The organism is Bradyrhizobium sp. WBOS07, from assembly GCF_024585165.1.
Classification (GTDB): domain Bacteria; phylum Pseudomonadota; class Alphaproteobacteria; order Rhizobiales; family Xanthobacteraceae; genus Bradyrhizobium; species Bradyrhizobium japonicum_B.
The window spans coordinates 1921286-1977161 of sequence record NZ_CP029008.1 but is presented as its reverse complement, the minus strand read 5'-3'; the positions used below and the strand labels follow the sequence as shown (position 1 = coordinate 1977161).

Annotated in this window: 54 protein-coding genes and 1 tRNA gene (1 of these 55 only partly in view); 28 read left to right on the top strand and 27 right to left on the bottom strand. The window is 65.1% G+C overall.

Annotation, left to right across the window (positions count from 1 at the left end; all coding sequences use genetic code 11):
- The 3 genes from argC to DCM79_RS09245 all read right to left on the bottom strand — a co-directional run.
- Positions 1 to 277, bottom strand: partial view of an N-acetyl-gamma-glutamyl-phosphate reductase gene (gene argC / locus DCM79_RS09255; protein WP_257179555.1) — the beginning only. It extends 707 nt beyond the left edge of the window; only the first 277 of its 984 coding nucleotides appear in the window; its start codon is at positions 275 to 277; its stop codon lies beyond the left edge, outside the window.
- Positions 274 to 939, bottom strand: a complete 666-nt coding sequence (locus DCM79_RS09250; protein ID WP_257179554.1) for an FMN-binding negative transcriptional regulator — start codon at positions 937 to 939, stop codon at positions 274 to 276. The genes argC and DCM79_RS09250 overlap by 4 nt, the downstream gene beginning before the upstream one ends.
- Before the next feature lie 271 nt (positions 940 to 1210).
- The gene (locus DCM79_RS09245; RefSeq protein WP_028136629.1) at positions 1211 to 1741 is read right to left on the bottom strand and encodes a DedA family protein; all 531 of its coding nucleotides are present in this window, start codon (positions 1739 to 1741) and stop codon (positions 1211 to 1213) included.
- Positions 1742 to 2014: 273 nt separating this feature from the next.
- Here DCM79_RS09245 and parE point away from each other — a divergent pair, with 273 nt between their 5' ends.
- From parE to DCM79_RS09225, 4 genes are all read left to right on the top strand, one after another.
- Positions 2015 to 4057, top strand: coding sequence for a DNA topoisomerase IV subunit B (gene parE, locus DCM79_RS09240; protein WP_028136630.1), 2043 nt, complete (start codon positions 2015 to 2017; stop codon positions 4055 to 4057).
- 439 nt (positions 4058 to 4496) lie between these two features.
- A complete protein-coding gene (locus tag DCM79_RS09235) occupies positions 4497 to 5279 on the top strand; it encodes an outer membrane protein (protein WP_257179552.1) in 783 nt (260 codons plus the stop codon).
- Positions 5280 to 5578: 299 nt separating this feature from the next.
- A complete protein-coding gene (locus DCM79_RS09230) occupies positions 5579 to 5764 on the top strand; it encodes a hypothetical protein (RefSeq protein ID WP_257179551.1) in 186 nt (61 codons plus the stop codon).
- Between the two features lie 20 nt (positions 5765 to 5784).
- Positions 5785 to 6555, top strand: coding sequence for an SDR family NAD(P)-dependent oxidoreductase (locus DCM79_RS09225; RefSeq protein ID WP_257179550.1), 771 nt, complete (start codon positions 5785 to 5787; stop codon positions 6553 to 6555).
- Positions 6556 to 6629: 74 nt separating this feature from the next.
- Here DCM79_RS09225 and DCM79_RS09220 read toward each other — a convergent pair whose 3' ends face one another.
- The 5 genes from DCM79_RS09220 to DCM79_RS09200 all read right to left on the bottom strand — a co-directional run bounded on the left by DCM79_RS09220 (position 6630) and on the right by DCM79_RS09200 (position 12296).
- Positions 6630 to 7322, bottom strand: coding sequence for an outer membrane protein (locus DCM79_RS09220; protein ID WP_257179549.1), 693 nt, complete (start codon positions 7320 to 7322; stop codon positions 6630 to 6632).
- Between the two features lie 310 nt (positions 7323 to 7632).
- On the bottom strand, positions 7633 to 8400 hold the full coding sequence (locus DCM79_RS09215; RefSeq protein ID WP_257179548.1) for an outer membrane protein: 768 nt from the start codon (positions 8398 to 8400) through the stop codon (positions 7633 to 7635).
- Positions 8401 to 8579: 179 nt separating this feature from the next.
- A complete protein-coding gene (locus tag DCM79_RS09210; protein ID WP_257179547.1) occupies positions 8580 to 9821 on the bottom strand; it encodes an FAD-dependent oxidoreductase in 1242 nt (413 codons plus the stop codon).
- Positions 9822 to 10242: 421 nt separating this feature from the next.
- Positions 10243 to 10494 (bottom strand): hypothetical protein, encoded by a 252-nt coding sequence (locus tag DCM79_RS09205; protein WP_257179546.1) that lies wholly within the window; start codon positions 10492 to 10494, stop codon positions 10243 to 10245.
- A gap of 287 nt (positions 10495 to 10781) precedes the next feature.
- Positions 10782 to 12296 carry a caspase family protein gene (locus tag DCM79_RS09200; protein WP_257179545.1) on the bottom strand — a complete coding sequence of 505 codons (1515 nt, stop codon included), beginning with the start codon at positions 12294 to 12296 and terminating at the stop codon, positions 10782 to 10784.
- A gap of 462 nt (positions 12297 to 12758) precedes the next feature.
- Here DCM79_RS09200 and DCM79_RS09195 point away from each other — a divergent pair, with 462 nt between their 5' ends.
- Together DCM79_RS09195 and DCM79_RS09190 are read left to right on the top strand one after the other, a co-directional pair.
- On the top strand, positions 12759 to 14291 hold the full coding sequence (locus DCM79_RS09195) for a DEAD/DEAH box helicase (RefSeq protein ID WP_257179544.1): 1533 nt from the start codon (positions 12759 to 12761) through the stop codon (positions 14289 to 14291).
- A 167-nt stretch (positions 14292 to 14458) separates the two neighbouring features.
- Entirely contained in the window at positions 14459 to 15526 is a 1068-nt protein-coding gene (locus tag DCM79_RS09190; protein WP_257179543.1) for a GGDEF domain-containing protein, read from the top strand.
- Positions 15527 to 15893: 367 nt separating this feature from the next.
- Here DCM79_RS09190 and DCM79_RS09185 read toward each other — a convergent pair whose 3' ends face one another.
- The 5 genes from DCM79_RS09185 to DCM79_RS09165 all read right to left on the bottom strand — a co-directional run bounded on the left by DCM79_RS09185 (position 15894) and on the right by DCM79_RS09165 (position 19556).
- The gene (locus DCM79_RS09185) at positions 15894 to 16775 is read right to left on the bottom strand and encodes a 3-hydroxybutyryl-CoA dehydrogenase (protein ID WP_028134130.1); all 882 of its coding nucleotides are present in this window, start codon (positions 16773 to 16775) and stop codon (positions 15894 to 15896) included.
- Positions 16776 to 16967: 192 nt separating this feature from the next.
- On the bottom strand, positions 16968 to 17912 hold the full coding sequence (locus DCM79_RS09180; protein WP_028134129.1) for an electron transfer flavoprotein subunit alpha/FixB family protein: 945 nt from the start codon (positions 17910 to 17912) through the stop codon (positions 16968 to 16970).
- The gene (locus DCM79_RS09175) at positions 17912 to 18661 is read right to left on the bottom strand and encodes an electron transfer flavoprotein subunit beta/FixA family protein (protein ID WP_257179542.1); all 750 of its coding nucleotides are present in this window, start codon (positions 18659 to 18661) and stop codon (positions 17912 to 17914) included. The genes DCM79_RS09180 and DCM79_RS09175 overlap by 1 nt, the downstream gene beginning before the upstream one ends.
- Positions 18662 to 18787: 126 nt before the next feature.
- Positions 18788 to 19360: a cob(I)yrinic acid a,c-diamide adenosyltransferase gene (locus tag DCM79_RS09170; protein WP_257179541.1), complete on the bottom strand. Its 573-nt coding sequence runs from the start codon at positions 19358 to 19360 to the stop codon at positions 18788 to 18790.
- Position 19361: 1 nt separating this feature from the next.
- Positions 19362 to 19556 carry a twin transmembrane helix small protein gene (locus DCM79_RS09165; RefSeq protein ID WP_028134126.1) on the bottom strand — a complete coding sequence of 65 codons (195 nt, stop codon included), beginning with the start codon at positions 19554 to 19556 and terminating at the stop codon, positions 19362 to 19364.
- Between the two features lie 220 nt (positions 19557 to 19776).
- Here DCM79_RS09165 and DCM79_RS09160 point away from each other — a divergent pair, with 220 nt between their 5' ends.
- Positions 19777 to 20670, top strand: coding sequence for a YihY/virulence factor BrkB family protein (locus tag DCM79_RS09160; RefSeq protein ID WP_257179540.1), 894 nt, complete (start codon positions 19777 to 19779; stop codon positions 20668 to 20670).
- On the opposite strand, the gene DCM79_RS09155 is transcribed toward DCM79_RS09160, so the two are convergent.
- Positions 20597 to 21868 (bottom strand): ATP-binding protein, encoded by a 1272-nt coding sequence (locus tag DCM79_RS09155; RefSeq protein ID WP_257179539.1) that lies wholly within the window; start codon positions 21866 to 21868, stop codon positions 20597 to 20599. The genes DCM79_RS09160 and DCM79_RS09155 overlap by 74 nt on opposite strands.
- A gap of 104 nt (positions 21869 to 21972) precedes the next feature.
- Positions 21973 to 22845, bottom strand: coding sequence for a tRNA glutamyl-Q(34) synthetase GluQRS (gene gluQRS / locus DCM79_RS09150; RefSeq protein WP_257179538.1), 873 nt, complete (start codon positions 22843 to 22845; stop codon positions 21973 to 21975).
- Positions 22846 to 23029: 184 nt separating this feature from the next.
- Here gluQRS and DCM79_RS09145 point away from each other — a divergent pair, with 184 nt between their 5' ends.
- A complete protein-coding gene (locus tag DCM79_RS09145; protein ID WP_257179537.1) occupies positions 23030 to 23683 on the top strand; it encodes a DNA-3-methyladenine glycosylase in 654 nt (217 codons plus the stop codon).
- Here the strand turns inward: DCM79_RS09145 and DCM79_RS09140 are convergent.
- Complete coding sequence (locus tag DCM79_RS09140; protein ID WP_257179536.1) at positions 23680 to 24567, bottom strand: LysR family transcriptional regulator; 888 nt, start codon at positions 24565 to 24567, stop codon at positions 23680 to 23682. The two genes, DCM79_RS09145 and DCM79_RS09140, sit on opposite strands and share 4 nt — an antisense overlap.
- Positions 24568 to 24745: 178 nt before the next feature.
- On the opposite strand from DCM79_RS09140, the gene DCM79_RS09135 reads away from it, so the two are divergent.
- From DCM79_RS09135 to DCM79_RS09110, 6 genes are all read left to right on the top strand, one after another.
- On the top strand, positions 24746 to 25720 hold the full coding sequence (locus DCM79_RS09135; protein ID WP_257179535.1) for a nitronate monooxygenase family protein: 975 nt from the start codon (positions 24746 to 24748) through the stop codon (positions 25718 to 25720).
- Between the two features lie 51 nt (positions 25721 to 25771).
- Complete coding sequence (locus DCM79_RS09130; protein WP_257179534.1) at positions 25772 to 26956, top strand: ABC transporter substrate-binding protein; 1185 nt, start codon at positions 25772 to 25774, stop codon at positions 26954 to 26956.
- 23 nt (positions 26957 to 26979) lie between these two features.
- Complete coding sequence (locus DCM79_RS09125; protein ID WP_257179532.1) at positions 26980 to 28506, top strand: acyl-CoA synthetase; 1527 nt, start codon at positions 26980 to 26982, stop codon at positions 28504 to 28506.
- 156 nt (positions 28507 to 28662) lie between these two features.
- Entirely contained in the window at positions 28663 to 30423 is a 1761-nt protein-coding gene (locus tag DCM79_RS09120; protein ID WP_257179531.1) for an NAD(P)/FAD-dependent oxidoreductase, read from the top strand.
- A 124-nt stretch (positions 30424 to 30547) separates the two neighbouring features.
- Positions 30548 to 31525, top strand: coding sequence for a peptidyl-alpha-hydroxyglycine alpha-amidating lyase family protein (locus DCM79_RS09115; RefSeq protein ID WP_257179530.1), 978 nt, complete (start codon positions 30548 to 30550; stop codon positions 31523 to 31525).
- A gap of 214 nt (positions 31526 to 31739) precedes the next feature.
- Positions 31740 to 32297 carry an HNH endonuclease gene (locus DCM79_RS09110; protein WP_028134115.1) on the top strand — a complete coding sequence of 186 codons (558 nt, stop codon included), beginning with the start codon at positions 31740 to 31742 and terminating at the stop codon, positions 32295 to 32297.
- A 19-nt stretch (positions 32298 to 32316) separates the two neighbouring features.
- Here the strand turns inward: DCM79_RS09110 and DCM79_RS09105 are convergent, their stop codons facing one another.
- The gene (locus DCM79_RS09105) at positions 32317 to 33198 is read right to left on the bottom strand and encodes a DMT family transporter (protein ID WP_257179529.1); all 882 of its coding nucleotides are present in this window, start codon (positions 33196 to 33198) and stop codon (positions 32317 to 32319) included.
- A 147-nt stretch (positions 33199 to 33345) separates the two neighbouring features.
- Here DCM79_RS09105 and DCM79_RS09100 point away from each other — a divergent pair, with 147 nt between their 5' ends.
- From DCM79_RS09100 to DCM79_RS09075, 6 genes are all read left to right on the top strand, one after another.
- Positions 33346 to 33567: a dodecin gene (locus tag DCM79_RS09100; RefSeq protein ID WP_028134113.1), complete on the top strand. Its 222-nt coding sequence runs from the start codon at positions 33346 to 33348 to the stop codon at positions 33565 to 33567.
- Positions 33568 to 33979: 412 nt separating this feature from the next.
- Positions 33980 to 35107, top strand: a complete 1128-nt coding sequence (locus DCM79_RS09095; RefSeq protein ID WP_028134112.1) for a TRAP transporter substrate-binding protein — start codon at positions 33980 to 33982, stop codon at positions 35105 to 35107.
- A 106-nt stretch (positions 35108 to 35213) separates the two neighbouring features.
- A complete protein-coding gene (locus DCM79_RS09090) occupies positions 35214 to 35816 on the top strand; it encodes a TRAP transporter small permease subunit (protein ID WP_257179528.1) in 603 nt (200 codons plus the stop codon).
- Complete coding sequence (locus DCM79_RS09085; protein ID WP_257179527.1) at positions 35813 to 37162, top strand: TRAP transporter large permease subunit; 1350 nt, start codon at positions 35813 to 35815, stop codon at positions 37160 to 37162. The genes DCM79_RS09090 and DCM79_RS09085 overlap by 4 nt, the downstream gene beginning before the upstream one ends.
- Positions 37163 to 37193: 31 nt before the next feature.
- Positions 37194 to 38594 (top strand): amidase, encoded by a 1401-nt coding sequence (locus tag DCM79_RS09080; RefSeq protein ID WP_257179526.1) that lies wholly within the window; start codon positions 37194 to 37196, stop codon positions 38592 to 38594.
- Positions 38591 to 38764, top strand: coding sequence for a hypothetical protein (locus DCM79_RS09075; protein ID WP_155253262.1), 174 nt, complete (start codon positions 38591 to 38593; stop codon positions 38762 to 38764). The genes DCM79_RS09080 and DCM79_RS09075 overlap by 4 nt, the downstream gene beginning before the upstream one ends.
- Positions 38765 to 38808: 44 nt before the next feature.
- Here DCM79_RS09075 and DCM79_RS09070 read toward each other — a convergent pair whose 3' ends face one another.
- From DCM79_RS09070 to DCM79_RS09045, 6 genes are all read right to left on the bottom strand, one after another.
- The gene (locus tag DCM79_RS09070; protein ID WP_257179525.1) at positions 38809 to 39777 is read right to left on the bottom strand and encodes an ABC transporter ATP-binding protein; all 969 of its coding nucleotides are present in this window, start codon (positions 39775 to 39777) and stop codon (positions 38809 to 38811) included.
- Positions 39774 to 40769: an ABC transporter ATP-binding protein gene (locus tag DCM79_RS09065; RefSeq protein ID WP_257179524.1), complete on the bottom strand. Its 996-nt coding sequence runs from the start codon at positions 40767 to 40769 to the stop codon at positions 39774 to 39776. Before DCM79_RS09065 ends, DCM79_RS09070 begins: the two co-directional genes overlap by 4 nt.
- Positions 40769 to 41686 carry an ABC transporter permease gene (locus DCM79_RS09060; protein WP_028134106.1) on the bottom strand — a complete coding sequence of 306 codons (918 nt, stop codon included), beginning with the start codon at positions 41684 to 41686 and terminating at the stop codon, positions 40769 to 40771. The genes DCM79_RS09065 and DCM79_RS09060 overlap by 1 nt, the downstream gene beginning before the upstream one ends.
- Positions 41652 to 42611, bottom strand: a complete 960-nt coding sequence (locus DCM79_RS09055) for an ABC transporter permease (RefSeq protein WP_028134105.1) — start codon at positions 42609 to 42611, stop codon at positions 41652 to 41654. The genes DCM79_RS09060 and DCM79_RS09055 overlap by 35 nt, the downstream gene beginning before the upstream one ends.
- A 29-nt stretch (positions 42612 to 42640) precedes the next feature.
- On the bottom strand, positions 42641 to 44431 hold the full coding sequence (locus DCM79_RS09050; RefSeq protein WP_257179522.1) for a peptide ABC transporter substrate-binding protein: 1791 nt from the start codon (positions 44429 to 44431) through the stop codon (positions 42641 to 42643).
- A 261-nt stretch (positions 44432 to 44692) separates the two neighbouring features.
- Positions 44693 to 46111: a M20 family metallopeptidase gene (locus DCM79_RS09045; protein WP_257179521.1), complete on the bottom strand. Its 1419-nt coding sequence runs from the start codon at positions 46109 to 46111 to the stop codon at positions 44693 to 44695.
- A gap of 285 nt (positions 46112 to 46396) precedes the next feature.
- Between DCM79_RS09045 and DCM79_RS09040 the strand changes: the two genes are divergently transcribed.
- The 3 genes from DCM79_RS09040 to DCM79_RS09030 all read left to right on the top strand — a co-directional run bounded on the left by DCM79_RS09040 (position 46397) and on the right by DCM79_RS09030 (position 48748).
- Positions 46397 to 47368 carry a S1C family serine protease gene (locus tag DCM79_RS09040; RefSeq protein ID WP_257179520.1) on the top strand — a complete coding sequence of 324 codons (972 nt, stop codon included), beginning with the start codon at positions 46397 to 46399 and terminating at the stop codon, positions 47366 to 47368.
- Between the two features lie 22 nt (positions 47369 to 47390).
- Positions 47391 to 48461 carry a phospholipase gene (locus DCM79_RS09035; protein ID WP_257179519.1) on the top strand — a complete coding sequence of 357 codons (1071 nt, stop codon included), beginning with the start codon at positions 47391 to 47393 and terminating at the stop codon, positions 48459 to 48461.
- 80 nt (positions 48462 to 48541) lie between these two features.
- Positions 48542 to 48748, top strand: a complete 207-nt coding sequence (locus tag DCM79_RS09030; protein ID WP_257179518.1) for a hypothetical protein — start codon at positions 48542 to 48544, stop codon at positions 48746 to 48748.
- A 79-nt stretch (positions 48749 to 48827) separates the two neighbouring features.
- On the opposite strand, the gene DCM79_RS09025 is transcribed toward DCM79_RS09030, so the two are convergent.
- Positions 48828 to 49487 carry a DsbA family protein gene (locus DCM79_RS09025; protein WP_257179517.1) on the bottom strand — a complete coding sequence of 220 codons (660 nt, stop codon included), beginning with the start codon at positions 49485 to 49487 and terminating at the stop codon, positions 48828 to 48830.
- 72 nt (positions 49488 to 49559) lie between these two features.
- Complete coding sequence (locus DCM79_RS09020) at positions 49560 to 50033, bottom strand: PaaI family thioesterase (RefSeq protein ID WP_257179516.1); 474 nt, start codon at positions 50031 to 50033, stop codon at positions 49560 to 49562.
- A gap of 185 nt (positions 50034 to 50218) precedes the next feature.
- On the opposite strand from DCM79_RS09020, the gene DCM79_RS09015 reads away from it, so the two are divergent.
- The gene (locus DCM79_RS09015; RefSeq protein WP_257179515.1) at positions 50219 to 50767 is read left to right on the top strand and encodes a TetR/AcrR family transcriptional regulator; all 549 of its coding nucleotides are present in this window, start codon (positions 50219 to 50221) and stop codon (positions 50765 to 50767) included.
- A 63-nt stretch (positions 50768 to 50830) separates the two neighbouring features.
- On the opposite strand, the gene DCM79_RS09010 is transcribed toward DCM79_RS09015, so the two are convergent.
- Entirely contained in the window at positions 50831 to 51322 is a 492-nt protein-coding gene (locus tag DCM79_RS09010) for a hypothetical protein (RefSeq protein WP_257179514.1), read from the bottom strand.
- Between the two features lie 205 nt (positions 51323 to 51527).
- On the opposite strand from DCM79_RS09010, the gene DCM79_RS09005 reads away from it, so the two are divergent.
- Both DCM79_RS09005 and DCM79_RS09000 read left to right on the top strand, forming a co-directional pair.
- Positions 51528 to 51845: a PsiF family protein gene (locus DCM79_RS09005; RefSeq protein WP_257179513.1), complete on the top strand. Its 318-nt coding sequence runs from the start codon at positions 51528 to 51530 to the stop codon at positions 51843 to 51845.
- A 95-nt stretch (positions 51846 to 51940) separates the two neighbouring features.
- Complete coding sequence (locus DCM79_RS09000) at positions 51941 to 53029, top strand: AbrB family transcriptional regulator (RefSeq protein WP_257179512.1); 1089 nt, start codon at positions 51941 to 51943, stop codon at positions 53027 to 53029.
- Between the two features lie 120 nt (positions 53030 to 53149).
- Here DCM79_RS09000 and DCM79_RS08995 read toward each other — a convergent pair whose 3' ends face one another.
- Entirely contained in the window at positions 53150 to 53692 is a 543-nt protein-coding gene (locus DCM79_RS08995; RefSeq protein WP_257179511.1) for a disulfide bond formation protein B, read from the bottom strand.
- Positions 53693 to 53848: 156 nt separating this feature from the next.
- On the opposite strand from DCM79_RS08995, the gene DCM79_RS08990 reads away from it, so the two are divergent.
- Together DCM79_RS08990 and DCM79_RS08985 are read left to right on the top strand one after the other, a co-directional pair.
- Positions 53849 to 53933: transfer RNA gene (locus DCM79_RS08990), tRNA-Leu, on the top strand.
- 211 nt (positions 53934 to 54144) lie between these two features.
- Positions 54145 to 55515: a site-specific integrase gene (locus DCM79_RS08985; RefSeq protein ID WP_006018774.1), complete on the top strand. Its 1371-nt coding sequence runs from the start codon at positions 54145 to 54147 to the stop codon at positions 55513 to 55515.
- The last annotated feature ends 361 nt before the right edge of the window (positions 55516 to 55876 follow it).

Genomic DNA, 55876 nt, shown 5'->3' with positions numbered 1-55876 from the left:
CCCGAGCTCCCATGCTGTCGACCAGGGCGACCGTCTCCTTGGCGGCATCGTCGGGCAGGCAGAGGATGACGAGGTCCACCTCCTCCATCAGCGCCTTCTTGGCTGCGGGGTCCTTGCGCTTGTCGTCGGAAAGCGCCTTCACGACGACGTCGTTCTGGAGCTTCAGCCGCTCATTGATGCCGAGGCCGGTCGTGCCGGAGCCGCCGTCGACGAAGACGGTGGCGGGCTTCTTGGCCGCACCGGTGGTCGGAGCTTTGGTGGTGTCGGCGAGGCTCATGACGCGCTCCCTTCGAGCATGTTCGTGTCGTTTGCGAAAACCTGCGGCCTTGCCTGCCGCATCAAATCCGAGATCTGCCTGGCGTCGGCATCGCCGGCGCTGAGCGCATTGGCGATCGCCGCATAGTCGGCGTCCGATTTGTGCTGGTTGAGCTTGAAGCTGCCTTCGACCTCTTCAACATTCATCACCAGACCCACGATCGCCTTCTTCATCGTCTCCAGGCGGCCCGCCGCCATCTTGCCCGACGTCCACGGCTTCTTCGGCAGCAGCCAGCTCTCGAACTTGTCGCTGAGCGTGTCGATCTGCACCGACAATTCGTCGTCCGTCAGAAGGCGTACGGGCCCGCTCAGATGTACCGACTGGTAGAGCCAGGTCGGAACCTGATCCGGCGAGACGTACCAGTCCGGCGAAACATAGGCATCGGGGCCGTTGACCGCGAGCAGCCAGGACGCATCACTGCCCGCCAGCTTTAACAGCGGATTGTGACGCGCGACATGAAAGGCGGCCTGCGGCGTGCCGTCAGCGGCGTAGGTCAGATAGAACGGCAGCGGCGAAGCGATCGGCTTGCTGCCGTCGAAGGCACACATGGTGCCGAAGCCGCGCGCTTCGGCGAATTTCAGGCTTGCGGCGCGGTCCTGCTTGAAAAAGGGTGGCGTGTACATCGTGGTCTCCTGCTGGGCCTCCTCGGGGGAGCCACCGGATCAGATCGCGCTGACAGGAGAGAGAATGCCGCGGATCGGATCCAGCGGCAAAGACGATGATCTCAAACGCGATCGACCGCCCAAACCGCTAAGATGCGGCGGCGGCGACGGGCGAACAGGATGGTCGCGGCGTTGATCATGGCGCGCGGCTATAAAGCGAGATCCGGTTCCCGTCAAGGTGACGATCGTCATTCCGGGGCGATGCAGAGCATCGAACGCGGAATGACGGGACCTAGATCACCCGCCAGATCCATTCCATGATCTTGGCGAGCACGTCGCCGAACAGCAGGAGCACGGCGGACCAGAGCAGGGCCGAGACGAAATTGGCGACCTGGAAGCTCCAATAGGGCATCTCGAAAATGCCGGCCGCGAGCGGCACCGAGGCGCGCAAGGGGCCGAAGAAGCGGCCGATGAAGATGCTGGGGATGCCCCAGCTGCGCACGAAGGCCTCGCCTCTGGGCAACAGTCCCGGATAGCGCGAGAGCGGCCACATCTCGGCGACCTTTTCCTTGTAGCGATAGCCGAACCAGTAGGAGACCCAGTCGCCCAGCGCCGCGCCGAGGCCGCCGGCGATCCAGACCGGATAGAAGCTGATGCCGCTCACGCCGATCAGCGCACCGATCGCGACCAGCGCGCCCCAGGCCGGAACCAGCAGCGAGATGAAGGCGAGCGACTCCCCGAAGGCGAGCAGGAACACAATCGGGGCTGCCCAAGCCTGGTGAACGCGCACAAAATCGACCAGGGCGTGCGCAAACTGCTCCATCAAAAATTAGCCTTCCCGCCCCGTCTCAAGGTGCTGCTCGATCAAAAAGACTGGTAAGCCAAGCACTTGTGTGACATCAAGTCACAAAGCCCCACAAGACGCCTGGCGAACCGTCAAATTGCCGGGAATGGATGGTCTGCGGCGTAAAATCGTCGGGATTGGCTCCCAACACAGCGCCCGGCCCGCCCCTGCGATAACCTTTCCCGGTCAGAAGTGGCATAGTCGGCCAAATCGATTCGCCGCTTATGCGGCCCTCAAAACGCATCAAGATATATGTCCAAGCAGTTGAAACCCAAAGCAAACGACGATTTTTTCGGCGGCGACGAGCCGAAGCCCCGGGCCGCCCGGCCGGCGCCGCGCGGAAGCGGCGGCGAAGCCGACTACACCGCCGCCGACATCGAGGTGCTCGAAGGCCTGGAACCGGTGCGGCGCCGGCCGGGCATGTATATCGGCGGCACCGATGAGAAGGCTTTGCATCATCTGTTCGCCGAGGTCATCGACAACTCGATGGACGAGGCGCTGGCCGGACATGCGACCTTCATCGGCGTCGAGCTGAGTGCGGACGGGTTCCTGACCGTCACCGACAACGGCCGCGGCATCCCGATCGATCCGCATCCGAAGTTCCCGAAGAAGTCGGCGCTCGAAGTAATCATGTGCACGCTGCATTCGGGCGGTAAGTTCGACAGCAAGGTCTACGAGACCTCCGGCGGTCTGCACGGCGTCGGCATCTCCGTGGTGAACGCCCTCTCCTCGCGGCTCGAGGTCGAGGTCGCGCGCGGCCAGAAGCTGCACCGCATGATTTTCGAGCGCGGCCATCCCAAGGGTAAGCTCGAGGACCTCGGCAAGGTCAACAACCGCCGCGGCACGCGCGTGCGCTTCAAGCCCGACACCGACATCTTCGGGCCCAAGGCCGCCTTCAAGCCACAGCGCCTGTTCAAGATGACGCGCTCGAAGGCCTATCTGTTCGGCGGCGTCGAGATCCGCTGGAACTGCGCGCCCGAGCTGCTCAAGGGCGTCGAGGACGTGCCGGCGGAAGCCACGTTCCATTTCCCTGGCGGCCTCAAGGATTATCTGGCGGCGGCGATCCACGCCGACACGCTGGTGCATCCCGACATCTTCTCCGGCAAGTCGGGCCGCAACGGCGCGCATGGCGCCTGCGAATGGGCGGTGGCCTGGACCGCGGATGCGGACGGCTTCCTCTCGTCGTACACCAACACCGTCCCGACGCCCGACGGCGGCACGCACGAATCCGGCCTGCGCAGCGCGCTGCTCCGCGGCCTGAAGGATCACGCCGAGCGCGTCGGCCAGGGCAAGCGCGCCTCGTCCATCACCTCTGAAGACGTCATGGTGGGCGCGGCCGTGATGCTGTCCGTATTCGTGCGCGAGCCCGAATTCCAGGGCCAGACCAAGGACCGTCTCGCCACCGCCGAAGCACAACGCATCGTCGAACAGGCCATGAAGGATCCGTTCGACCATTGGCTGTCGGGCAATCCGAACATGGCCAACCGGCTGCTCGACTTCGTGATCGACCGCGCCGAGGAGCGGCTGCGGCGCCGCCAGGAAAAGGAAACCGCGCGCAAGACCGCCGGCAAGAAGCTGCGCCTGCCCGGCAAGCTCGCCGACTGCACCGACGCCGGCACCGAAGGCTCCGAGCTCTTCATCGTCGAAGGCGACTCGGCCGGTGGCAGCGCCAAGCAGGCGCGCGACCGCAAGACGCAAGCGGTGCTGCCATTGCGCGGAAAAATCCTCAACGTCGCGTCCGCCGGCAAGGACAAGCTGACGGCCAACGCACAGCTCTCCGATCTGGTGCAGGCCATCGGCTGCGGCCAGCTGCTGCAATATCGCGAAGAGGATCTGCGCTACCAGCGCATCATCATCATGACCGACGCCGACGTCGACGGCGCGCACATCGCTTCGCTCTTGATCACCTTCTTCTACCGGCAGATGCCGAAGCTGATCGACGAAGGACATCTCTTTCTCGCGGTGCCGCCGCTCTACAAGCTGACCCACGGCACGAAGTCGGTCTACGCGCGCGACGACAAGCACAAGGACGAGCTGATCAAGACCGTCTTCAACGCCAACGCGAAGGTCGAGGTGAACCGTTTCAAAGGCCTCGGCGAGATGATGCCGGCGCAGCTCAAGGAGACCACCATGGATCCGGCCAAGCGGACCCTGCTCAAGGTGGTCCTGCTGCCCGACGACCGGGACACCACCGCCGATTCGGTGGAGCGCCTGATGGGCACCAAGGCGGAGGCGCGTTTTGCCTTCATCTCGGACAAGGCTGAATTTGCCAGCGAAGAGCTGCTGGACGTCTGAGCGCCAGCATTGTCGCACTCCACTCGAGAGCCCCGGCCGGACGCCGGGGCTCTTCGTTTTGGGCGGCCCTCGTTCTTTGCAGGGTATACCGGCCTACCGCCGCTTCGTGTCGGGCGATTCCCGGCACGGTGGCTGCGATTCGGCCACCGACTCACGGTGATCGGACCGTGGCGGCACGGCATCGATCTCGGAGAAGGCCGAATTTCCTAACGAAACCCTACCCGAATTGGCCGCGCGATATTTTTCTCAAGGCATTGAATCTACATCGTTATTGCTGATTTTGGCACTTCAGGCCCCAAATGCGCGCTCCTGGCGTTTTCGGGCGACTGTGCCTGCCCGGCAACAGCATTTCGGCGGGAAACGTCTATAGTCCGGGTCATCAGATGACACGAACTTCAGTGCGCTCGCGCTACGACAGACCAAGGTTGGGGATTTTGACATGAAGAAGATTTTGCTCGCACTGACCGCGGTTGCCGCGATGACCGGTTCGGCCTCGGCCGCCGACCTCGGCGCCCGTCCCTACGCGAAGGCCCCGATGCCGGCGCCCGTCGCCAACTGGACCGGCTTCTACGTTTTCGGCGGCGGCGGCGGCGGCCTCTCGAACACCGACCAGCATGTTCAGACCACGGTCGGCGCCATTCCGCTGACGATCGATCAGCGCCAGGGCGGCTCGGGCTGGTTCGGCACCGTTGGTGCCGGTTATGACTGGCAGTTCAGCGGCACCTGGGTCGCCGGTGTGTTCGCTGACGGTCAGTTCGGCAGCATCAAGGGCACCATCCAGGACCCGATCGCTGGCCTCACCGGCTCTCAGAAGCTGGAAACCTCGTGGGCTGCTGGTGTGCGCCTCGGTTGGCTGGTTGCGCCGAACGTTCTCTCCTACGTCAACGGCGGTTACTCGGGCGCGCATTTCGGCCGTACCAACTTCACCAACCTCGCCGGCACTCCGGCCGGTATCCATCTCGACGGTTACGACCGTCACGGCTGGTTCATCGGTGGCGGCGTCGAGAACAGCCTGAACTTCTTCGGCATCACCTCGCCCGGCTGGTTCATGAAGACCGAGTATCGTTCGGCCTTCTACAACGGCAAGACTCAGAACGAGCTGTTTGATGTGACCAACACGCTGGTCGGCCGCGACATTCGCGCCACCCACTGGAACCAGACGATCTCGACCTCGCTGGTCTACCGCTTCAACTGGACCGGTCCGGTCGTCGCCAAGTACTGATCCGAACGCAAGTTCAGACGTCAAAGCCCCGGCATCGTCCGGGGCTTTTTCGTTATGGAGTGTCGGCAGGCGCTGCTCGCCCTCGGCGACCGCACAAAGCGAACTCGGCCACCATCGCCACCCATGCTGCGTCGGTGTCGCCCCGCCCCGTGCATTGCCGCATGCGGTCCGCGGCGGCTCGGGCCGGCACGCCATTGTATCCAAACCAGAGCTGCGGTTACTGTGCGCCCAAGCTTTCGAGGCCGCAGCAGATCCTTCACGCCGCGAGTCGCGACAGAAGCGGATCGATGGAGGAACGCATGCGCAGATTTCTGCTTGTCGCAGGCCTGTTTGCAACCGCCATCGGGCTGCTCTGGATCGGCCAGGGCACCGGCACCGTCCCCTGGCCGAAATCGAGCTTCATGGTCAGCCAGCTGCAATGGGCCGGCTATGGCGCCGCCATGGCCGGCTTCGGGCTGGTGCTGATCTGGCAGAGCAACCAATAGAACAATCAGGACATGAAAGCATGACATCCAGCCGGTTCGATCTCCGCGGCAAGGTCGCGATCGTCACAGGAGGCAATGGCGGCATCGGCCTCGGCATGGCGCGCGGTCTTGCCGATGCAGGCGCCGACATCGCCGTGGTCGGGCGCAACGAGGCGAAATCCAAAGCAGCCGTCGAGGATCTCGGCCGGCGCGGCATCAAGGCGATCGCGGTTGCGACCGACGTCACCGACAGGGCCGCGATCGAAGCCATGATTGCCCGCGTGCTGAAGGATCTCGGCCGCATCGACATCCTCGTCAACAACGCCGGCATGAGCATCCGCAAGCCGCCGCACGAGCTCGAGCTCGACGAGTGGAACAAGGTGATCGAGACCAACCTCACCAGCGCCTTCCTGTGCTCGAAGCTCGCCTATCCGCACCTGAAGGCGTCCGGCAACGGCAAGGTGATCAACATCGGCTCGATGATGTCGATCTTCGGCGCGAGCTTCGCCACCGCCTATGCGGCGAGCAAGGGCGGCATCGTGCAGTACACGCGCGCCTGCGCCAATGCCTGGGCGCCCGACAACATCCAGGTCAATGCGATCCTGCCGGGCTGGATCGATACCGACCTCACCCGCGGCGCGCGGCAGCAGGTGTCGGGATTGCACGAGCGGGTGCTGGCGCGCACGCCGGCGGGGCGCTGGGGCGACATCGACGACTTCTCAGGCATCGCCGTGTTCCTGGCATCGCCCGCATCGAACTTCGTCACGGGCACCGCGATCCCCGTCGACGGCGGCTTCTCGGTGATGGCCTGAGGCGCGCGCGACGCGACGCATGAAAAGAGCCCCGGCATCCCTGCCGGGGCTCTTGAGTCTAAAGCCTGCCGCGATCAGTACTTCGCCATCACGGGGCCGCCGAACTTGTAACTGACGCCGACCGTGACGGTATGGTACTGGCTGGCGACGCTGTAGGGAACATTGCCGTTGGGCGTGACCAACGGCACGCCGGCGCGGCGATAGCGCTCGAAATCGTAATAGCGATACTCGACCTTGCCGAGCCAGTTCGGAGCAAAGGCGTATTCCACGCCCGCACCCGCCGTCCAGCCGTTGGTGTTCGTTGAGAAGGCATCAACACCGAGCAAAAGATCCGTGTTCACGTGGCGCTGCTGGCCATAGGCCCAGCCGCCCGTCGCGAAGAGCAGCCATTTGTCGAAGGCAATGCCGGCCCGGCCACGGATGGTGCCGACCCAGCGCAGCGTGGTCTCGTCCCTGTTCCCGCCGACGAAATTGTCGTCGCCCTTGATGTCGGCCCAGGCGATATCGCCTTCGACGCCGAGCACGAAGTTCCTGATCTGCCAATTGTAGCCGGCGAGGCCGCCGGCGATGCCGCCGCTCGAGCTGTAGCTGTTCGCAAAACCGGCGTCGTTGAGGCGATCGTGGTCGCCCCAGCCATATCCGCCGAACGCGCCGATGTAGAAGCCGGTCCAGTTGTAGATCGCCACCGGCGGCGCGATCGGCGCAGCCTTGACTGCCATGTCGGCTGCCGTCGCGATGCCGGGCGCGCCGATCAGAAGAGACATCATTCCTGCGAAAGCCAAAGCCCTTTTCATCGTATTGCCCCAGACAAAGTTGCAACGAAGCGAAATGGTCTAGCGACGAATTTATACGTGGCGCCGCTCGCGCCGCGAGAGTGAATCCGCGCTGCGCTCCGGTTCCCGTGCGCTATTCAGGAGAAAGTGGCATTCGGATCACGCAAGGGTCTGTGAGATTGACGTTTCTCTCCACGCAAGGAATGTCTTTCACCGCGCAAAAAAGAAGCCCCGGACCAAGCCGGGGCTTTTGAATTTGGCAGTGCTTTTCTTGATCGTTGGTCGCGTTGCGTCGTCGACGTGCTCAGTAACGGGCGATGGTCGGGGCGTCGAACTTGTAGCTCGCGCGCACGACGGCCCATTGGATGTCGCGCGGCTTGGCGTCGAAGGTGTAGTTACCCGCCGTGCCGCCGAGCTGATAGGTTTGGCTGCCGAAGGCGGCGTAGTTGTATTCGAGGCCGACGATCCAGTTGCGGGTGACGCCGTATTCCCAGCCGGCGCCGACCGTCCAGCCGTTGGCCCAGTGGGTCTGTCCGCCCGAGCCCGTCGCCGGGCCGACCGTGTCGGTCACCGAGAGACGGTTGTTCACGCCGGCATAGCCGCCCTTGATGTAGAACAGGTTGTTCTGCACGGCGAAGCCGGCGCGGCCGACGATGGTCGCGAGCACGTTGGCGCGCCAGGAGAACACGTCGTCCCCGGCACCGAACGCGGTGTTCGTGAACGAACCGTGGTTGTCGAGGCCGGAGATCGTGCCTTCCATGCCGAACACGTAGTTGTTGGCCTGCCAGTTGTAGCCGATCTGGGCGCCGCCCATGACCCCCGAGCTGCGCTGACGATAGCCCTGGCCCGGGACGAGGTCGCCGAACGGCGCGCCGATCCCGTTGTTGATGAACTGCTCGTTGGTCCATGCACCGCCGATGTGGCCGCCGACATAGAAGCCGGTCCAGGTGAACAGCGGCTCCACATAGGCGGGCGCCTTGTTGTAGCGCGCGCCGAGATCGGCGGCGGAAGCAGCACCGGTCGAAACCAGAGCGGTCGTGCAGGCGAAGGCGGCAATCAACTTGTTACGCATGGTACACCCCGTGTCCTTTGATGGGCGCACGGTCACAGACGGGCGTTACTAAAATTGGAATCAACAGAGTTAACGTGGCGCGCGGCCCCACGCAGGTCCACAAATCCGCCCGCGCTGTTGCAGACCTGCAACGCCCGAGGTGCGATTTAACGCGACATTATCCCTACCGATGTGTTGCGCTACGGCGCGGCCTTCGAATGCACGTGCTCGGGCCGCACGCCGAGCGCCAGCAGGCGCGCCGGAATGCCCTGGAGCCATGGCAGCGCGGTGATGAGGCGCACGATCAGCGGCACCTTCAGCGGCCGGTCGCCGCTCCGCAGGGCGCCGCTGATGATGTTGTTCTGCACGAGCACCTGCATGCGCTGCGTCATCTTCACCGGGAACTCGCGGCGGCGCCTGACGGCATCGAGCTCGCCCTCGGACGGGCAGCCAAGCTGAAGCTTGTCCGCCAGCAGATTGGCGGTCGCGACAGCATCCTGAACGGCGAGATTGACGCCGACGCCGCCGACCGGCGACATCGCGTGCGCGGCATCGCCGATGCAAAGCAGGCCCGGCCGCGTCCAGCGCGACAGCCGGTTGATCGCGACAGTCAGCAGCTTGACGTCGTCGAAGCTCTTCACGTCGGCAATGCCTGCCTTGAGGACCGGCGCCATGCGCACGATGTCGTCGAGCAGCGCCTGCAGCCCCCTCGCCTTCACCGCCTGGTGCTGTCCCTTGGCGATGACATAGGCGCATTGCCAATAGTCGCCGCGGTCGAAGGTGATCATCATCTTGCCGGGCTCGACCCGCGCGAACACGTTCTCGGTCTCGCCGGGTCTGCGGCCGGCGCGAAACCACAGCACGTCCATCGGCGCGCCGATCTCCTCGACCGCGAGGCCCGCGCGCTCGCGCACGGTCGAATGCCGGCCGTCGCAGGCGATGGTGAGATCGGCTTCGACGTCGATGAGGCCGTCAGGCGTCTTCGCACGCACGCCGGCGATGGTCTCGCCGCGGCGGATCAGATCGACCGCCTCGGTGCTCATCATCACCTCGAGCGAGGCAAAGCGCCGGCCGGCCTCGCGCAGGAAATTCAGGAAGTCCCATTGCGGCATGAAGGCGATGAAGGGGTATTTGGTGCGCAGCCGCGAAAGATCGGCGATGCGCACCGGCGTGCCGCCGAACAGGCCGTCCATCTTCTGCAGGCGCTGATGCGGCAGCTTCAGGAAGCCGTCGATCAGGCCGAGCTCGTCCATCACTTGCAGCGTCGAGGGGTGCACGGTGTCGCCGCGAAAATCGCGGAAGAAATCCGCATGCTTCTCCAGCACCACGACCTCGATGCCGGCCCGCCCCAGGAGATAGCCGAGCATCATGCCCGCAGGTCCGCCGCCGACGATGCAGCAGCGGACTTGTTTCGTCCGGTTCGATGGTTGGCCGGATGTCATTGCAGCCACGATCCGATGTGAGATCGATCAGATATGGCCGGCAATGTAACGCCGATTCCGATCGAGCGGAGCTTGAAATCTGGATGCGCGATGCCAGCATTGGCCGGCGGCTCGGATCGTGCCGGCCCGTCCGATCCCGGGAATAAGTCGCGCCCCCTGTTGTTATCAGGAGATACGACCCGACAAGGGCATCCGAGGGAAACGTTTAACGTGGCATGGTTGCTTGCAGGGGTGGCAGCCTGGCTGACCATCAACATCGCGCTGGTCTATCTGCGCACGCGCCGAGCCGGCGATGCGGAAGAGAACGAGCCGCGGATCTAGCTCTGGCTGCGGCAGCCGTTCGCGTCAGGGCCGCCGGGCGCCACTTGCTAGGCAACAAATAGGCCCGCACCACGCAGGCCTATCCTGAACAGCAGCCAGCCTATTTCTGATCTTCGTTGCTGGTCCCGGTGCCCGGGCTGCCGATCGGCAAGCCGTTCGGCGCATGACCGACACCCGCGTTCCGTTCGGCTTGCGCGGCCGATGGCGAGGTGCCGTTTGCGGTCGGCGGCTGCACGTTCGGATTGTTCTGGCTCCTGTTGGTGTTGACGTTCGCCCCGGTCGTGGTGCCCTGCGTTCCCATGCCGGAAGGCGCCGACGGCCCCGAATTGGCGCTGCTGGAGGATGTGCCCATTCCGGCGCCCGAGCTCGCCGCGGACCCGGCCCCGCCAGTTCCCGTTCCCGCAGCAGCACCGGCACTGGCACCGCCACCCGCACCGCCGCCTGCTCCGCCTGCTCCCCCTCCTCCTCCGCCGCCGCCACCTCCTTGAGCGAAGGCCGCGGTCGAAAGTGCCGCACAAGCAATGGTCACGAGGATGGACTTGCGGATCATGGATCGTCTCCCTGGTTTGCGGGACAATCCAGGTCGCCCGGAAGTTGTTCCACTTCCGAGCATCACAACCTATCCGCCGACAATCGCCCTCAGTTGTTGCTGCGGTTCGCGCTGCGAAAACTCTTGATCTCGGACACGCTGCCGTCGCGATAGGTCAGCTCAACGGAGACGGACTGCGTGCTCGGGGCGAGCTTCATGTAGAGCGGCATGCCGGCGGTGATAGCGCTGGGATCGCGCATGTCGCAGGGCGGCATCTTCAGCACCTGGTTAGGCACGGCGGTGTCGATGCCGATGCGCACCTCGCGGATGGCGCAACGGTAGGACACGAGGTGCGTGTAGTAGACGAGCAGCCCGTTGAAATCGCGGAACGAGAGCCAGCTCGTCGACGTCATGTCGAGGATCTTGCGCTGGTCGCGGATCAGGGCGGCCTCGGGATCGAACCGGATCGGAAACGGCCCCTGCATGTCGCCGGACTGGTCGACATAGCGGACCTCGATGGTGCCGGCCTGCGCATCCCCAGGCAATTCGATCGAGGGATTCGGCATCCGCTTGCGGGTGCGCGGATCGAGCGTGTCGATGAATCCGGTCTCGCGGAAATCGCCCTTGCCGGCCATGCGCCAGGAAATGCCGAGCGTCGGGTCGGCGAACGAGAACACCACGCTCCAGCCGCCATTGTGCCGCGAGAAGCTCGCGATCGGCGCGTTGAGAGTCTCCTCCTTCGGCAGCTGCGGCACCGACACCGGCGGCAGCGCAGCGAGCTTCTGCGGCGCCGGATCGTCGGAACGCGCGACGGCATCCTTGGCGAGACCGCTGAGGAAGACGTCGTCCACCATCTGGTCGAAATAAACCGGCACCTGCCTGTGCTTCACGGTATCGGCCAGCTCGCTGACCGCGCGGCGGGTGCGCTGCGCCACCTGCACGAGGTTCTCGCCGGGCTTGAGCAGCTCCTTGGCGAAGGTGCGCGTGAACACCGAATTGGGATTGGTGTCGTCGTTGGACAGGCGATCGAGCGCGGTCTGGCGGGGACCGGCCGAGAACACCGAGAACACGCCCTCGGGCAATTGCGTCATCGGCGCGAGCCCGCCGGCGCCGGCAACCGCGCGGGTGCCCTTGCGCTCGAACGGGTTGTTGCGGCAGGCGTCGAACACCAGGATCGAGGTCCGCGCCTTCTTGTTCTGCAGGCGCTCGACGATGCGATCGGCAAGGATCGCGGAGTCCCGCACCAGCTCTTCCTGGCCTTCCGTCGCCGCCGGCACGTCGGTCGGCAGCAGGTAGTTCTGGCCCGCGATCTCGAAGCCGTGGCCGGCGTAGAAGAAGAACGCGGTATCACCGGGCTCGATCGCCTTGTCGAAGGCGAGCAGCGTCTCGGAGAATTGCTGCCGGCTCTGGTTCTCCGCCACCATCACCGAGAAGCCGAGCTGCTTCAGCGTGTCGCCCATGGTGCGGGCGTCGTTGACCGCCTTGAGCAGCTTCGGCACGTTCCTGTAATCGTTGTTGCCGACGACCAGCGCAACGCGCTTCTCGGCAAAAGCCGGAAGCGCAAAGCCGCTCAGGCCCGCCGCGAGGCCAAGGGTCGCCAGAATTCTGAAAAGCCGACGCATCATCGCAATTTCCCGTTGCAGAACGGCGGAGAGGCCGCTTCCTTCGAACGGCAGTTCATTGGACCCCCTGCCGCTGAGGGATAGTCGGCACAGGCGTAACGACGGTTCAAGGGCCCACGACATGGCTCCCGGCGACTTCCGGGCGCTGGGGGCACGGATCGGCGTTAGCCGCCGCGCCGGGGGCCCGCTCGGTCAATGCGTCGGCCGAAAAACCCTAGCCGCGCCCGAGATTTGGGCAAAAACCTCAGGTTTTTTAGGGCCTTCCCGCGCCTGCTCCATTGACTTTGGCCGATTCCCGCCTATGTTCCGTGGCAACGCGGCTCAGATCGAAGAGCGATTCCTGAGCGTTGCGCTTCGTTCGCGTGAGTCAGCACCCCCAGCTTCTTTGAGAGCGCGCCGTTTCGGGGTGGAACGCGACAGCCTTATCACCCTCGATTCCGAACGGCGGTTTCGACCAGAGGCTCAATGTCCTTTTCAAATCTCGGACTGTCCGAAAAAGTCCTCGCCGCAGTGGCGGCCACCGGTTACACCACCCCGACCCCCATCCAGGAACAGGCGATCCCCCACGTCCTCGCACGCAAGGACGTGCTCGGCATCGCCCAGACCGGCACCGGCAAGACCGCGGCCTTCGTGCTGCCGATGCTCACCATCCTCGAAAAAGGGCGCGCCCGGGCACGGATGCCCCGCACCCTGATCCTCGAGCCGACCCGCGAGCTCGCGGCCCAGGTCAAGGAGAACTTCGACCGCTACGGCGCCGGGCAGAAACTGAACGTGGCCCTGCTGATCGGCGGCGTCTCCTTCGGCGACCAGGATGCCAAGCTGACGCGCGGCGTCGACGTGCTGATCGCAACCCCCGGCCGCCTGCTCGACCACACCGAGCGCGGCGGTCTCCTGCTCACCGGCGTCGAGCTGCTCGTCATCGACGAAGCCGACCGCATGCTGGACATGGGCTTCATCCCCGACATCGAGCGCGTCTGCAAGCTCGTCCCGTTCACACGGCAAACGCTTTTCTTCACCGCGACCATGCCGCCGGAGATCCGGCGCATCACCGAAACCTTCCTGCACAATCCGCAGAAGGTCGAGGTCTCCAAGCCCGCCACCACCGCCGTCACCGTCACGCAGGTCCAGGTGCCTGCCGGCCGCGAGGCGCACGAGAAGCGCGAGCTGCTGCGCCGCCTGCTGCGCGAGGCCAAGGACCTCAAGAACGCGATCATCTTCTGCAATCGCAAGCGCGAGGTCGCGGTTGTTCACAAATCGCTGCAGAAGCACGGTTTCAGCGTCGGCGCGCTGCACGGCGACATGGATCAGTCGGCCCGCACGGCCGCACTCGAGCAATTCCGCAAGGGTGAGCTGCCCCTGCTGGTCGCCTCCGACGTCGCCGCCCGCGGCCTCGACATTCCCGAGGTCAGCCACGTCTTCAATTTCGACGTCCCCCATCACGCCGACGATTACGTCCACCGCATCGGCCGCACCGGCCGCGCCGGCCGCACCGGCACCGCGATCTCGATCGTGACGCCGCTCGACCAGAAGTCGATGGTGGCCATCGAGAAACTGATCGGCCAGAGCATTCCGCGCGCCGAAGGCGATTACGAAATCCAGGCTGAATCCTCCGACGGGTCCGAACGTCCGCGCGAGGCGCGTGGCCGCGAACGTTCACGCGGCGGACGCGGCAAGCCGCAGCGCGGCCGCGACCGTGAGCGCAGCCACGAGCCGCGCGAGGCGCGTGGCGAGGCAAGGCATTCCTCTGAAGCAAGGCATTCTGAAGCGAGGCATTCGTCCGAGACGAGGCAGCCCGCCGAAGCAAGGCATCGGGCCGACGAGAAGCCCGCCGGCGAGCCGCGTCGCGGCGCGCGCCAGCAGGCCAACAATGCGCATGTGCCGTCGATCGGCCGTCCCGAACCGCGCCGCCAGCGCGAGGCCGATACCGAGCCCGGCGATCATTCGCACCTGCCGGCGTTCTTGCTCCGGCCCGTGCGTTCGTCTCCCGCCGGCGCCTGAAGCGCGGACGCGCGCTCCAGGTTTCAGTTGCGGAAACGGGAAGCACACGTTTTTAGATGCTTCGTGAACGTATATTTACGGGGCGTTCACGATCGTCCGTTAGCCTACGAACATAATTTAAGCATTGCTGCGGTCGCCGGCGCTCCGACCGCTGTGGGGTATGTTCTGTGGTCAAGGTGCTCGACGAACACGAACGCACGATGGCGTTCGCCGAAGTTGCGCTCGGTCAGATCCGATCGCTTCGGCAGACGGCGATTCCCCGCAATTACGAGATCTGGTACGTTTACGCGACCGGCTACAACGCTCCGCTCAACAAGATCGTCAACGAGACGCTGGCGCGCAGCGGCAAGCTGACCGAGGCCGACCTCGAGCAGATCTACGAGACCTATCTTTCCCACATCAAGACCACCGACCGCATCGACAAGGTCGGCGCGCGCGTCATCGGCGAGATCGACGACGTGATGAAGGTCTTGAGCGACGCCCTCGGCATGACCGGCTCCTACGATACCACCCTGTCCGGCGCGGCTGCGAAGCTGTCGTCGGCCGAGAACCGCGACCAGATCAAGACGATCGTCGAAACGCTGCTGCGCTCGACCAGCGAGATGCGCGAGACCAACAAGGCGCTGGAAGACCGCCTGGCGCTGTCGAAGAACGAGATCAGCAATCTCCAGCAGAGTCTGGAGGCGATCCGCGCCGAGAGCCTGACCGATCCTCTCACCGGGCTTGGCAACCGCAAATATTTCGACCGCATGATCGACATGGCCGTGCAGAGCGCGCTGGCCTCGGGCGAGCCGCTGTCGCTGCTGCTGTTCGACATCGACCACTTCAAGTCGTTCAACGATTCCTACGGACATCTCACCGGCGACCAGGTGCTGCGGCTCGTCGGCCTGTCACTGAAGCAGACCATCAAGGGCCAGGACATCACCGCGCGCTATGGCGGCGAGGAGTTCGCGGTCGTGCTGCCCAACACGGCGCTGCGGCAGGCCCTCACGGTGGCCGACCACATCCGCCGCGCGGTGATGGCGAAGGAATTGAAGAAGAAGTCCACCGGCGAGATCCTCGGCCGCGTCACCATCTCGGTCGGCGTCTCCATGCTCAAGCCGAACGACGACACCGACGCCCTGATCGAGCGCGCCGATGCCTGCCTCTACGCCGCCAAGCGCAACGGCCGCAACCGCGTGATCTGCGAGGCGGATCCGGAATACGCGGTCGAGTCGCACGGCCGCGTGGCGTAGATCTCCATCAATTGCCGCAGGGAGTCGTAGGACCTCCTAGCCTTGGTCAAGAGCTTTCGTGCCTTGGTGAACCAGGGTAGCGCGGTGCTCACCGCAGTCCAGGACGCTTCGCGCCGGCTACGCCGGTGCCGATGGCATCCTGGACAGCGGCTGGGGCGCGGGTCCTACGTCGGTGCTCAAGGCACAGGTGGGCAAGGCGGCTCCCGGCGGATCGGCCCGGCCGACCAGCCTACACCAACTGACTGGCCTCCGAACGCCAGAAGGGTACAGGGTGGGCAAAGCGAAGCGTGCCCACGCCATTCTTCCAGCCATGATGAGGCTGTGGGCACGGCGCAAGTGCGCCTTTGCCCACCCTACGAGACCGCCTCTATCGCGTCGGAACCGGCTTGGCGCCGCGGTAATCGTAGAAGCCGCGCTGGGTCTTGCGGCCGAGCCAGCCGGCCTCGACGTATTTCACCAGCAGCGGGCACGGGCGGTATTTGGAGTCTGCGAGGCCCTCGTGCAGCACCTGCATGATGGAGAGACAGGTATCGAGCCCGATGAAATCGGCCAGCTCGAGCGGGCCCATCGGATGGTGTGCCCCGAGCTTCATCGCAGCATCGATCGCCTCGACATTGCCGACGCCTTCATAAAGCGTGTAGATCGCCTCGTTGATCATCGGCAGCAGGATGCGGTTGACGATGAAGGCCGGAAAATCCTCGGAGACCGCGACCTGCTTGCCGAGCTTGGCGACGAATTCCTTGGAGGCCTCGAAGGTCGCATCGTCGGTGGCGATGCCGCGGATCAGCTCCACCAGCTCCATCAGCGGAACCGGATTCATGAAGTGAATGCCGATGAAGCGCTCGGGCCGGTCGGTGGCGGCGGCAAGCCGCGTGATCGAGATCGAGGACGTGTCGGAGGCGACGATCGCCTCCGGCTTCAGCACCGCGCAGAGCTCGTGGAAGATCTTGCGCTTGACCTCTTCCTTCTCCACCGCGGTCTCGATCACGAGGTCGCAATCGGCGAGGTCGTCGAGCTTTTCGGCCGGCGTGATGCGCGCCATCGCCTTGGCCTTGTCGTCCTCGGAAACCGCCTTCTTGGAGACCTGGCGCGCCAGATTGCCGTTGATGGTGGCCATGCCCGACTTGAGGCGGTCGGCCGAGATGTCGTTGAGCACCACGTCGAAGCCGGCGAGCGCCGCGACATGCGCGATGCCGTTGCCCATCTGACCCGCGCCGATCACGCCGACCTTCTTGATCACTGCCGCCATATTGTCATCCACCGGAACCGCGCGACGCGCGCCCTTGCCACTGCCCCTTGAGCCGGGAGGTCCGATTTAATCAGAACCTTGGCTCGAAACCTAGATTGGATCGCGCCGAAGGCGTGCCCCACGCCAAGAAAACGGCTCAAAAAAGCAACACCGGCCGGAGTTTATACCTCCGGCCGGTGTTTTCGACGTCTTTTACTTGCCGAGCTTGCCGAGTTCGGCCGTCAGCTCCGGAACCGCCTGGTAGAGGTCGGCGACCAGGCCGTAATCGGCAACCTGGAAGATCGGCGCGTCCTCATCCTTGTTGATCGCGACGATCACCTTGGAGTCCTTCATGCCGGCCAGATGCTGGATGGCGCCGGAAATGCCGACGGCGACATAGAGCTCGGGCGCCACGACCTTGCCGGTCTGGCCGACCTGCCAGTCGTTCGGCGCATAGCCGGCGTCCACCGCCGCGCGAGAAGCACCGACACCGGCCCCGAGCTTGTCAGCGAGCGGCTCGATGTACTTGGCGAAATTCTCGCGGCTCTGCATGGCACGGCCACCGGAGACGATGATCTTGGCCGAGGTCAGCTCGGGCCGATCGCTCTTGGCGACCTCCTCGCCGACGAAGGTCGACAGGCCCGGATCGGCCGCAGCCTGAACGGCCTCCACCGGTGCGCTGCCGCCCTCGCCCGCAGCGGCGAAGGTCGAGGTCCGCACCGTGATGACCTTCTTGGCGTCCTTCGACTTCACCGTCTGGATGGCGTTGCCGGCATAGATCGGGCGCTCGAACGTATCAGGCGCGACCACCTTGATGATCTCCGAGACCTGCATGACGTCGAGCAGCGCGGCGACGCGCGGCATCACGTTCTTGAAGCGCGAGGTCGCGGGCGCGACGATGGCGTCATAGCCGGACGCCAGCGAGACGATCAGCGCGGCCAGCGGCTCGGCAAGATCGTGCGCATAGAGGTCGCCGTCGGCGAGCCGCACCTTCTTCACGCCGGCGAGCTTGGCAGCGGCATCGGCCGCGGCCTTGGCGTTCTGGCCGGCGACGAGAACCTCGACATCCGCGCCGAGCGCGCTAGCTGCTGTCAGGGCCTTGTTGGTGGCGTCCTTGAGCGACGCATTGTCGTGTTCGGCAATCAGAAGCGTCGTCATCAGAGCACCCCGGCTTCGTTCTTGAGTTTCGACACCAGCTCGGCGACGTCCTTGACCTTGACGCCGGCCTTGCGGCCCGCAGGCTCAGTCGTCTTGAGAACCTCGAGACGCGCGGCAATGTCGACGCCGTAATCGGCGACGGTCTTCTCCGCGATCGGCTTCTTCTTCGCCTTCATGATGTTGGGCAGCGAGGCGTAACGCGGCTCGTTGAGACGGAGATCCGTGGTGACGATCGCCGGTCCCTTCAGCTGCACGGTCTGCAATCCGCCGTCGACTTCGCGGGTCACCTTGAAGCCTGAGCCTTCGACCTCGAGCTTGGAGGCGAACGTCGCCTGCGACCAGCCGAGCAGTGCAGCCAGCATCTGGCCAGTCTGGTTCGAATCGTCGTCGATCGCCTGCTTGCCGAGGATGATGAGTCCCGGCTGCTCTTCTTCCGCGATTTTCTTCAGGATCTTGGCGACCGCGAGCGGCTCGACTGCGCCTTCCGCTTTCACCAGGATGCCGCGATCGGCGCCCATGGCAAGACCCGTACGGATCGTCTCCGACGCCTGCGCCGGCCCGATGGAGACCACCACGACTTCGGTCGCCTTGCCGGCTTCCTTCAGGCGCAGCGCTTCCTCGACCGCGATTTCGTCGAACGGGTTCATCGACATCTTGACGTTGGCGAGTTCAACGCCCGATCCATCGCCCTTGACGCGGACCTTGACGTTGTAATCGACCACCCGCTTTACCGGCACTAAGACCTTCATCGATCCTCTTTCACTCAATTTGGGAGGGGGGTTATCAACTGGCGCGGAACCTAAAGGCCTGATCTGCCCCGGTCAACGCGCGAACGGGCCTAAATTTGGCCTCCTGAAATGCGGAAGGCGCGATGGTCAACGGTTCTGGCCGGGAACCCAAAGCACGTCACCGGCGCCATTGCCGTTGGCGGTCCGGCTGCCCACGAACAGGAAGTCCGAGAGGCGATTCATATATTGGATGCCAGCTGCGCTGACCGGCTCGCCGGGCCGGGCCGCCAGTTCCACGATGACCCGTTCCGCCCTGCGGCATATCGTGCGCGCCACATGGAGATGGGCCGCCGCTGGCGTGCCGCCGGGAAGCACGAACGAGGTGAGCGGGGCAAGCTTGTCGTTGAGCGCGTCGATGTCGCGCTCGAGCCGCTCGACCTGGCTCGCCACCACCCGCAGGCGCTCGGCCTTGCCTTCGCGCTCGGGCACCGCGAGATCGGCGCCGAGATCGAACAGATCGTTCTGGATGCGGCCGAGCATCGCATCGAGCTCGGGCAGGTCTTGCGTATGGAGCCTGACCACGCCGATCGCGGCGTTGGTCTCGTCGACGGTGCCATAGGCCTCGATGCGCAGATCGTATTTCGGACGCCGCTCGCCGGTTCCGAGCGCGGTCGTGCCGTCGTCGCCGGTCTTGGTGTAGATGCGGTTCAATACGACCATCTCAGCGCCCCATCGCCCAGACCGCGAGCATCGCGATGATGATCGCCACGAACTGGAGCAGCACGCGCCAGCGCATCAATTTCTGCGAGGTGTTGGGCGAGCCGCCGCGCATCATGTTGATGAGGCCGAGCAGCAGCACCAGGGCCACGGCGCCGGCCGCCGCCGGCAGGATGAAAGTCGTCAGGAGAGATGCCATTGGGGGGTGATAACACCGTGCGCGCCGGTCCGCCATCTCCTCAGTTTCGTCATTTCGGGGCGATGCGCTGCGACCGCGCTGAGCGAGGCGCGGCGCTTCGCGATCTGGCTTTTGAGCCGATAATGTCAGAAGCTGGCTACATGATTTCCGATTTGCATCCGGCATCGACCGTCTTCCCCTCTCCCCGCCTGCTGCGCGCGGGAGCAGTACGGGGCGTCCAGTGAAAGCCGTCCGCTACATCTACGTCGTCGCGATGGATGCGTTCTATACGTTCCTGGCTGACGACGGCTGGGCAATCGCAAGCCACATCGCGCTGTCGACACTGATGGCGCTGTTCCCGTTCCTGATCGTGCTGACCTCGCTGGCCGGCTTCTTCGGCTCCAAGGAGCTCGCCGACCAGGCCGCAAGCCTGATGCTCCAGGTCTGGCCCAAGCAGGTCGCCGATTCGATCTCCGGCGAGGTCCATGACGTGCTGACCACGACCCGGACCGGACTGCTCACCATCGGCGCTGCGCTTTCGGTCTATTTCGCCTCCAACGGTGTCGAGGCGCTGCGGGTCGCACTCAACCGCGCCTATGCGGTGGTCGAGATGCGGAGCTGGTACTGGCTCCGGCTGGAATCGATTGCCTATACGATCATCGCGGCCTTCACTGCCCTTGCCATGGCGTTCCTGATCGTGCTCGGCCCGCTGATCATCGAGGCGACGCGGCGCCACATTCCCCTGTTCGTCGAATCCAACGAAAGCATTCTCACCTGGGTGCGCTACGGCATCTCCATCGGCGCGCTGGTGGTGGCGCTGCTCATCCTGCACGCTTGGCTGCCGGCGGGGCGCCGCAGCTTCCTCCAGATCCTGCCGGGCATCGTCTTCACCATCGTGGCATCGCTGATCTCGAGCATCGTGTTCGGACAATATCTGGCGCGCTTCGCCAACAATTACGTGACCATGTATGCGGGGCTTGCCTCGGTCATCATCGCGCTGGTGTTTCTGTACTTCATCGCCGCGATCTTCGTTTACGGCGGCGAGCTCAACGCCGCGATCATCAAGTCGCGGCTTCCTCACGGCGTGTCGCTTCAAGCAGCGCAGTCGCTAAAGCCCTCGGAGACACAGGCTTGACCAGGAAGGCGTCGGCGCCGGCTTCGCGCGAGGCCGCTTCGTCCTCGCCGCGGCCGGACACCCCGATGATCGGGATCCGGGCCAACGGCGCCTCCATGGTGCGAATCCGCCTGATGGCCTCGACGCCGCCGATGCCCGGCAGCACCATGTCCATCAGCACCGCATCGAAAGCGCCTTGCGCCAGCCGGCCGACAGCGTCCTCGCCCCGCCCGATGAACTCGGCATGATGGCCGAGCTCGGTCAAGATCGTGTTGAGCACGACGCGGCCGAACGGGTTGTCCTCGACGCTGAGGACGCGCAGCGCCGCGGCCGCATCCGTCCCGGCCTCGTCCTTCGCCTTGCTGGATTGGTCCGGTCCGGAGGCATCCAGCGATACCGTCAGGGTGAAGGTGGCGCCGCCACCGCGGCGCGGTGCGACGGTGATGTCGCCGCCCATCGCCCGCGCCAATTGCTTGACCGAGGATAGGCCAAGGCCGGCGCCGCCGAAGCGTGAGGCGATGGTGACATTGGCCTGGGTGAACGGGCGGAACAGCCGCTTGATCTCGCCCATGGTGAGGCCGATGCCGCTGTCGGACACCGCGAAAGCGATGCCGACCCTGTCCTTGCCTTTGGCTTTGCCCTTCTCTTTGCCCCTGGTGGGAGCGACCGCGAGCGCCACGCCGCCCTGGTCCGTGAATTTCACGGCATTGTCGATCAGGTTCTCGAGCGCTGCGCGCAGCCGGACGGGATCGCCGACCACGAGGCCGGGAAGCTTGTCGGAGATCTCGACCTGGGCCTGGAGACCCTTGGCCGCGGCGCGCCCCGCAAGCGAATCGCCGGCGCTGCGGGCGAGCGTGCGCAGGTCGAACAGATCCTGCCGCAGCGTGCTGCCGCCCTTCGCCGCCCCCTTGCCGTTTCTGGCTGCATCGACGAACAGCGTGGCAAGGCTCGCCAGATGCTCGGCCCCGGCCTTGATGGTGTCGGCCCAGCGCCGCTCCCGTTCGCCGAGATCGGAGGTCGCCAGCAGGTCGCTGATCGCCAGAATGCCAGTCAGCGGCGTGCGAACCTCATGGGCAAAGGCGGCGAGCGCCGCCTGGACCACATCAGGCGCGACCCTCCTGGTGCTGCGCTTGCGCACCTGCCCAGCCGCCCCGGGCCGCTTCCGAGGCGGCCGCCTGGACGTCTTCGTGGTGCGCGCTGGGCGCTTCTTCGCCGCCATGAATCCCCTTCGAAGTATCCCCTTCGGACCCCCGGGCTGTTGCCGAGCATGGCACGGCGAAACACCCGGAGTCACGGCGACGTTTCGCTAACCCCCAGAGAAACTTAACCTAATCCCACCAGCTGGCGGATATCGGCAGGCGTGACGCCGGCCGCGCGCAAGTCGCGCAGACCGGTCGAGCGGCTCGATTTCGACAGCTTCCGCCCCTCGCCGTCGCAAATCAGCCGGTGATGGCGGTAGGCCGGTTCGCCCAGGCCGAGCAGCACCTGGAGCAGGCGATGGACGGAAGTTGCGTGAAACAAATCCTGGCCGCGCACGATCTCGCTGACGCCCTGAAGCGCGTCGTCGACCACGACGGACAGATGGTAGCTGGTCGGAATCTCCTTGCGGGCGAGGATCACGTCGCCCCAGGCCTGCGGTCGCGCCGGCACGGAGCCGCACTCGCCGTCTGGCCCTTCGCCGTGCTCAACCCAGCTCAGACGGGCGGCATGGCGGCAGGCGGCCTGCATGTCGAGCCGAAGCGCATAGGGCGCGCCTGACGCGATCAAATGCGACCGCTCGTCAGCCGACAATGATCTGGCATCGCCGGGATAAAGCGGCGCGCCGTCGGGATCGCGCGGCCACGGCCCGTCGGCCTCGCGTGCGGCAACGAGCTTTGCGATCTCAGCCCGGCTCTCGAAGGCGGGATAGACGAGACCGAGCGCCGACAGTCTATCCAGCGCTGCGCGATAATCGGCGAGATGCTCCGACTGCCGCCGCACCGGCGTCTCCCAGGAGATTCCAAGCCAAGCGAGATCTTCATAGATCGCCGCCTCATATTCCGGCCGGCAACGCGTCGCGTCGATGTCCTCGATCCGCAACAGCAGCCGCCCGCCGGTCTCCTGCGCGCGCTCGAAATTCAGCAGCGCGGACAAGGCGTGGCCGAGATGGAGGAAGCCGTTGGGGCTGGGGGCAAATCGGAAAACGGGTGGCGCCATGCGAAAGGACTCGTCATGGCCGGGCTTGTCCCGGCCATCCACGTTCTTCGGTATCACACCGCGAGCGTGTCAAGGTCACGGACTTACGGACACGCTCTCCCATGCTAAACATGCTCGGTGGCCAGAGAGACGTGGATGGCCGGGACAAGCCCGGCCATGACGACAGAGGGCTCGCCAGATTGTCATGACCATCCATCTCGAAACCCAATCCGATCTCGAAGAAGCCGTCCACGCGCTGATCAAGCGCGATCCGCGCCTGAAGCCGGTGCTCGAGATCGCGGGCATGCCGGCGTTGCGGCGGCGCGAGCCGGGCTTTGCGGGGCTTGCCCACATCGTCTGCGGACAGCAGCTCTCGACCGCGAGCGCCGCGGCGATCTGGGGTCGGCTGTCGGCGGCCTTCGATCCGTTCGACCACGACGCGGTGCGTCGCGCCCGAACAGATCGGCTGGGACGGCTCGGCCTGTCCGCCGCGAAGATCAAGACGCTGAAGCACCTGGCGCGCGAGATTAGCGCGCAGCGGCTGAACCTCGACGTGCTGGCCGAGGAAGACGCTGACGCCGCGCATCACACGCTGATCGCGCTGCCCGGCATCGGCCCCTGGACCGCGGACGTCTACCTCCTGTTCTGCCTCGGGCATGGCGATGCCTGGCCGGCCGGCGACCTCGCGGTGCAGGAGGGCATCAGGATCGGCCTCGGCCTCAAGGCGCGGCCGACGGAGAAGCAGATGGCGCCGCTCGCCGAGCCCTGGCGTCCCCTGCGCGGCGCGGCGGCGCATTTGTGGTGGGGCTATTATCGCGCGGTGAAGAAGCGCGAGGGCGTGCTCGCGGGCTCAAACTAGCCCCGCAGCCGCTCGCGGTCGGCGCGGGCGCACTTGGCGACGAAATCGACCACGGCCCTCACTGCGGACAGCTCGACCAGATCGGGATGGGCGAGCAGCCAGAGATCGGCGACGCTGACGAGCTTCTGCGGTGCGACCCGCACGAGGTCCGGATAGCTCTCCGCGACGAAGCAGGACAGCGCGGAGATCCCGATTCCCGCGCGCACCGCCGCCAGCATGTCGCCCTGCGACGAGCAGCGCATCACCATTGTGCCCTGGCGCGTGATCGCATCGCTCCATCGCGCCAATTGCGCATTGGAGTCCTGATCCGCAAAGCCGATGACGCTGTGGCCCTTCCATTCGCCGCTGCGTTCCGGCAAGGACCGGCCGGCCGCATAGTCGCGCGAGGCATAGAAGCCGGTGCCGAGACGGCCGATCTTGCGGCCAACCAGGTTCTCCTCGCCGCTGTCGACCGGACGCAGCACCACGTCGGCTTCGCGGCGCCGCACGCTGGCTGGAAACGGATGCGTGATGATCTCGAGCCGGATGTGATGGTGCGCTTCGAGGAAGGATCGCAGCCGCGGCATCAGCCAGTGCGAGGCCAGCGTCGCCCCGATCGACAGCTTGACCGTGCCGCGCGCCTTGCGGCCGCCGGCGCCGACGGCGGCCTCGGCGCGCAGCGCGGCGGCGGCCATCGCCTCCGCATGCTCGCGCAAGGTGCGGCCGTCGGCGGTGAGCACCAGGCCGTCGGCAGCGCGGGCCAGCAGCTTGGTGCCGAGCTGCGCCTCCAGCGCCGCGATCTTGCGGCTGACGGTCGGGTGGCTGGCGTGCAGCCGCCGCGCCGCGGCGGTGAAGCTGCCGGTGTCCGCTACCGCGACGAAGGTCTTGCAGAGATCCCAATCCACCGCCGGCTCCGTTCAAAGCTGAATGGACCTATGTTCAATATTGAACGATCTCGCGCCACCCGTCCAACCCTATAGTGCGCCAAACCGCGAGGGGGAGCACCCGCCCGCGCGACAATCGACATGGAAGCGCTCGATCATCGGCCGGCAGGCCGCTGACGTGCGTCGTCAGGAGGATCGGATGGCACTGCCCGCCTTGCTCAGGAATTCCCTGGAGCTGCCCGTCGTCGGCTCACCCCTCTTCATCGTTTCCGGCCCGGAGCTGGTGATCGCCCAGTGCAAGGCGGGCGTGGTCGGCTCGTTTCCCGCGCTCAACGCCCGTCCGGTCGAGAAGCTCGACGAGTGGCTGAGCCGGATCGAGGACGAGCTCGGCGAATACAAATCGCGCAATCCCGGCAAGAAGGTCGCGCCCTACGCCGTCAACCAGATCTGCCATGCCTCCAACGACCGGCTGATGAAGGACATGGAGACCTGCGTCAGGCACAAGGCGCCCATCATCATCACCTCGCTGCGGCCGCCGGCCGAGATCGTCGAGGCCGCGCATTCCTATGGCGGCCTCGTGTTCCACGACGTCATCAACGTCAAGCACGCGCGCAAGGCCGCCGAGCAGGGCGTCGACGGCCTGATCCTGGTCTGCGCCGGCGCCGGCGGACACGCCGGCACGCTGTCGCCCTTCGCGCTGGTGCGCGAGGTCAAGCAATGGTTCGGCGGCGCGATCCTGCTGTCGGGCGCGATCAGCGACGGTTTCGGCATCGCCTCCGCGCTGACGCTCGGTGCCGACCTCGCTTATATGGGCACGCGGTTCATCGCGACGCAGGAAGCCAATGCCGACGAAGCCTACAAGTCCGCGCTGACGCAGCACGCCGCGCACGACATCGTCTACACCAACCTATTCACCGGCGTGCACGGCAATTATCTGGGACCGTCGATCGCGGCCGCAGGGCTTGATCCGGGCAATCTTCCCGCAGCCGACAAATCCAAAATGAACTTCGGCTCCGGCGGCAACATGAAGTCGAAGGCGTGGCGCGATATCTGGGGATCGGGCCAGGGCATCGGCCAGATCCTGGATGCCCCGCCGGTCGCCGAACTCGTGGACCGGATGAAAGGAGAATTCGACCAGGCCCGGCAGGATTTCCTAATGCGCGCGACCGCCTGACGGCGCGATCCGGCGACGAGATTGGACTGACAACGACAACGGGAGGACATCATGAAGCTGGCAGCCGCACTGTTCGGCCTATCCTTGCTGGCGTTCGCCGGCGGCAGTGCCCATGCCGAGGGCAGCGACGAAATCCGGATCGGGCAGACCCTGCCCTATAGCGGCCCGGCATCCGGCTTTGGGACGATCGGACGGACCCAGGAGGCGTTCTTCGAGAAGATCAATGCCGAGGGCGGCATCAACGGCCGCAAGGTCAAGTTCATCACGCTGGATGATGCCTACTCGCCGCCGAAGACGGTGGAGCAGACCCGCAAGCTGGTGGAGCAGGACGAGGTGCTGATGATGTTCGGCTCGCTCGGCACCGCCACCAACAGCGCCGTGCAGCGTTACCTCAACGGCAAGAAGGTGCCGCAGCTGTTCGTGCTCTCGGGCGCGACGAAATGGGCCGAGCCGCAGAAATATCCGTGGACCATGCCCGGCATGGCTGCCTACGAATCCGAGGGCGTGGTCTACGCCAAGCACGTGCTGCGGACCAAGCCCGGCGCGAAGATCGCCATCCTGTCCCAGAACGACGATTTCGGCCGCGACTATGTCGCCGGCTTCAAGCGCGCGCTCGGCGACAAGGCCGCGGGCATGATCGTCGCGGAGCAGACCTACGAGACCAGCGCGCCGACGATCAGCTCGCAACTTTCGACACTGAAAGCGTCGGGCGCCGACGTGCTGTTCGGCGTCGTGCTCGGCAAGTTCACCTCGCAGATGATCAAGGGCGTCGCCGAGATCGGCTGGAAGCCCGATCTGTTCTTCGTGCCGACGTCGGCGTCATCGATCTCGTTCCTGGAGCCGGCCGGGCTCGACAATGCGGTCGGCCTGATCTCGTCGAGCAACCAGAAGGACACGATGGACCCGCAATGGGCCGGCGATCCCGGCGTGAAGGAATACTTCGCCTTCATGAAGCAATACATGCCGACCGCAGACCTCTCCAACTCCAACTACGCGGCCGGTTACCATTACGCGACGCTGCTGATGACGGTCCTGAAGGCGTGCAAGGACGATGTCAGCCGCGACAACATCATGCGCCAGGCCGCCTCACTGAAGGAGGTAAAGCTGCCGCTGCTGCTGCCGGGCATCAGCGTGAGCACCGGCCCCGACGATTATCTGCCGTTCCAGCAGCTGCAGCTCCGGCGCTTCAACGGCAAGAGCTGGGTCGGCTTCGGCGACGTGCTCGACGATCGCTAGGGTCTTGCGGAAGGGAACACGCCATGATCATCAGCGGCGAACGCCGGATCGGCTATGACGAGATCCAGGCGCGCATCAGGCGCGCGGCAAGCGGCCTTCGCGCCCTCGGGCTTGCCGAGGGCGCCCCGGTCGCCATGATGCTGCGCAACGATTTCGCCCTGTTCGAGGTGGTCGCGGCCTCCGCTGCGCTGGGCAGCCCGGTGGTGCCGATCAACTGGCATCTCAAGGCGGAAGAAGTCCGCTACATCCTGTCCGACAGCGGTGCCAATATCCTGGTCTGCCACGCCGACCTGCTGCCGCAGATCCGCGGCGGCATTCCGGAGGATGTCCGTCTCTTCGTGGTTCGGACGCCGCCCGAGCTCGCGGCGACCTTCGCCCTTCCCCTGGAGCTGACCGAAGTGCCGGCCGGACTGGCTGATTGGGACCGCTGGCGCGACGGCTATCCGGAAACGCAGGAGCCGCCGCGACGGGCCGCGGCGATGATCTACACCTCGGGAACGACTGGCATGCCGAAGGGCGTGCGGCGCATGCCGATGCAGCCCGAACAGGCCGCCGCCTCCGAACGCGTCGGTGCGATCGCCTACGGCATCAAGCCGCGCGAGGACCAGGTCGTGCTGATCAACGGTCCCATGTATCACTCGGCGCCGCATTCCTACGGCATGATGGCGTTCCGCTGCGGCTGCACGATTGTGCTTCAGGCGCGGTTCGACGCGGAGGAGCTGCTTGCGCTGATCGAGCGTCACCGCGTGACGCATATCCACATGGTGCCGACCATGTTCGTGCGCCTCTTGCGTCTGCCCGAAGCAATCAGGCAGCGGTACGATCTTTCGTCGCTGCGTTTCGTCGTGCACGGCGCGGCGCCCTGCCCGCCCGAGATCAAGCGGGCCATGATCGAATGGTGGGGACCGGTCATCAACGAATATTTCGGCTCGACCGAGACCGGCATCCCGGTGTGGCACTCTGCCGAGGAAGCCCTGAAGAAGCCCGGCACGGTCGGCCGCGTCATCGAAGGCGGCATCGTCAGGATCTTTCGCGACGACGGCAGCCGCTGCGGTGCCGGCGAGGTCGGCGAGATCTACATGCGTCAGACCGCGGTGCCCGACTTCGATTATCACGGCAAGGCGCAGGCCCGCGCCGAGGCCGGGCGCGACGGCCTCGTCAGCGTCGGCGACGTCGGCTATCTCGACGAGGACGGCTATCTGTTCCTGTGCGATCGCAAACGCGACATGGTGATCTCGGGCGGCGTCAACATCTATCCCGCCGAGATCGAGAACGTGCTGATCGGAATGCCGGGTGTACGCGATTGCGCCGTCTTCGGCATCCCCGACGCCGAATATGGCGAGCGGCTATGCGCCTGCATCGAGCCCGACACCGGCGCGCAGCTCTCCGCCGGTGCTGTGCAAGCCTGGCTGCGCGACCGGCTGGCCAACTTCAAGGTGCCGAAGGAGATCCAGTTCCTGAATGCGCTGCCCCGCGAGGCGACCGGAAAGATCTTCAAGCGCAAGCTGCGCGATCCCTATTGGGCGGACCGCAGGCCGGGCGGGGCTTAGCCACCCGTCGCCGAAGCCTCCCTGAAGCATCTCCGGCACATACCGTCCGAGCAGTGCCATATGCCGGCATTGCGCGGGTCACCCGCTTTTGGCGGCCTGCGAAACCGTATAGCCTCGACCAGAGGAAACGCCGCCAAGACGGCCACGAGGTCGCGCATGCTGGACAGGACGAAGGATATTGCCGCATCCGCGCAAGCCTGGCTCGACGCGTTCGAGCAAACGCTGAGCAAGCCCGAACCCGCGCTGGACCCTCTCTTCCTCGCCGACAGCTTCTGGCGCGACGTGCTGGCGCTGAGCTGGAACCTGCAGACGCTCGCCGGCCGCGACGCCATTGCCCATGCGCTGGCCGCACTCGCGCCCAAGGCGGCACCGGCCAATTTCAAGATCGCGCCCCACCGCGCACCGCCGCGCTGGGTCACGCGCGCCGGCCGCAACTGCGTCGAGGCGATCTTCGATTTCGAAACCGCGATCGGGCGCGGCAGCGGTATCGTCCGGCTCGCACCCAACGGCGCCGACGACGACGGTTTGAAAGCCTGGACGCTGCTGACCGCGCTCGACGAGCTGAAGGGCTTCGAGGAGCAGCTCGGCACCTCGCGCCCGCGCGGCCAGGCCTATTCGCGCGATTTCCGCGGGCCGAACTGGCTCGATTTGCGCAACGCCTCGCGCGATTATGCCGACCGCGATCCGGCCGTGCTGGTGGTCGGCGGCGGCCAGGCCGGGCTTGCGATCGCAGCGCGGCTGAAGCAGTTGCAGGTCGACACGCTGATCGTCGATCGCGAAATGCGGATCGGCGACAATTGGCGCAAGCGCTATCATGCGCTGACGCTGCACAACCAGGTGCAGGTCAATCACCTGCCCTACATGCCGTTTCCGCCGAGCTGGCCGACCTATATCCCCAAGGACAAGCTCGCCAACTGGTTCGAGGCTTACGTCGATGCGATGGAGCTGAACTTCTGGACCGGCACCGAATTCGAGGGCGGCGCCTATGACGAGGCCAACGGTCACTGGACCGTCACGCTGCGCCGCGCTGACGGCAGCAAGCGCACCATGCATCCGCGCCACGTGATCATGGCGACGGGCGTCAGCGGCATCGCCAACATTCCGGAGATTCCGAGCCTCACCAATTTCAAGGGGACGCTGCTGCATTCCAGCCGCTACGAGGACGGCGAGAGCTGGGCCGGCAAGCGTGCGATCGTCATCGGCACCGGCAACAGCGGCCATGACATCGCGCAGGATCTGTATTCCAGCGGCGCCGAGGTGACGCTGGTGCAGCGCTCGCCCACGCTCGTCACCAATATCGAGCCGTCGGCGCAGCTCGCTTACGCCACCTACAATGAAGGCACGCTCGAGGACAACGACCTGATCGCAGCCTCGATGCCGACGCCGCTCGCCAAGAAGACGCATGTCATGCTGACCGAGCAGTCGAAGCAGCTCGACAAGGAGCTGCTCGATGGCCTTGCCCGCGTCGGCTTCAAGCTCGACTTCGGCGAAGCCGGCACCGGCTGGCAATTCAAATACCTCACCCGCGGCGGCGGCTATTATTTCAACGTCGGCTGCTCCAACCTGATCGTCGAGGGCAAGGTCAAGCTCAGGCAGTTCGACGACATCGAGAGCTTCGTCGCAGACGGTGCGCGGATGAAGGACGGCACGACCATTGCGGCCGACCTCATCGTGCTTTCGACCGGATACAAGCCGCAGGAATATCTGGTGCGAAAACTGTTCGGCGATGCCGTGGCCGACCGCGTCGGTCCGATCTGGGGCTTTGGCGACGGCTTCGAGCTGCGCAACATGTATGCGCGCACCAGGCAGCCTGGGCTCTGGTTCATCGCCGGCAGCCTGGCGCAGTGCCGCATCAACTCGAAATATCTGGCGCTGCAGATCAAGGCGATCGAGGAAGGGATTTTGGGGCGGACGTAAACCTAGTGGTCATTCCGGGGCGCGCGCAGCGCGAACCCGGAATCCATCCCACCACGAAATGCGCCGCACAATGGATTCCGGGCTCATGCTGCGCATGCCCCGGAATGACAGAGGGAGAGACCCCATGCCAGCCATTCTCGGCAGCGGCGAGCACCGCTATCGCGTGGTCGAAAACTTCGCAAAGCTCCCTGACGGCTGGCAGCTCACCGACGTCGCCTCGGTCGCGGTCGACAGCAAGGATCGCATCTACGTTTTCAACCGCGGCGCCCATCCGATGGTGGTGCTGGACCGCGACGGCAATTTCCTGCGCAGTTGGGGCGAAGGACTATTTTCCCGCGCGCACGGCCTGCATATCGATACGGACGACAATCTCTATTGCACCGATGACGGCGACCACACCGTGCGCAAATGCACCACCGACGGCAAGGTGCTGCTGACGATCGGCATTCCCGAGAAGCCGTCGCCGTTCATGAGCGGCGAGCCGTTCCACCGCTGCACGCACACCGCGCTGTCGCCGAAGGGCGAGATCTACGTCTCCGACGGCTATGGCAATGCGCGCGTGCACAAATTCACGCCGGACGGCAAGCTCATCAAGAGCTGGGGCGAGCCCGGCACCGATCCCGGCCAGTTCAATATCGTGCACAATATCGCCACCGACGCCGACGGCTGGGTCTATGTCGCCGACCGCGAGAACCATCGCGTCCAGGTGTTCGATGGCGAGGGCAGGTACGAGACGCAGTGGAATAACCTGCACCGGCCCTGTGCGCTGTGCTGCTGCCGCGGGGCGAAGAACCCGACTTTCATGATCGGCGAACTCGGCCCCGGCCTGGCGGTCAACCGCAAGGTGCCCAATCTCGGGCCACGGCTGTCGATCGTGAACGCCAGGGGCGAGCGCATCGCACGGCTCGGCGGCGAGGCCGGTCCGGGCGTCGCCAGCGGCAAATTCCTGGCGCCCCATGGCATCGCGCTGGATTCCCGGGGCGATATCTATGTCGGTGAGGTCGGCGTCACCGACTGGAAGACGAGCTTTCCGGACCAGGAGATGCCGGCCGTCGTGCGCGCAACGCGGTGCTTGCAGAAGCTGGAGCGGGTACGGGAGTAGCCGCCGCGGCACGCCACGCCCCCCGGACAAAAATCAGTTCCGCGCCGCCGCGTGCTCTCCGCAGATCGCGGCGTTGTGAGCGCTTTTGCCACCCCGGCGCCGCATTGCTTGCGCCTGAATAAGTCGCTCAACGGGCTTCACAATCCCGTCACGCTGCATGTAGTATGTGAGCACATGCTGCTTCGCAGCGTATATTGGAGGCCGGGAGCGTTACTTGAACGCACATGTCTCGCAAGGCAGTTGGCCGGTGTTGGTGCTGAATGCGGACTTCCGGCCGCTGAGTTACTACCCGCTGTCTCTTTGGTCGTGGCAGGACGCGATCAAGGCGGTGTTCCTCGACCGCGTCAACATCGTCGCTCATTACGACCAGGCGGTCCACAGTCCCACGCTGCAGATGCAGCTGCCGAGCGTCGTCTCGCTCAAATCCTTCGTCAAGCCGACCACCCATCCCGCCTTCACCCGGTTCAACGTCTTCCTGCGCGATCGTTTCGCCTGCCAATATTGCGGCTCGCCCGAGGACCTCACCTTCGATCACATCATCCCGCGCAGCAAAGGCGGCCAGACCACCTGGGAGAACGTGGTCGCGGCGTGCTCGCCCTGCAACTTGCGCAAGGGCAACCTGACGCCGGCGCAAGCCAAGATGTTTCCGCGCCAGAACGCGTTCGCGCCGACCGTGCACCAGCTCCACCGCAACGGCCGTCTGTTTCCGCCGAACTATCTGCACGACAGCTGGCTCGACTATCTCTACTGGGATACGGAGCTGGATCCGTAAGGGGCGAGAGGTCCCGCCCCTATCCCCGCTGCAAGGCCAACGTCACGCCCCCGAGCGTGAGCGCCATTGCCGTCCATTCGCGATAGCCGAGCGGCTCGCCGAGAATGATGGCGGCGGAGACCACGCCGACCACGGGCACGATCAGCATGCCGGTCGAGGCCGTGGTCGGTGGCAGGCGGCGCAACGTCTCGAACCAGGTGACGTAGCAGACGCCCATCGGCACCAATGTCATGTAGACGAAGCAGCCGAGCCCCAGCGGGGTGATGGCGGTGACGTCGGGACTCTCGAACAGCATGCCGAGGACCAGCATCGTTGCGCAACCGAGACCGACCTGCCAGGCGACGACAACCAAGGGCGGCATCGGCAGCGGCTTGCGGTTGAGCACGTTGCCGAGCGCGAACAGGATGGCGCAGAGCAGCGCCAGCACGATGCCCAGCAGCTTGTCGGCGCCGAACGCAAACCCGTTGCCGCTCAGCAGCAGCGTGACGCCGGCAACGCCGAGGACCAGCCCGAAGATATCCCGCGGCGTCGGCCGCGTATGCAGCACCGGCCAGGCGAACAGCATCGCCCAGATCGGCATGGTATAGGCGAGCAGCGCGCCCTCGCTCACCGTCACATATTTCATCGCGACCGTGCCGAGGCCCATCCACGCGAAGACATTGGTGAAGGTCGCGAACGCCAGCCGCGGAATCGCCTCGCGCGGAACGGCGAACGATTCCTTCCGGCTCAGCACCAGGGTACCGAGAATGAGCGAAGCGCAGACCCCGGCAAGGCCGCGGGCGAACAGCGGCGGCCATTGCTGGAGCAGCAGCTTCATCAGCGGCCAGTTCAGCGCCCAACCGAACGCTGTTACGCAAAGGCAGAGAGAGCCGATCGTCCTGTCACGCCGCGTCATATCCATGCATAGCGCTTAGCAGCCAAGCGCGGCCCGCTCCACCGCGGCCGGCGCATGCGGGCCATCGCGCAGAACGGAACCGGACCGCCTGACGGTCGTTCAAATGGAGCTCACGCGTCGATGCGTGCCGCCGCACAACCCATGGAGGCCATCATGGCTGCAGCTGAAAAAGATCATGTCTATAAAATTCTGGATCTGGTCGGATCGTCGGAGACCTCGATCGAGGACGCAATCCAGAACGCGATCAGCCGCGCCTCGAAGACCATTCGCGAGATGAAATGGTTCGAGGTGGTGCAGACTCGTGGCCACATCGAGAACGGCGCCGTCGGCCATTATCAGGTCACGTTGCGCGTCGGCTTCACACTGGAGGAATGACGGCGCTCACCGGCCGAAGCGAATGCTGCCCTTGCCGGCGCAGCTGCGGGTGACGCTGAAGAGCTCGCATTCGACCGTCATTGCCATTGACCCGCCGTTGGTCCGTTTCGGCGGTGCACACGCAGCTTTCCCAAGCCTGAGGCGTCTCCAAGCCTGAGACGTCTCCAAGCCTAAGACGCTCTCCCAGGTCTGAGAGAGCGTCTACATTTGATGCGCTGCGACACAACACACATGCGGCTCCCGCAAACAAAAAAGCTCGCCGACATCCAAAATGCGACATCGCGAAGCTTGTCGGATGCCGGCATTGCGTCCAAACTGTGATCAAAGTCGCTGGAATGCGGCATACCTCCAGCGGTCATAAACGAGGCGCACAAGCGCATTCGAACAAGCCAGGCCGCCAGGGAGGACGTCCATGATTGCTAAGTCTGAAAAGACCAGAACGACTCGTCGCAAATTCCTGCTCACCGCCGGCGCGACCGGCGCTGCTGCCATCGCCATGCCCCAAGTCAGCCGGGCGCAGACAGCGACCCTGAAGATGCAGGGCTCGTGGGGCAAGGCCGATGTCTTCAACGAGATGGCCGAAGATTATGTGAAGCGCGTCAACGAGATGGCCGGGGGCCGGCTCCGCATCGACTATCTGGTCGGCGGTTCGGTCGTGCATCCGTTCCAGGTGTTCGACGGTGTTCATGGCGGCCAGATCGACGCGGCCCACACGGTGACGGTCTATTGGTACGGCAAGCACAAGGCAGCATCGCTGTTCGGGACAGGTCCCGTGTTCGGCTTTAACGCCAACGAAGGCCTCGGCTGGATCCACAACGGCGGCGGCAAGGAGCTGTTTGAGGAGCTCCAGACCAAGATCATGAACGTCAACATCAAGAGCTTCTTCGCCATGCCGATGCCGACCCAGCCGCTCGGCTGGTTCAAGAAGCCGATCACCAGCGATGCCGATCTCAAGGGCTTGAAATATCGCACGGTGGGCCTTGCCGCCGATCTCTTCCAGGCGATGGGTGCATCCGTCGCGCAGCTACCGGGCGGCGAGATCGTGCCCGCGATGGAGCGCGGCGTGATCGACGGGTTCGAGTTCAACAATCCGACCTCCGACCGGCGCTTCGGCGCACAGGACGTCGCCAAGAACTACATGATGGGCAGCCACCATCAGGCGACGGAATATTTCGAGATCATGTTCAACCGGACCAAATTCAACGCGCTGCCGAAGGAACAGCAGGCGATCCTGCAATACGCCGCCGAAGCCGTGTCCTCCGCCAACGAGTGGAAGGCCATGGATTATTATTCGAAGGACCTGCAGGAGCTGATCAACAAGGACAAGGTCAACGTCCAGCGGACGCCGAAGTCGGTGTTCGACGCGCAGATCAAGGCCTGGGACGGCCTGATCGCCCAGCTCGGCTCGGATCCGTTCATGAAGAAGGTGATGGACTCGCAGAAGGAATGGGTGCGCCGCGTGGTTTACTACAACATGAACAACGCGACGGACTACCGCGGCGCCTTCGAGCATCACTTCCCGGGCGTGCTCAAGGTCTGACCGCTGTCGCAGCGCATCGTATCGTGAGGGGCGGCGCAATTGAAGCGCCGCCCGCGACTTGGGAGGGGGACATCCGGATGGTCTGCTCGCAGCGAGTTCAGCTCGCATGACGAAATTCCTGTTCTTCATCGATGAGCTCAGCACCTGGGTGGGCAAGGCGTTCGCCTGGCTGATTCTCGTCCTCACACTGGGTGTCAGCTACGAGGTCTTCGTGCGCTACGTGCTGCGTGCTCCGACCACCTGGGCTTTCGACATCAGCTACATCACCTATGGCGCGATGTTCCTGATGGCCGGCGCGTATACGCTCTCGCGCAACGGCCATGTGCGTGCCGACGTGGTCTACCGCCTCTGGTCGCCGCGCACCCAGGCGACGATGGACCTCGTCCTGTATATCCTGTTCTTCCTGCCGGCGATCGCGGCACTGATGTATTCGGGCTGGAACTACGCCCAGATGTCGGTGCGCTTCCGCGAGGTCAGCATCTTCAGTCCGGCCGGAGTGCCGGTGTTTCCGCTGAAGGCGCTGATCCCGCTCACCGGCTTCCTCCTGTTTCTGCAAGGGTTCGCCGAGATCATCCGCTGTGTGCTCTGCATCCGCACCGGCCGATGGCCGCAACGCCTGCACGACGTGGAGGAGACCGAGAGCCTCGTCATCCGCGAACATCAGCAGCAGGCGGCCGAGCCGCAGAGCGAGAAGGCACCAGGCGCATGACCGATCCTCAACTCGGCATGTTGATGCTGGGCCTCTTCATCTTCATCATCATGCTCGGCTTCCCGATCGCCTTCACGCTGATGGCGATGGGCGTCTCGTTCGGCTACTATGCCTATTACACCCCCGGCCAGGACTTCTTCCAGAACCGCATCTTCACCCTTCTGGTGCAGAAGACGTTCGAGGTCACGTCCAGCGATGTGCTGGTGGCGGTTCCGCTGTTCCTGTTCATGGGCTATCTGATCGAGCGCGCGAACATCCTCGACCGCCTGTTCTACTCGCTGCAATTGTCGATGAAGAACGTGCCGGGCGCGCTGGCGGTAGCCACGCTGATCACCTGCGCGATGTTCGCGACCGCGACCGGCATCGTCGGCGCCGTCGTCACGCTGATGGGCCTGCTGGCCCTGCCGGCGATGCTGCGCGCCGGCTACGACACCAAGCTGTCGGCAGGCGTCGTCTGCGCCGGCGGCTGCCTCGGCATCCTGATTCCGCCGAGCATTCTGCTGATCGTCTATGCGGCAACCGCCGGCGTTTCGGCGGTCAAGCTTTATGCGGCCGCTTTCTTTCCGGGCTTCCTGTTGGCCGGACTCTACGTCCTCTATGCAATGTCGCGCGCGATCATCAATCCCGCGCTGGCGCCGAAGCTGCCCCCCGAGCAGACCAACGTGCCGCTCAGCACGGTCATCTGGGCGCTCGCCACATCGTTCCTGCCGCTGGCGCTGCTGATCGTTTCGGTGCTCGGCGCCATCCTGCTCGGCCTGGCGACGCCGTCCGAGGCAGCCGCGGTGGGCGCCCTCATGAGCATCGTTCTGGCCGCCGCCTATCGTTCGCTCAACTTCACGATGATGCGCGAATCGGTCTATCTGACCGTGCGTGCCACCGCGATGGTCTGCTACCTGTTCATCGGATCGTGGACGTTCTCCGCAGTGTTTGCCGTCCTCGGCGGACAGACCGTGGTCGAGCAGTTCTTCGCCGCGCTGAACCTGTCGCCGATCGGCTTCCTGCTGTTGACCCAGGTGATCATCTTCCTGCTCGGCTGGCCGCTGGAATGGACCGAGATCATCATCATCTTCGTGCCGATCTTCCTGCCGCTGCTGCCCCAGTACGGCATCGATCCGATCTTCTTCGGCATCCTGGTGGCCCTGAACACGCAGACGGCGTTCAACACGCCGCCAGTCGCGATGGCGGCCTTCTATCTAAAGGGCGTGGCGCCGCCTCAGGTGAAGCTGACCGACATCTTCTCCGGCGCGCTGCCCTTCGTCGGCCTGGTCTTCCTCACCATGGCCCTGGTCTACATCTTCCCGGGGATCGCATTGTGGTTGCCCACCTATCTCTATGGATCGCGATGAGCGCGCCCGGCAGACCACCGAGAGGCCGCGCATGAGTCTCAGCGCGCTCGGCCTCATCGAAGCCGCGGCCGGCATCCGCGACGGCCGGCTCAGTTCGGAAGAGCTCGTCGGCGCCTGCCTCGAGCGCATCGAGGCGGTCGATCGCGATATCCAGGCATGGGCTTTTCTTGATCGCGACCACGCGATGCGGCAGGCCGAGGCTGCTGACGATCATCGCAAGCACGGCAAGGCCATAGGCCCGCTGCATGGCGTGCCCGTGGGCATCAAGGACATATTCGACACCGGCGACATGCCGACGGAGTTCGGATCGGAGCTGTGGGCCGGACGCACGCCGCGGCGCGATGCGGCGGCCGTGGCGCGTCTGCGGGCGGCCGGCGCCGTGATCCTCGGCAAGACGGTGACCACCGAGTACGCGTACTACAATCCGGGCAAGACCCGAAATCCGTACAACCCGGATCACACGCCCGGCGGATCGTCCTCGGGCTCCGCCGCGGCCGTCGCGGCGCTGATGGTGCCGGGTGCTGTCGGCTCGCAGACCAACGGCTCGGTGATCCGTCCTGCCGCCTTCTGCGGCGTGGTCGGTTTCAAGCCTTCGCATGGCCTCATTCCGCGCAGCGGCGCGCTCGAATTGTCGCGCACGCTCGACCATGTCGGCGTGTTCGGACGCAGCGTGGAGGACGTGGCCCTGCTGTCCGAGGTCATGGTCGACTTCGACCCGGAGGATCTGGACACGCGGCCTGTTGCGCGCCCGCCATTCTCTGCGGTAGCGGCGAGCGAGCCGCCGTTGCCGCCGCGATTTGCCTTCGTGCGCTCTCCGGTCTGGGATCAGGCCGAGCCGGTGACACGCGAGGCCTTTGCCGAGCTCGTCGCGGCTTTGGGCGAGGCGTGCAGCGAAGTCGAGCTCGGGCCGAGCTTCGACAGGGCCGTCGATATGCACCGCATCATCATGGAAGTCGATATGGCGCACAATCTGCGGCGCGACTATCAGCGAGGCGGCGACAGGCTGAGCCCACGCCTGCGCCAGGCGATCGAGCGCGGCCGCGCGCATCTCGCGATGGATTATTGCGGCGCCCTGGCCGGGATTGCGCCGCTCAACCAGGCTCTGGACCAAATCTTCGACGAGTACGACGCCGTCCTGACGCCCGCGGCGCCGGGTGCGGCGCCCGGCATCGAAACGACCGGCAACCCGGTTTTCTGCACGCTCTGGACCTATCTCGGCGTGCCCGCCATCAGCCTGCCCTTGATGCGTTCCGAAGCCGGCCTTCCGCTGGGCGTGCAGCTCGTCGGCCGCCGCGGCAACGATGCTCGCCTCTTGCGCACGGCGCGCTGGCTCGTCAGGACGATCGGGCGTACGCGTGGCAGCGCTCGGCGCAACGTCCCGGGCGCCGGGACGAACTCGGCTCCCCGCGCGGAGAAAAGGAACGTGCGATGACCAATCTGATCACCGGACTCATCGGCCTCGCGCTCATGATCACCTTTCTTGGGATCCTGCTGGTTTGGATCAAGGCCGTTCCGCTCATCATCATTGTGGTCGGCGTGGTGATTCTGGCGGTGCTCGATTTCGTCCAGTCACTGCGGACGACGAACGGCACGCCTCGCTGATCTCCGTCGCAAGTTCGTCCCCGCAAGACAGTCGCGCCGCACCATCACGCCAGGTGGCAGGCCACGAGGTGACCGTTCGCCCCCTCCTTCAGCGCCGGTGCGCTCTCCGCGCAGCGCGGCTGGGCGATCGGGCAGCGGGTGTGGAAGTGGCAGCCCGAGGGCGGCTTCATCGGGCTCGGCACGTCGCCCTTGAGGCGGATGCGCTCGCGCTTCAGCTTGGGATCGGGCACCGGCACCGCCGACAACAACGCCCTGGTGTAGGGATGCTGCGGATTGCGGTAGAGATCGCTCGCTTTCGCCAGCTCCACAATGCGTCCGAGATACATCACCGCGACGCGGTCGGAGATGTGCTCGACCACCGAGAGGTCGTGCGCGACGAAGAGATAGGTGAGGTTCAGCTCAGCCTGGAGATCTTCCAGCAGATTGATGACCTGGGCCTGGATCGACACGTCGAGCGCCGACACCGGCTCGTCGCAGACGATCAGCTTCGGCTCAACCGCAAGCGCCCGCGCGATCACGATACGCTGGCGCTGGCCGCCGGAGAATTCGTGCGGATAGCGCCGCATGTGCTCGGCCTTGAGCCCCACCTTGACCAGCAGGCTGGCGACGCGCTCATCGCGCTCCTTCGCCGAGGATCCGAGCTTGTGGATGACCAGCGCCTCGCCGAGAATCGCACCGACCGTCATGCGCGGATTGAGCGAGGCGAACGGATCCTGGAACACCAGCTGCATGTTCCGCCGCATCGCGCGCAGATCATCGCCGCCGAGCTTGCGCACGTCCTGGCCGTCGAAGCTGACCTCGCCATCGGTCGGCTCGATCAGGCGCAACACGCAGCGTCCCGTGGTCGACTTGCCGCAACCGGATTCGCCGACGAGACCGAGCGTCTCGCCGCGGTTGACCGAGAACGACACGCCGTCGACCGCATAGACGGTGCCGACCTGGCGCGACAACAGGCCGCCGAGCACGGGGAAATGTTTCTTCAGGCCGCTGACGCGGAGCAAGGGTTCGCTCATGACGCAGCTCCCACGCTCAGATCTCCCAGGTGACAGGCCATGCGATGGCCCGGCGCGATCTCGCGCAGCAGCGGCTCCTTCTCGGTGCAGACGTTCATGGCGAACTTGCAGCGCGGCGCGAAGCGGCAGCCGACCGGCGGATCGATCAGGATCGGCACCGAGCCACCGATCGCCTCCAGTCGCGTCTTGTGCTCGCTGTCGAGGTCGATGCGCGGGATCGAGCGGATCAGGCCCTGGGTGTAGGGATGGCGGGGATCGCCGAAGAGCTCGTCGACGGCCGCCTCCTCCACCACCTTGCCGGCATACATCACGACGACGCGCTGGGCGGTTTCGGCGACGACGCCCATGGCATGGGTGATCAGCATCACCGCCATGCCGAAGCGGTCCTTCATGTCCTGGAGCAGATCGAGGATCTGGGCCTGGATGGTGACGTCGAGCGCCGTGGTGGGCTCGTCGGCGATGATCAGCTTCGGCTTGCAGGCGAGCGCCATCGCGATCATCACGCGCTGGCGCATGCCGCCCGAGAATTGATGCGGATAATTGTGCACGCGGCCTTCCGCGTTCGGGATCTGCACCAGTTTCAGCATCTCGATGGTGCGCTCGAGCGCCTGCTTCTTGTTCAGCCCTTCGTGCCGCCGCAGGCTCTCGGCGATCTGCTCGCCGATGGTGAGCACCGGGTTGAGCGAGGTCATCGGCTCCTGGAAGATGAAGCCGATCTCCTTGGCCCTGATCTCGTCCAGCTGATTGCTGGTCAGCGGCACGAGATCGCGTCCCTCGAAGATGATCTGGCCAGCTGCGATCCGTCCCGGCGGCATCGCGATCAGCTTCAGGATCGACATCGCGGTGACGGTCTTGCCGCAGCCGGATTCGCCGACGACGCAGAGCGTCTCGCCGCGATTGATGGAGATATCGACGCCGTCGACGGCCTGCAGGATGCCGTCGTCGGTGGAGAAGTGGGTCTTGAGGCCCTTGATCTCGAGCAGCGGCGCCATCAGATCACCCGTCGCGCATCGAGCGCGTCACGCAGGCCGTCGCCGATGAAGTTGATGGCGACCACCGCGATGAAGATGGCGCCGCCCGGAAACAGCGCCCAATGCGGGCCGATGTCGAGAAAGTCCTTGGCGTCGTACAGCAGCCGGCCCCAGGTCGGGGTATCAGGCGGGAAGCCGAGGCCGAGGAAGGAGAGGGTCGATTCCGCGATGATGGCGGCGGCGACGTCGATGGTGCCGGCGATGATCACGGGGCCGAGCGCATTGGGCAGGATGTGGCGCACCACCTGCCGCACCGGGCTGGCGCCGAGCGCGCGTGCAGCTTCGACGAATTCCTTCTCGCGGATCGACAGGAACTGCGCGCGCACGAGCCGCGCGACCGGCATCCAGCGCAGGCCGCCGATCACGAGCACGATCAGGATGAAGATTCCGCCCTCGGGTCCGAACGCCTGCTTCAGCCCGTCGCGGAACAGATAGATCAGCAGCAGCAGCAACGGCAGCTGCGGCAGCGACAGGAACAGGTCGGTCAGCCACATCAGGCCATGGCCGAGCGCACCACGCGACATGCCGGCGAGCGCGCCGATCAGCACGCCGACCAGGACCGAGACTAGCATGGCGGCAAGACCGACCGCCAGCGAGATGCGCCCGCCATAGATCATGCGGGCGAGGATGTCCTGCCCCAGATCGTCGGTACCGAAGGGATGGGCCAGCGAGGGCCCCTGCATGCCCGCAACGATATCGATGTCGTCCATCTTGACGCGCCAGACGAAGGGGCCGAGCACCACCGCCAGGATCAGAACGAGGAGCAGGACCGCGCTCACCACCGCAAGCTTGTGCCGGCTATAGCGCCGCCACGTCTCGCGCCAGGGCGAGTAGACGCGCCGCTCAGCGGAAGGAGATGCGAGGGTCAAGCCAGCCATAAAGCACGTCCGCGATGAGGTTGAACAGAACGACAAGGCACGCGAAGACGAAGGTGACGGCCATCACAACCGGCGTGTCGTTGGAAAGAATGGAAGAGATCAGCAACGAGCCGATGCCGGGGATTCGGAAGATCTGCTCGGTGACGATCGCGCCGCCGAACACCGCCGGCATCTGCAAGGCGATCAGGGTCACGACCGGGATCATGGCGTTGCGCATGACGTGCTTGACGATGACCTTGGCTTGGCCGAGGCCCTTTGCACGCGCCGTGGTGACATAATCGAGACGGATCACGTCAAGCATCGCCGAGCGCACGAAGCGCGTCATCGACGCCGCCTGGAACAGGCCGAGCACCGCCACCGGCATGATCGCCTGGCGGATCATTTCCAGCACCCAGCGGATACCGGTCGCCTTGATGTCGGTGGTATAGACGAACGGCAGCCAGTCCAGCGTGATCGAGAAGATCAGGATGAACAGAATGCCGGTGAAGAAGGTCGGAAGCGAGAAACCGACGAAGGCGAGCGTGTTCGCGACCTGGTCGAACAGCGAATAGGGCTTCGTCGCGGCGTAGACGCCGACGGGAATCGCGATCAGCAGCGCCAGGATCTGCGCCGAGCCGATCACATAGAGCGTGGCCGGCAGGCGCTGGAGGATCAACTGGTCGACGTCCATCCGGCTGACGAAGGAGAAACCCCAGTCGCCATGCAGCATGGCGTTGAGCCAGTGCAGATAGCGCAGGTAGATCGGGTCATCGAGGCCGAACTTGGCCCGAAGCGCCGCCTGCACTTCGGGCGGCACGTTCGGGTTGGTCGCCAACTCGGAAAACGGATCGCCGGGCGCGAGCGCGAGCACGACGAACAGGACGACCGAGATTCCGAGCAGGCTCGGAATCGCGATCAGCAGGCGACGCAGGACGTATTGGCTCATGAGGGGAAGCCCCGTCTAGCTTTGGGGGATCATTCCTCGCGATACCAGTCGAACAAGTTGTCGGTCTCGTTGGCCCAGCCGGAGATCACCGGGCGCAGATTGTTCGCAGCCACCTCGACCTTGAGGCGATGCATCACGGGGATGAACACCGTGTCCTGCCACATCAGGTCGTTGGCCTTGATGTAGTGCGCGGCCCGCTTGACCGGATCCATCTCGCTGTCGGCGGCCTGGATCACCGCGTCGTACTCTTTATTGACCCAGCGCGGAAAGTTGGTGCCCTGCCACTTGTTTTCCTTGGTCGCGACGTTGCTGGAAAGGTAGCGACGCATGTGCTGCGACGGATCCGGCTGGCTCAGCGGGATCTGGAACATCTCGATGTCGGCATAGAATTTCGGATAGGTGTCGGGATTGGCGACGTCCGACGAGAAGAACACCGAAGCCACCACCGACTTCAACTCGACGTCAATGCCGGCCTTCTGACAGGCCTGCTTGACGATGGCCTGGGTCTTCTGGCGCGGACCGTTGATCGAGGTCTGATAGACGATTTTCAGCTTCTTGCCGTCCTTCTCGCGGATGCCGTCGGCGCCGGGCTTCCAGCCGGCGTCCTCGAGCATCTTGGCCGCCTTCTCGATGTTGAACTCCCAGCTCGTGTTCTTGGAGACGAACTTCTCCGGGCCGTTGAGGAAGTTCGCGGTCGTGCGCCCGGCGCGGCCGTAGATCGCCTTCTTGACGGACTCGCGGTCCACCAACAGAGACAGCGCCTTGCGTACGACGGGATCCGAGAACAACGGATGCTTGGTCTTCATCGAAGACCGCTCGCCGTCGATCTCGACGTTCGGATCGGTGAAGTTGAGCGCGATGAACTCCGTGTCACCACCCACGGCGTAGACGGTCTTGCCTTTGCCGCCCTTCTCCAGGCGCAGCAGCACGTCGTCCTCGACCTGAATGTTCCAGCCGAAATCGTACTCGCCGGTCTGGATCACCGCACGCGCGGCCGAGACGGCGTCGCCGCCGCCCTTCATCTCGAGCGTGTCGAAATAGGGCCGGTTGGCCATGTGATAGTCGGGATTGATCACGCCGCGGATGAGATCGCCCGGCTTGAACTCGACGAATTTGTAGGGACCGGTGCCGACCGGCGCGAGGTTGTTCGGGGCTTCGCGCGATTTGGAGCCGATGAAATCGGCGAACAGGTGCTTCGGCAGGATCTGGCCGGTCGCACCGACGAAGGCGTCGGCCCAGAACGGCGTCGGCTTCGGGAAAGTGATCTTGACGGTGAGATCATCGATCTTCTCGACCGTGAGATCGCGATAGGTTGCGATGGTCACAGCCGCAGTGGCCGGATCCTTGATGTACTGCCACGTGAATACGAGGTCATCGGCCGTGAACGGCTTGCCGTCGTGCCATTTCACGCCGGGCTTCAGCTTCCACGTCACCGACTTGCCGTCGGCGGCGAGCAGGCCGTTCTGGATCGACGGGATCTCCGCCCCCAGCACCAGCTTCATGTTGCCGTCCGGATCCCAGCAGGCGAGCGGTTCGTAGAACAGGCGCGAGCCGTCCTGGTCCTTGGTGCCGGTGGCGAAATGCGGATTGAGCAAGGTCGGTCCCTGCCACCACAACAGCTTCAGCGCACCGCCGCCGCCGCGCTTGGTCGGCTTGTAGGGCGAGGCGCCCTGGGCCATCGCGACGCCGCCGAGCGCGAGGATCTGGTTGGCCAGGGGAGCGGTGAGGCCGACCGCCGCCATGCGCTTGATGAAGGCGCGGCGATCCATTCGCCCGTCCTTCACCTGCCCGATCATCGAACGCAGTTCTTTATCCAGCATGGTTGTCCCCCGTCTGGTTCCCATCGTGATGAAGACGGCCGGCGAAGGCGGCCGCCCAAATAGCTGGCAGTAGATGGCACACCGAATGGGGGGCGCGTCAACTGGGACCGTGTGTATGCAAACGGTCTTCTGGCTGTCTGTTGGGCAAAACCGCGTTCCGCAGCCCATCCGTTCGGCAATCCGGCATCAAAACACGCTGGATTGCACGCTGCACTGCGGAAAATTTGTTCGCCCGATCAGACGAAGTATCGAGGCAAAATTCTACGCGACGGACATGTCGAGCGGCGGCTCGACGTGATCCGGCAGCGGACAGACATAAGGTGTTCTCGCGGTGCGCGTCTTCAGGTCGGCCTTGGCCGCCTTGATCAGCTCCGGATCCGTCAGCGCCTTGATGCCGAGACCGGCCATCGCCTTGGCCGCCTGCACCATGGCCTTGTGGGCATGCGGGCTCTTGCCCTGCGCCACCACCTGCCAAGTGTGGAAAGGCGTGCCGATCGCGACCGTCGGGGCGTGGACCTGCACGGTCGGCACCACCCAGCTGACGTCGCCGACGTCGGTCGATCCGACCAGAGGGTTACGCTTGGCATCGAGCGGCACCAGGAAGTCGGCCAGCGGCCGATCGGTCGGCTCCATGCCGATCGCGTAATAGACCGACGCAATATCCTTGTCGCTCAGCGTCGCGCGGATCTGGCCGGCAAAGCTCTTGTCGGCATCGTCGAAATGCGGCGGTCCGAGCTCTTCCATGACCCGGTGCAGCGCCTGCTCCAGCGGCGCGTTCGGCAGGATGTTGGAGACTGCGGAGATGATCTTCATCTCCACCTTGGTTTCCGTCATCAGCGCCGCGCCTTGCGCGATCTTGGAGACGCGCTCGACCAGCTCGTTCATGCCGGGCAGATCACGCGCGCGGATCGAATAGCGCACCCGCGCATGGGCCTGGACCACGTTCGGCGCGATGCCGCCGGTGTCGAGCAGCGCGTAATGCACGCGCGCGTCGCTCGGCATGTGCTCGCGCATGTAGTTCACGCCGACATTCATCAATTCGACCGCGTCGAGCGCGGAACGGCCGAGATGCGGCGAAGCGGCGGCATGCGAGGTTCGGCCGGTGAAGATGAAATCCGCGCGCGTGTTGGCGAGCGAGGGCGTCACCGCGACCTCCCAGAAGCTGTGCGGATGCCAGGTGATGGCGATGTCGGCGTCCTCGAACGCGCCGGAGCGCACCATGAACGCCTTGGCCGCGCCACCTTCTTCGGCCGGGCAGCCATAATAGCGCACGCGGCCGGGCACCTTGTTCTCGGCAAGCCAGTCCTTCACCGCGGTCGCGGCGAGCAGCGCGGCGGAGCCGAGCAGATTGTGACCACAGCCATGGCCGTGGCCGCCGGCCTCGACCGGACGATGTTCGGCGACACCCGCTTGCTGGCTGAGGCCGGGCAGCGCGTCATATTCTCCCATGAAGGCGATGACCGGACCGCCCTCGCCCCACTCGCCCATCACCGCGGTCGGAATGCCGGCGACCTTCTCGGTGACGCGGAAACCCTGATGACGCAGCTCGGCGAGATGCTCGGCGGCGGACCGCGCCTCGGTATAGCACACCTCGGGCATGCCCCAGACCCTGTCGCTGAGGTCGATGAAACGCGCCTTGATCGTGTCGACGCCACGCCAGATGTCGCTGCGGTTGTCCATTGTCTGTCGTCCGTGATCCCAAGGTCAAACCAAGCGGCAATGGTTAGCAGCTTCACCGCACCTCGCCTAGCAGCGGCGGGGGCATCAGCCATGCGGCGCATGCCGGATTGAGGGGCTCGCCGCTCGTATGCTGGGCGTTCCCGTGCCTTTCGAAGATTTCACGCGACGCTCTTGCGAATAGTTGGGAACGAGCCTTTCAAGACGGGCTCTGCCGGCCTAAATTATCCATGCATCGTGCGTCGTTCCGCCAGCACGGCAGCGATGTTCTCAGCCAGGAGAAACTCCATGTCCGCCCTGACCGAATGGAGAGTGCCGCCGGCCAACCAGCCGCGTGCGAGCGATTACGGTTTCGACCTCGACCGCGCACTCGGATCCATCGTCGGCCTGCACGCCATCATCCCGCCTGACGCCTTCAGCGCCGAGACGCTGGGCACCGAACGCGCCGGCAACGGCGTCGTGATCGAAGACGGGCTGGTGCTCACGATCGGCTATCTCATCACCGAGGCGGAATCGGTGTGGCTGCACCGCGCCGACGGGCGCGTGGTGGAGGGTCATGCGGTCGGCTTCGATTCCGAGACCGGCTTCGGCCTGGTGCAGGCACTCGGCGATCTTGATATCGAGCCCCTGCCGCTCGGCAACTCGGCCGACGCCCGGCTCGGCGACCGCGTCGTGGTCGGCGGTGCTGGCGGCCGCACGCGCTCGGTCGCGAGCCAGATCGTGGCCAAGCAGGAGTTCGCCGGCTATTGGGAATACCTGCTGGACGAAGCCATCTTCACCTATCCCGCGCATCCGAACTGGGGCGGCACCGCGCTGCTCAACGAGCGCGGCGAGCTGATCGGCATCGGCTCGCTTCAGCTGGAGCGCGAACGCGGCGGCAAGGCCGAGCCCGTCAACATGATCGTCCCGATCGACCTGCTGAAGCCGATCCTGGAGGACTTGCGCAAGTTCGGCCGCGTCAACAAGCCGGCGCGGCCCTGGCTCGGGCTCTACTCGACCGAGATCGACAATCGCGTGGTGGTGATCGGAATCTCCGCCAACGGTCCGGCCGCGCGCGCCGAGCTCAAGGCCGGCGACGTCATCCTTGCCGTCGACGGCGACAAGGTCACCAGCCAGACCGCGTTCTACAAGAAGATGTGGGCGCTCGGCGCCGCCGGCGTCGACGTGCCGCTCACCGTGCACCACGAAGGCGTCACCTTCGACGTCACGGTGGCCTCGACCGACCGCTTCAAGCTGCTGAAGGCGCCGAAGCTGCATTGATTTTCCGCTGAAGGAAGCCGCGATGAGCGAGGCCGTGATCGACGACATCGTGGCCGTGCTGCCACCGCTGCTCAATGCGATGGAGGCGCTCGGGTTTTTCGCCCGGCATCTGCACCCGCCGGCCTTTGCCTCCGTGATGAACACGGTCGGCGTCCCGGACGAGGTGCTGCGGAAGGCACGGGCTTCGACCGGAGCTTGGCCGGACCAATTCGCCGGGCTGCGTGAGCGGCTCGATACGGCCTGCGACGCGACGCTCGCCGCCTTTGCCGGCATCCGTGAGGTCGAGCGCGGCAACGGCGATCTCGTCGCGGTGTTCCGCGCGCTGCGCCACCTGCCGCGCGCGCAGGAGGCGCTCTATCCGCTGGCGATGCAGTTTCCGCCGGTGAGCAGCTTCTTCCTCAACGCCGCCAATCGCGACAATACGGACGTGCTATCTCGGCTCGAAGCCGGCGCAGGCGAAGATACTGGCATCTTCCACGACCACAACGAACCCGGCAGCCGCGGCGGCTTCTCGATCTACGTGCCCGAATATTACAGGCCCGATCGCGCCATGCCGCTGGTGATGGCGCTGCATGGCGGCAGCGGCAACGGACGCGGCTTCCTGTGGAGCTGGCTGCGCGATGCGCGCAGCCTCGGCGCCATCCTGGTGGCGCCGACCGCGACCGGCCCGACCTGGGCGCTGATGGGCGACGATGCCGATACGCCCAATCTCGTGCGTATCCTGGAGACCGTGCGCAGCCGCTGGGCCATCGATGCCTCGCGCATGCTGCTGACCGGCATGAGCGACGGCGGCACTTTTTGTTATGTGAGCGGGCTCGACGGCGCCTCGCCCTTCACCCATCTGGCGCCGGTGTCCGCGACCTTCCACCCGCTGATGGCGGAGATGGCCGACGCCACGCGCCTGCAGGGTCTGCCGATCTTCATCACGCACGGCAAGCTCGACTGGATGTTCCCCGTGCAGACCGCGCGCCAGACGCAGGCGGCGCTCGCGGCTGCCGGCGCTGACGTCACCTATCGCGAGATCGACGACCTCAGCCACACCTATCCGCGCGAGATCAACGCGGAGCTGGTGCAGTGGCTGAATGCGGAATGAACGGCCTCTCCTTATCCGCGCTGCACTGCCGGGAACATTCATATCGGGACGACGTTATCGCCCGTCATTGGAGATTCGCCATGCAGACTCTTTTCGGAATGATCCTGGGCGCGCTGCTGCTCGCGGGCGGCGTTTATGTCTATGACTCCATGCAGACATCCTCCGTCGCCAATGGCCAGGTCGCGGTCACCAATCGCACCATCGTGAACTGGGACGTCGCCAAGGCGGATTGGGATGCGTTGCGCGATCGCGCCCACAAGGACTGGGTCCGGATCTCGTCGAAGTAACGACGCTCCATCATGAAAAAGGCGCCGTCGCGGATCCGCGGCGGCGCCTTTGTGTTGGCTGCGATCAAGGCTGTACGCGTCAGTTCATCTTGGCCTTGCGGGCATCGGCGATGACCTGCTCGAACTCGGCCATGCTGAGCACGCCCGGCACGCGGTACTTGCCGACGATGAAGGACGGGGTGCCGCGGAAGCCGAAGGCTTCGGCCTGATCATTGTTGCGCTTGAGCAGGGCATCGATGTCGCTGCCGCGGCCGGCAAGATCGCGTTTCAGGCGATCCATGTCGACGCCGGCCGCCGCCAGCAACTCGTTGATGCGCGGCTCGGTCAGGCGCGAGCTGACGGCCATCAGGGCGTCATGCGCCTGGTGATACTTGTCCTGGAATTTCGCCGCGAGCGCGGACCGCGCCGCCGTGACCGAGACCGGCCCGAGGATCGGCCAGTCCTTCATCACCAGCCGCACCTTGCCGTCGTCCTGGACGACCTGGCGCAGCTCCGGCTCGAGCTTGCGGCAATAGGGACAATTGTAATCGGACCATTCGACGATGGTGACGTTGCCATTGGGATTGCCGGCGACGGGCGTGTCGGGATCGCGCAGCACCTTGGCTTCGGTCAGCACCTCGTCGTCACCGGCGGCTGCCAGTGCCGGGGTGATGCGGCCTGCCGCGAGGGCGCCCACTCCGATCAGTGTCAGCGCCGCGCGCCGCGTCGGCACCAGGCCCTTATTCCCAGATCCAGCCATATCTCGTCCCGTTTCGGTCCCATCTTCCCGAATACGGTTCGGGGTCGGGAATTGTTACGGTCATATAGAGCGTCACGGCGGCGATGTCATGGCACCAGCTGCGTGAATGCGCGGAAGCATCGCCATCAACGTCCCGGTCATCGTGGCGATCAGCGTGGTCCTGCCTTCATGCTCGGCAAAGGCTTTGGCCTCGCAAAAGGTCAGCGTGCGGCCGGGCTTGACCACCTCGGCCTTGAAGACGAAGCGCTCGCCCCTGGCCGGCGCCAGCAGCGTGGTCTTGAACTCGACGGTGAGGATGTCCGCCTCGCGCGGCATCAGGGTGAAGGCGGCAACGCCGCAGGCGTTGTCCAGCCCGGCGGTGACGATGCCGGCATGGACAAAGCCGTTCTGCTGGGTGAAGGCCGCCGAATGCAGCATCGCCAGCTCGGCCTCCCCCGGCGCGAGACGGACGATCACGATGCCGAGGGTGTGCATCGCCGGCTGGCGATCGAACATGGCGATGGCCGCCGCGCGATAGCCCGGGTTCTTCGGCTCGAACGCAGCCATGGCTCAGGCCTTGGCGGCCAGAGGCCGGCGAGCGATCTCGCGGACGGCACGAGCGAAGGATGCGGATTCGCGCTGGCCTCGGTCCATGTGCACGCCTCTCCCTGCGTTTTCGCGATACGGTAGCGTATCAAGCGCGAGACGAGTTAGCAATACGGCACCGTATCAGATTCCGAGAGGCTTCCTTCATGAGCGACGGCAAGGGCGATGTCTGGGTCGAGGCGGGTTTTGCCGAACTCGCTCGCTCGGGGGTCGAGGGTGTCAGGGTCGAGGTGCTCGCCAAGAATCTCGGCGTCACCAAGGGCGGCTTCTACCGCCGCTTCGCCGACCGCGGCGCGCTGCTCGATGCGATGCTGCAACGCTGGCGCGAGGGACGCGCTGCATCGGTCGCGCAGCAGACGCGCCTCGACGGTCAGACGCCCCGCGAACGGCTGAAGGCGGTGATCCAGCTCTATTCGGAGCGGCTCAATCCGGAAGCCATGGCGATCGAGCTCGCGATCCGGCAATGGGCCCGCTCGGACGAGAACGCCGCGGCGGCGGTGGCGGGCGTCGACGCCGCGCGGCTCAAGCACGTCGCCGAGCTCTATCGCGCCACCGGGCTTGCGGCCGAGGAGGCCGAGGCGCAGGCCTTCCTGTTCTACTGCTTCATCTTCGGCCAGAGCCTCTTGTTCGTCGAGCGCGGCCCGCGCAAGCGGTCGCAGCTGGTGGCGAAATCGGCCGAGAAGCTGCTGGATTAGACGAGCTGCTGGATTAGAGGAAGAGGCCGGAGCGTTGCCCCGGCCTCGGCATCGCGTCCGGGCTCAGGCGGCGCCCTTCAGCTTCTTGGTGCATTCGCTGTAATAGCCGCCGCCCTTCTGGATCCACTTCAAGCCGCCATTGCCGTTGGTGGTCTTGTTGGCATTGTACTGGTCGACGCAAGTGTGCAGGCGCGCCTTGCCGGGGGTCTCCTTGGCGTATTTCGGATCGACCGCGTTCGGATAGACGGCGGGACCGGCCGGCAGGGTCGGCGCGGCGGCAGGGGCCGCCTCCTTCTTCGCCTGCTTCGGCTCGGCGGGAGCCGCGGGCGCGGCCGGCGCGGCCGCGGTCGGCGCAGCGGCCGGCGTCGCATCCGCGCCGCATTGGGCCTTGCGGAAGTCATTCCACTTCATGGTGCCGAGCGAGCCGTCCTTCTTGGCCGCCTGGTATTTCGCGCTGCACTCCTGCGCGGTCAGCGCCTGCGCCGGCGCCGACAGCGCGAGCGCAGCGAATCCCGACAAGGCAATCGCGCACAGCAATTTCGATCGGATGGTCATCCCTGGGTCTCCTCGTTGATCTTCCCCCGATGGGGCAGTGAAATAACAATTGCTATCCTAGCGTGCCGGCCATCTGCGACAAGAACGCGAGGGCGCTTGCTGCCAAAATATAGTGAGCGTCTTGCTCCGGATTATTCATGTCGCGTTCAGCAACGCGAGCTGAGGTTCGCAGCCCTCGCAATACTCGCAAGATGAGTGCAACCCCATGACCCTCGCCTCTCGCCTCGCCGCAATCGCCCTCGCCTCCCTGCTCGCAACCGCGACCTGCTTCGCGCAGACCGCTGCGCCGGCGGCCAAGACCGATGTGAAGACCGATGTGAAGACCGAGGCCGCGAAGGCAGCGAAAGAGCGCACGGCCGAGTCGATCGAATGCTCCAAGCAGGCCGACGCCAAGGAGCTGAAGGGCAAGGAGCGCAAGAAATTCCGTCGCGAGTGCAAGAAGGAAGCGAGGGCCGGCACCGCCGCGCCTGCCGCGACCGCTGCCCCTGCCACCCCTGCCGCGCCCGCCGCCGACAAGAAATAACCCTCGCGCCCCTCCGCGCGCGACGGCGAGGCGCACGCATTGCGGCATGAAGAGCCCGCAATTGTGCGCCTGCCGCCGATTTGCGATAAGGCGGCGTGAAGCACATCACCACCTCCCTGCCGTTCGAATGGCCGAGCCGTGCCAAGCTCTTGAGCACGGCGGAGACGCTCGTCATCGGCACCGCCGGAGGCCTGGTGTTTCTCCTCGCCGGCCTTCCCGGCGGGCTGATCTCGGGCTCGATGATCGCGGTCGGCATCGCCGCCATCGCCGGCCGCCAATTGGCGCTGCCGCCGCTGCTGACCCAGGCCGTGCTGGTGCTGCTCGGCATCTCGCTGGGCTCGGTGGTCTCGCGCCATCTGCTGCAACAGGTCGGCGCCTATCCTCTCACCATCGGGCTGCTCGCACTCGCGACCTTCTGCTCGACCTTCGGCTCCAGCTATTACCTCCAGCGCATCCATGGCTGGGACCGCACCTCGGCCTTCCTGGCCGGCAGCCCCGGCGCGCTGTCGCAGATCACGATTCTCGCGGTCGAGCGCGGCGCCGACCTGCCGGGCATTGCGGTGGTGCAGACCATGCGCGTCATCATCCTCACCGCGGCGCTGCCGATGGTGCTCGCGATCGCGGGCGTGGTCCCCTCCGCCGTGCCGTCGCTGACGACGACGACGATTGCCTCGCCGCTCGACCTCGTGGAGCTGGTCGTGGCCTCGCTGGCCATGGCGCTGGTGCTGCGGCTGATCAGATTTCCCGCGAGCTGGATGTTCGGCGCCATGATCGCCTCCAGCGTCCTGCATGGCGCCGGCTGGGTCGAGGGCGGCCTGCCGGACTGGGTGCGCGGCGTCGCGCTGGTCGGCATCGGCGCGCTGATCGGCAGCCGCTTCGCGCGGATGCGGATCAAGACGCTCGCCGGTCACATCAATGCGGCTCTGGGTTCGTTCGCGGTCGCCATCGCCGTCTCCGCCATCTTCGTCGGCATCGTCGCGCTCACCACGCAGGTCAAGTTCTCCGACATCGTGGTCGCCTTCGCGCCGGGCGCGATGGACGCCATGCTGGCGCTGGCGCTGACATTGCACATCGACCCGATCTTCGTCGGCGCCCATCATTTGTCGCGTTTCGTGTTCGTGACGATCGCAACGCCGGGCATCGTGCATCTGTTCGGGCGCACCCAGGACGACGTGGACGATTGACAGGGCACAGCTCTCGTAGGGTGGGCAAAGGCGCGCAGCGCCGTGCCCACGATCTCTCTCAATCGTTAATGATGGTGGGCACAGCGCGCGAAGAGCGCGCCTTTGCCCACCCTACGGCAGCTACGAACGTTTCGCCGTCGCCGCAAATCCCCACGCGGCGACCGCGGCCATCAGCAGCGAGATCAGCACGTTGTAGCCGGCGAGCGAGAGGCCGAGGAAACGCCACTGCACCTCGTCGCAGCGCACCACCTTGACGGTGTCGAGCCGTGAAAACAGATCGCCGGCATTGCCGAGATTGACGACGGGACCGCTGCAATCGGTCGGTCCCTTCCAGAATCCCCACTCGACGCCGGAATGGTAGGCGCCGAGGCCGGCATTGGCGAGCGTCGCCAGCGCGAGAATCGCGAGCCCCGCCAGCAGCAGCGGCCGCGGCGCGTGATTCTTTGCAGCAAAAGCCGTGAGCGCGCCAAGCGGAATCGCGAGGTAATAGGCGTAGCGCTGCTCGAGGCAGAGCGGGCAGGGCAGGATCTCCAGCACGAGCTGGAAGAACCAGGCGCCCGCGATGGCCGCGGCCGCGATCAACGTGACGAGTAGCGAGGCCGTCAGCGCGGGGCTCGCGGCCCCCGGCCTGAATGCAGGTATTGCGGCACTCTGGGTCGTCACGGCGGCCTCTTCCGGATGCGGCGTGGCCTTAGCCTCTAGCCCCGGTCCAGGCAGCTGTCGAGAACGGCGGACATCACTTTGGCGCGGGTTGACCCCGCTTTGTCCATGGCTATAGTCCGCCGGCTTCGCGACGCTCCCTCCAAGGGCCGACCGAGGGCCCCTGTGGCGGAACTGGTAGACGCGCTCGACTCAAAATCGAGTTCCGCAAGGAGTGCTGGTTCGATTCCGGCCAGGGGCACCAACCAGGCTGTTCAAGCCCGTTCCGAAACGTCCGCAACCGTCCGCACCGTGCTCGGAAAGCCTTGAAAAATAGGCACTTCCGCGTACGTTCTAGTTCGTCACCGTTTGTTCTCCTCCGATCCCAGCCGCCCGATTTGCTGGTATTTTTGCTGGTATCGGGAGAACAAACGTTCACGGCGACTTTCGCTTTGCCGAATGAAGGAATTGAGCCGATGGGCGGCAAGAACGACGGCGCGTGCGCCAATCCCAAGCAGATTAAGACCGACGTCGACTGCCGCGCCGCCCGACCGAAATTCGACAATGGCGCGTGGAGTCCCGCTAAGATTTCCGACGTGACCGGCGGCTGGCTCTATCTCTTCGTCACGCCGGACGTGAGCAGGCCCGGCAACGCTGCCTCCAAGCTCTGGCGGATGGACTACCGTTTCCACGGCCGCCAGAAAACCTACTCCATCGGCCCCTACGGCAACGGCAGGGATGGCACGTTCTCGCTCGCAGACGCGCGGCGCGAGCGCGACAAGGCCAAAGACCTGCTCAAGGAAGGCAAAGACCCGAGCATCGAGAAGCAGCTCGACAAGCACAAGCAGGCCGCCGCCCGGCCTTTCGCGCAATGGGCCGATGAGTGGCTCGCCAAGAAGAAGGTGGAGAAAGTCAAGCGCGGCAGGATCGTCGCAGTGCGCGACCCCAAGACCGTCGAGGTGCTCGAGCTGCGCGTCGGCTACGTCAAGGCTCGCTTCGGCAAGCTGTGCAGGCAGGACATCAAGCGTCCCGACGTGCTCGCTTTCATGCGTTCATATGAAGCAGAGGGAAGGCTGGAAACCCGGGACCGAGTGCGCAGCATCGGCGAGCAGATCTGCGACTATGCCGACGTCGAAGGCGACGGCTACAATCCATTCCGCAACCTGAATGGACAGATGATTGCCAACATTTCGACGCCGCGTCCCGGTGTCACCGAACCACGCGACGTCACGCGCGTCTTCAAACTTATCAGCGCACCGTGGACGAGAGCGAGATTTGGTGACGTCGTTGGCCTTGCCTTGCGCTTCAATGCGCTGACCATTCCCCGCCCCGGCATGGTCAATGAAATGGAATGGGGCGAGGTCGATTGGGATGCCAAACGCTGGACTGTTCCAGCTCCCAAGATGAAGACCGGTTGGGACCATGTTGTGCCCTTGTCACGACAGGCACTCGCGATCCTGCGTAGCGTCCAGAAGCTGACCGGCCATCGCCGGTACGCGTTTTCCTGCTCGAAGGACGCGCCGCTATCAAACAATACGCTCAACAAGCGCTTGCGGCTGCTTGGCATTGATACCAAGACTGATCATTGTGCCCACGGATTCCGGACCACGTTCTCGACTCTATCTCACCACGAAGAGATCAAGGACGCCAAGGCATGGGATGGCGATGTCGTCGAGCTGCAGCTCGCACATCTCGATAACTCTACTGTGGAAGGTCTCTACAAGAAGCACGGACCCCTCGCGCTGATCGGCTCGCGCACGAAGCTGATGCAGCATTGGGCTGATCGGATCGACCACTGGCTCGATCCCAAGAAGGTGATGCCGATCAAGGGAGGCGCGCAGGCTTGAGTCGCCTATCATCAGGCCTGTTAAGTTGCCCAATTCAACCCGTCGCAAAGCTCATGTGATAATCGTCGACGCTTGTGCATCTCGTGCTGGAAGGATCGATTTCGCATCCGTTGCATCGCGTTGCGCTTGTCCGCCTGAGATAACCGCAACAGCCGTTGTCGCCTAGATCCAATGCTTTGCCGTGGCTTCGAACGGCCGGATACAATGGAGAAGCAGTGCGACGGAGAGAGTGTCAGTCAGCCCCCGCTGAAAGATAAAGCATTTTCGACCTTCCTGGACTACGGCCACGTCCGAAATATCATCTCCGGCAGCCGAAATTACCGGAAGGGTCATAATACTGTTTCGAAGAGGGGATGGTTGC

Excerpts from the sequence above, each read along its gene's own strand:
- DCM79_RS09250 (WP_257179554.1), bottom strand. The coding sequence starts at position 939 with ATGTACACGCCACCCTTTTTCAAGCAGGACCGCGCCGCAAGCCTGAAA.
- DCM79_RS09245 (WP_028136629.1), bottom strand. The coding sequence starts at position 1,741 with ATGGAGCAGTTTGCGCACGCCCTGGTCGATTTTGTGCGCGTTCACCAG.
- parE (WP_028136630.1), top strand. The coding sequence starts at position 2,015 with ATGTCCAAGCAGTTGAAACCCAAAGCAAACGACGATTTTTTCGGCGGC.
- DCM79_RS09235 (WP_257179552.1), top strand. The coding sequence starts at position 4,497 with ATGAAGAAGATTTTGCTCGCACTGACCGCGGTTGCCGCGATGACCGGT.
- DCM79_RS09230 (WP_257179551.1), top strand. The coding sequence starts at position 5,579 with ATGCGCAGATTTCTGCTTGTCGCAGGCCTGTTTGCAACCGCCATCGGG.
- DCM79_RS09225 (WP_257179550.1), top strand. The coding sequence starts at position 5,785 with ATGACATCCAGCCGGTTCGATCTCCGCGGCAAGGTCGCGATCGTCACA.
- DCM79_RS09220 (WP_257179549.1), bottom strand. The coding sequence starts at position 7,322 with ATGATGTCTCTTCTGATCGGCGCGCCCGGCATCGCGACGGCAGCCGAC.
- DCM79_RS09215 (WP_257179548.1), bottom strand. The coding sequence starts at position 8,400 with ATGCGTAACAAGTTGATTGCCGCCTTCGCCTGCACGACCGCTCTGGTT.
- DCM79_RS09210 (WP_257179547.1), bottom strand. The coding sequence starts at position 9,821 with ATGACATCCGGCCAACCATCGAACCGGACGAAACAAGTCCGCTGCTGC.
- DCM79_RS09205 (WP_257179546.1), bottom strand. The coding sequence starts at position 10,494 with ATGGGCACATCCTCCAGCAGCGCCAATTCGGGGCCGTCGGCGCCTTCC.
- DCM79_RS09200 (WP_257179545.1), bottom strand. The coding sequence starts at position 12,296 with ATGATGCGTCGGCTTTTCAGAATTCTGGCGACCCTTGGCCTCGCGGCG.
- DCM79_RS09195 (WP_257179544.1), top strand. The coding sequence starts at position 12,759 with ATGTCCTTTTCAAATCTCGGACTGTCCGAAAAAGTCCTCGCCGCAGTG.
- DCM79_RS09185 (WP_028134130.1), bottom strand. The coding sequence starts at position 16,775 with ATGGCGGCAGTGATCAAGAAGGTCGGCGTGATCGGCGCGGGTCAGATG.
- DCM79_RS09180 (WP_028134129.1), bottom strand. The coding sequence starts at position 17,912 with ATGACGACGCTTCTGATTGCCGAACACGACAATGCGTCGCTCAAGGAC.
- DCM79_RS09175 (WP_257179542.1), bottom strand. The coding sequence starts at position 18,661 with ATGAAGGTCTTAGTGCCGGTAAAGCGGGTGGTCGATTACAACGTCAAG.
- DCM79_RS09170 (WP_257179541.1), bottom strand. The coding sequence starts at position 19,360 with ATGGTCGTATTGAACCGCATCTACACCAAGACCGGCGACGACGGCACG.
- DCM79_RS09165 (WP_028134126.1), bottom strand. The coding sequence starts at position 19,556 with ATGGCATCTCTCCTGACGACTTTCATCCTGCCGGCGGCGGCCGGCGCC.
- DCM79_RS09155 (WP_257179539.1), bottom strand. The coding sequence starts at position 21,868 with ATGGCGGCGAAGAAGCGCCCAGCGCGCACCACGAAGACGTCCAGGCGG.
- gluQRS (WP_257179538.1), bottom strand. The coding sequence starts at position 22,845 with ATGGCGCCACCCGTTTTCCGATTTGCCCCCAGCCCCAACGGCTTCCTC.
- DCM79_RS09145 (WP_257179537.1), top strand. The coding sequence starts at position 23,030 with ATGACCATCCATCTCGAAACCCAATCCGATCTCGAAGAAGCCGTCCAC.
- DCM79_RS09135 (WP_257179535.1), top strand. The coding sequence starts at position 24,746 with ATGGCACTGCCCGCCTTGCTCAGGAATTCCCTGGAGCTGCCCGTCGTC.
- DCM79_RS09130 (WP_257179534.1), top strand. The coding sequence starts at position 25,772 with ATGAAGCTGGCAGCCGCACTGTTCGGCCTATCCTTGCTGGCGTTCGCC.
- DCM79_RS09125 (WP_257179532.1), top strand. The coding sequence starts at position 26,980 with ATGATCATCAGCGGCGAACGCCGGATCGGCTATGACGAGATCCAGGCG.
- DCM79_RS09120 (WP_257179531.1), top strand. The coding sequence starts at position 28,663 with ATGCTGGACAGGACGAAGGATATTGCCGCATCCGCGCAAGCCTGGCTC.
- DCM79_RS09115 (WP_257179530.1), top strand. The coding sequence starts at position 30,548 with ATGCCAGCCATTCTCGGCAGCGGCGAGCACCGCTATCGCGTGGTCGAA.
- DCM79_RS09105 (WP_257179529.1), bottom strand. The coding sequence starts at position 33,198 with ATGGATATGACGCGGCGTGACAGGACGATCGGCTCTCTCTGCCTTTGC.
- DCM79_RS09100 (WP_028134113.1), top strand. The coding sequence starts at position 33,346 with ATGGCTGCAGCTGAAAAAGATCATGTCTATAAAATTCTGGATCTGGTC.
- DCM79_RS09095 (WP_028134112.1), top strand. The coding sequence starts at position 33,980 with ATGATTGCTAAGTCTGAAAAGACCAGAACGACTCGTCGCAAATTCCTG.
- DCM79_RS09090 (WP_257179528.1), top strand. The coding sequence starts at position 35,214 with ATGACGAAATTCCTGTTCTTCATCGATGAGCTCAGCACCTGGGTGGGC.
- DCM79_RS09085 (WP_257179527.1), top strand. The coding sequence starts at position 35,813 with ATGACCGATCCTCAACTCGGCATGTTGATGCTGGGCCTCTTCATCTTC.
- DCM79_RS09080 (WP_257179526.1), top strand. The coding sequence starts at position 37,194 with ATGAGTCTCAGCGCGCTCGGCCTCATCGAAGCCGCGGCCGGCATCCGC.
- DCM79_RS09075 (WP_155253262.1), top strand. The coding sequence starts at position 38,591 with ATGACCAATCTGATCACCGGACTCATCGGCCTCGCGCTCATGATCACC.
- DCM79_RS09070 (WP_257179525.1), bottom strand. The coding sequence starts at position 39,777 with ATGAGCGAACCCTTGCTCCGCGTCAGCGGCCTGAAGAAACATTTCCCC.
- DCM79_RS09065 (WP_257179524.1), bottom strand. The coding sequence starts at position 40,769 with ATGGCGCCGCTGCTCGAGATCAAGGGCCTCAAGACCCACTTCTCCACC.
- DCM79_RS09060 (WP_028134106.1), bottom strand. The coding sequence starts at position 41,686 with ATGGCTGGCTTGACCCTCGCATCTCCTTCCGCTGAGCGGCGCGTCTAC.
- DCM79_RS09055 (WP_028134105.1), bottom strand. The coding sequence starts at position 42,611 with ATGAGCCAATACGTCCTGCGTCGCCTGCTGATCGCGATTCCGAGCCTG.
- DCM79_RS09050 (WP_257179522.1), bottom strand. The coding sequence starts at position 44,431 with ATGCTGGATAAAGAACTGCGTTCGATGATCGGGCAGGTGAAGGACGGG.
- DCM79_RS09045 (WP_257179521.1), bottom strand. The coding sequence starts at position 46,111 with ATGGACAACCGCAGCGACATCTGGCGTGGCGTCGACACGATCAAGGCG.
- DCM79_RS09040 (WP_257179520.1), top strand. The coding sequence starts at position 46,397 with ATGTCCGCCCTGACCGAATGGAGAGTGCCGCCGGCCAACCAGCCGCGT.
- DCM79_RS09035 (WP_257179519.1), top strand. The coding sequence starts at position 47,391 with ATGAGCGAGGCCGTGATCGACGACATCGTGGCCGTGCTGCCACCGCTG.
- DCM79_RS09030 (WP_257179518.1), top strand. The coding sequence starts at position 48,542 with ATGCAGACTCTTTTCGGAATGATCCTGGGCGCGCTGCTGCTCGCGGGC.
- DCM79_RS09025 (WP_257179517.1), bottom strand. The coding sequence starts at position 49,487 with ATGGCTGGATCTGGGAATAAGGGCCTGGTGCCGACGCGGCGCGCGGCG.
- DCM79_RS09020 (WP_257179516.1), bottom strand. The coding sequence starts at position 50,033 with ATGGCTGCGTTCGAGCCGAAGAACCCGGGCTATCGCGCGGCGGCCATC.
- DCM79_RS09015 (WP_257179515.1), top strand. The coding sequence starts at position 50,219 with ATGAGCGACGGCAAGGGCGATGTCTGGGTCGAGGCGGGTTTTGCCGAA.
- DCM79_RS09010 (WP_257179514.1), bottom strand. The coding sequence starts at position 51,322 with ATGACCATCCGATCGAAATTGCTGTGCGCGATTGCCTTGTCGGGATTC.
- DCM79_RS09005 (WP_257179513.1), top strand. The coding sequence starts at position 51,528 with ATGACCCTCGCCTCTCGCCTCGCCGCAATCGCCCTCGCCTCCCTGCTC.
- DCM79_RS08985 (WP_006018774.1), top strand. The coding sequence starts at position 54,145 with ATGGGCGGCAAGAACGACGGCGCGTGCGCCAATCCCAAGCAGATTAAG.